The following is a 48,499-nucleotide window of genomic DNA, read 5'->3' as shown; positions in this document are numbered from 1 at the left end:
CCGCGGAGTACCGCCCCCCCCCCCCCCCCGGGCCCACGCCCCCCGCCCCCCCTGGGGACCGGAGGCCGTTCCTGTTCCGCCTCACGGGCCGTGGAGCTGCGCATTCGCCGTGGTCACGTCGCGTGTCGGGATCCGTCGGACGGGGTACTAGGGAGGTCCGGCCGCCGTCCCGGCCCCGACGCCATGTCGACTCGTCCACAGCTGTGTGCACAGCTGGGGATGGACTTGCAGGCATGTAGTTACTCGGCTGCCCTTCTCGTCACATGCGCCCCAGCCGGCACGAATCCCCAGGTCAGCCGCGCGCAGTCGAACACCCGTTCTCCACACTCGGTGGACAAGTCTGGGGGTATCCCGCTTTGTCGACCTGTGGACGGCGCGGTCGGCTGTGCACAGCGCCGAGCCCGGTCGCCGGCCGCCCGGACGGTCGGTCTGGAGCACGCGCGAGGCCCCCGTCCCCGGATGGGGACGAGGGCCTCGGTGAGGTCACTCCCGCCGCGTGCTCGCGAGCGGTGGGGCCCAGCGGCTAGCGCCAGCGCATCGACATGACCAGCCCGGCGACCATGAGGCCGAAGCCGATGGCGAAGTTCCACGGGCCGATGCTCGACAGGAAGCCGATCCGGTCGCCGGCCACGTAGAAGACGACGATCCACAGCAGCCCGAGCACCATGAGGGTGACCATCAGCGGCGCGTACCAGCGTGGGCTCGGCTGCACGGCGCGGGCGGCCGGTGTACCGGCTGGCATCGTGCCGCTGGGCGGCGTGTAGACCGACTTCTTGCGGACCTTGGACTTGGGCACCGTGCGAACTCCCTCCGGGGCCGGTTCGTCGCTGCCGGCCGTCACCGGGGCCCAGCCTAAGCTGCGGGAGTGGCCGCAGCCCGCACCCTGACCCTTCGGGGTAGCCGCCGGCTCACCGCCTGGGCCGCGCTGGTGCCCGTGGTGGCGCTGGCGGCCGGGTTGCTGTTCGCCACCTCCCGGCAGACCGCCCAGGGCACCGACCTGCGCGGCGGCGAGGTCACCCAGCTCACCTCGCTGATCGCCACCCGGCAGGACGTCATCGCCGACCAGCAGCAGCAGCTCGCCGCGCTGCAGGAGCAGGTGCAGGCCCTGACCGACCAGGCCGCGTCCCGGGACGGCGACGTCGCCGCGGCCCGCACCCAGAGCCAGGCCGGCGCCGTGTCCGCGGGCCTGGTCGCCCTCACCGGGCCGGGCGTGGAGATCGTCCTGGACGACGCCCCCCGGCGCCCCGACGGGTCACTGCCCATCGGCGCCCGGCCCGACGACGTCGTCATCCACCAGTCCGACGTGCAGGCGGTCGTCAACGCCGTCTGGGCGGCCGGCGCGGACGCGGTGGCGATCATGGACCAGCGGCTCATCGCCACCAGCGCGGTGCGGTGTGTCGGCAACGTGCTGCTCCTGCAGGGGCGGACCTACTCGCCGCCGTTCGTCGTCACCGCCATCGGGGACGCGGCCGCGATCCGGACCCAGCTGGACGCCTCGCCGCAGGTGCGGGTCTTCCAGCAGGCGGTCGAGGACTTCGGGCTCGGGTACGCGGTCCGGGATCGCCCCGCGGCGTCGGTCCCGGCGTGGGAGGGCCCGCTCGACATGGACCACGCCACCGCCGCCGACGGGTGAGCCGGGCCGCCGGTGTACACAAGGAGCGTGAGTCGCCCCGTTCTCGTCGTCGACAACTTCGACAGCTTCGTCTACAACCTGGTCCAGTACCTGGGTCAGCTGGGCGTGCGCTGCATCGTCCGGCGCAACGACGCGGTGACCGTCGACGAGCTGGCCGACCTCGACGTGGCCGGCGTCCTCCTCTCCCCCGGGCCGGGCACGCCCGCCGGCGCCGGCGTGACGGTGCCGATGGTGCGCGCGGCCGCTGAGGCCGGGACGCCGGTGCTCGGCGTGTGCCTGGGGCACCAGGCGATCGCCGAGGCGTTCGGCGCCGAGGTGGTGCGGGCGCCCGAGCTGCTGCACGGCAAGACCAGCCAGGTGGTGCACCGGGGCGTCGGCGTCCTCGCCGGACTGCCCTCGCCGTTCACCGCGACCCGCTACCACTCCCTCGCCGTCGACCGGGCCACCGTGCCCGACGAGCTGGAGATCACCGGCGCCACCGCCTCCGGGATCGTCATGGCGCTGCGGCACCGCGAGCTGCCGGTGGAGGGCGTCCAGTTCCACCCGGAGTCGGTGCTCACCGAGGGCGGGCACCGGATGCTGGCCACCTGGCTGGAGTCCTGCGGGCTGGCGCCCGACCCCGCCGCGGTCGAGGCGGCCACCGCCGCCGCCCACCGGCTCACCGTGGCCGCCACGCCCGCCTGAGGCCCCAGGAACGACGAAGGGCCCCTCCCCGGCGGGAGAGAGGCCCTTCGCGGTCTCGCGTCGGTCAGGGCGGGCCGGCGCCGCCGGGAGGGGCGGTGCTGGGCCCGGTTCCGGTGCCGGTCGGCTGCACGCCGACGGTCAGGGTGATCGCCTGCGTCGTCGGCACCTCCGTGCCGACCCCGGGGTCGACCGCGGTCACGACGCCGACGTCTGCGGGGTCCGGCGCCGGGGCCGTCGTCACCGAGACGTTGGTGAACCCGGCGGCCTGCAGCGCGGCCCGCGCCTCCTGCTCGGAGTCCCCGACGACGTCGGGCACGGCGACCGGCGCGGGGCCGCTGGAGACGCGGAGGGTGATCCGGTCACCGGCCGCGGCCTGGCTGCCGGCACCGGGGTCGGTGCCGATGACGGTGCCGACCGGCTGGTCGGAGTCGACCTCCTCGACACCGGTGTTGGTGAAGCCGGCGTCGCGGAGCGTCCCGGTCGCGGCGTCCTGCTGCTGACCGGCGACGTCGGGCACCTCGGCGTCGCCGTCGGACACCGACAGCGTGATCGTGCCGCCCGGCGCGACCTGCTGGCCCTCGGCGGGGTCGACGTCGACCACGACGCCCTCGGCCTCGGTGCTGTCCACCTGCCGGGTGTCGGTGTTCCCCGTGAAACCGGCGTTCTCGAGCGTCGTGCGGGCCCGGTCCTCGTCCAGGCCCACGACCGGCGGGACGGCGATGGTGTCCGGCCCGATGCCGACGACGAGGGCGACCGCGGACCCGGCCTCCACCTGCGCGCCGCTGGCGGGGGTGCTGGACAGGACGTTGCCCACCTGCGCGTCGTCGTCGGTCTCCTGCGTGGTGACCTCGCCGACCACGAGACCGGCCTCGGTGATCGCCGCCTCTGCCTCGGCCTGGGGGACACCGACCAGCTGCGCCGGGACGGTGACCTGCTGCACCGCCGGCGGCTGCTCCTCGCCGTCGTCGGTCAGCGCCAGCGCGATGCCGATGACGGTGGCCACGAGCACCACGGCGGCCACCACGATCGCGATGACCCGGTTCCGCTTGCGCTTGGCCGCGGCCGCGTCGTCCTCGTCGTCCCAGCGGTCGTCGGGGTGGCCGGGGGTGGCACCGAGGATGGTCGTCTTCTCGGCGTCGCCCATCACCGGCGTGGCCTCGACCCGCTGGCCGGCCAGCGCCCGCAGCAGGTCGTTGCGCATCTCGGCGGCCGACTGGTAGCGGTTCGCCGGGTTCTTGCTCATGGCCTTGAGCAGGATCGCGTCGAGCTCCGGCGGGATGGCCGGGTTGATCGACGAGGGCAGCCGCGGGTCCTCGCGCACGTGCTGGTACGCGACGGCGACCGGGGAGTCCCCGGTGAACGGCGGGGCGCCCGTGACCAGCTCGTAGAGCAGGCAGCCGACCGAGTAGACGTCGGACCGGGCGTCCACGCCCTCACCGCGCGCCTGCTCGGGGGAGAGGTACTGGGCGGTGCCGATGACCGCGGCGGTCGAGGTCATCGTCGCCGCGGAGTCAGACACCGCCCGGGCGATGCCGAAGTCCATGACCTTGACGCTGCCCTCGGGCGTGATCATCACGTTCCCGGGCTTCACGTCGCGGTGCACGATGCCGTTGCGGTGACTGAAGTCCAGCGCGCCGCAGATGTCGGCGGTCAGGCTCATCGCGCGCTCGGGCGGCAGGACACCCTCACCGCGGAGGACGTCGCGCAACGTCTGGCCCTCGACGTACTCCATGACGATGTAGGGGGTGGCGCCACTGGTCGTCCGGTCCTCGCCGGTGTCGTAGACGGCCACGATCGCCGGGTGGTTCAGGGACGCTGCCGCCTGCGCCTCGCGGCGGAACCGGACCTGGAACGACGGGTCGCGGGCGAGGTCGTGGCGCAGGACCTTGACCGCGACCTCGCGGCCCAGCCGCAGGTCCCGGCCCCGGTGCACCTCGGCCATGCCGCCGCGGCCGAGCACCCCGCCGATCTCGTAGCGCTCGCCGAGCAGCTGCGGCGTGGTCATCGGAGGTCCTCTCGGGCGGTGCGGTCCTGCGTCCAGGGGGAGTGCGGGCAGGGGGGAACGCGGCCGACGGGTGGGCCGGCGGCGAGCCTAACCGCTGCGGTCGCCCGTTCCCGGGACGCGCGGGGGAGCCCGGTCACTCGTCGACGTCCGCTTCCTGCTGGTCGGCCTGACGTCCTCCCTGCCCGGCCTGCGGCTCCTGGGGCTCCTCGTCCTCGGCCGGTTCCTCCGGCGGTGCCGGGACGCCGGGCTGGACCGGGCTCGTCGTGGTGGTCGGGGCCGTCGTGGTGGCCCCGCCGCCGGCCGTGGTGGTGGTCGTGGCCGTCGTGGTGCCCCCGGCCGTGGTGGTGGGCGTCGTCCCCGTGGGGCCGGTCGCCGTCGTCCGCGTGGGCTGCGAGGGTTCCTCGCTGGGCTCCGAGGTGGGCTCGTCGGCCGGCGGGGCGTAGTCGTCGGGGGCGAGGAAGAGGGTGACCGTGCTCCCCAGCGGCACCGGCGCGTTGGCCGGGTCGGACCCCACGACGGCGCCGGCGTCGATCGCGCGGTCCCAGCGGGCGACCTCGTCCTCGGTGGCGTCCCGGGTCTGCACGACGAGCCCGTTCTGCTCGAGCAGCGCGGTGACCTCCTCGCCGTCCTGGCCGATGTAGCTGTCGGTCGCCACGGTGTAGGTGCCCGCGGCGGACGTCGCGCTGGTCGGCGCGGCGCTGGTGGTCTCCGAGCCGCCGGCACCGGGGTCGGTGCCGCCGGCGAGGACGAACCACACGCCGCCGGCCAGGAGGGCCAGCGCGACCAGGCCGGCGACCAGCCACACCCAGCTCTTGCGGCGCGCGTCGGAGGCCCGGTGCCGGCCCTCCCACCCGCTGTCGTCGTCGTCCGTGGGACGGCGCAGCGGCGGCATGGTGCCCGCCCCGGTCCCCGGGGCGCCGTTGCCGGCCGCGGCGGCGGCACCGGCCGCGGTGCCGGCACCGAAGACCCGCGTGCGGCTGTCGTCGCCGTCGGCCACGAGCTCGGTCACGGCGGTCGGGGGCTCCGGAGCGGCGGTGCGCGGGCCCGGCGGCGGGGCAGGCACCCGCCCGGCGCCGGAGAAGGCGCCGGAGGAGGTGCCGGACAGCCCGTTGCCTGCGGCCACGGACCGGACCGCGGCGGCGAACGCGCCGCCGTCGGCGAAGCGGTCGGCGGGGTCCTTGGCCAGCGCGCGCTCGATGAGCAGGCGGACGGCGGGCGGCACGTTGGCCGGCAGCGGCGGCGGGGGCCGGTTGATGTGCGCCAGCGCGACCGCCACCTGCGAGGTGCCGTCGAACGGGCGCCCGCCCGTGAGGCACTCGTAGCCCACGACGCCGAGGGAGTAGACGTCGGAGGCCGAGGTGACCTCGAACCCCTGCGCCTGCTCCGGGGAGAGGTACTGCGCGGTGCCCACGACCATGCCGGTGCGGGTCAGCGGTGTGGCGTCGCGCGCCCGGGCGATGCCGAAGTCGGTCAGCTTCACCACGCCGTCGGGCCGCACGATGAGGTTGCCCGGCTTGATGTCGCGGTGGACCACGCCGGCGGCGTGCGCGGCCGACAGCCCGTCGGCGGACTGGCCCAGCACGTGCAGCGTCCAGTCGACCGGGAGCTTGCCCTCCTCGTGCAGGATCTGGACCAGCGGCTTGCCCTCGACCAGCTCCATGACGAGGAAGGCCAGCTGCTGTCCGGAGAAGCGGTCGTCCTCCGTCGTCTCGCCGTAGTCGTAGACCGAGGCGATGTTCGGGTGGCTGAGCGCCGCGGTGTGGCGGGCCTCGTTGCGGAACCGCGCGACGAAGCTCGGGTCACCGGTGAACTCGCTGCGGAGCACCTTGGCGGCCACGACCCGGTCCAGGACGCGGTCGCGGGCGCGCCACACCTCGCCCATACCGCCGGTGGCGATCGGGGCGGTGATCTCGTAGCGGCCGGCGAGGATCGTGCCGGTGGACAGCGCCATCAGCCCTGCCCCTCGAGGTGTGCCTGCATGACCTGGCGGGCGATCGGGGCGGACACGTCCCCACCCGTACCCCCGCCGTTGGCGACGAAGACCGCGACCGCGATCTGCGGGTCGTCGGCGGGGGCGAAGCCGATGAACCAGTTGTGGTCGGGTGCGTCGTTGCCGACCTCGGCGGTGCCGGTCTTGCCGGCGACGGTCACGCCCGGGATGCGGGCGGCGCGGCCGGAGCCGTTGGCGACCACGCTCTCCATCATCTCGGTGAGCTGCCCGGCGACCTCCGGGGTCACCGGCTGGCCCAGCTCCTCGGCGTCGGTCTCGTCGATGACGCTGAGGTCGGGGGCGCGCAGCTGGTCGATCAGGTGGGGCTCCATCAGGGTGCCGTCGTTGCCGACCGCGGCCGCGACCATCGCTGCCTGCAGGGGGGTCATCCGCACGTCCTGCTGGCCGATCGAGCTGACGCCCAGCTGGGCGTCGTTCTCCGGGTCGCCCATGCTGCTGCCGACCACCGGCAGCGGGATCTCCCGGTCCTCGCCGTCCATGCCGAACGCCTCGGCCATCTCGCGGACGCGGTCCTCGCCGAGGTCGATGCCCAGCTGGGCGAAGGCCGTGTTGCAGGAGATGGTCAGCGCGTCGATCAGCGGCTGCTCGCCGGTGCTGCTGCACCGGGAGCCGCCGAAGTTCTCCAGCTCGGTGGAGGTGCCGGGGAGGGTGAGCGTGTCCGGCGCCGGGATCACCGTGTCCGGGGTGTACTCGCCGCTGGAGAGCGCGGCCGCCGAGACGATCACCTTGAACACCGAGCCGGGCGGGAAGTTGTCGCTGGTCGCGCGGTTGAGCCGGGGGTCCGGCGAGGCATCGCCGAGCTGCGCCCAGTAGTCGCGGATGGCCTGCGGGTCGTGGCTGGAGAGCAGGTTCGGGTCGAAGCTGGGCGTGCTGGCCATGCCGAGCACCGCACCGGTGGAGGGCTCCAGCGCGACCACGGCGCCGGTCACGCCCTCGAGCCCGGCCATGGCGGCCTCCTGCACCGCCGGGTCCAGGGTCAGGACGACGTCGCCGCCGGAGGGGTCGCGGCCGGTGAACAGGTCGGCGAGGCGACGGGCGAACAGCCGGGCGTCGTTGCCGGACAGGATGTCGTTGGCCGCCCGCTCCATCTGCGTGTTGCCGTACACCAGCGAGTAGTAGCCGGTGACCGCCGCGTACAGCTCCCCCTGCGGGTACTGCCGCAGGTACGTGAGCCGGTCCTCGGTGGCGACCGACGTCGCGATCTCGGTGCCGGCCACGTTGATCGAGCCGCGCTCGCGGTCGTACTCCTCGGTGAGCACGCGGGTGTTGCCGGTGTCGTTGCGCAGCTCGTCCGAGCGCACGACCTGGATGTAGTTCACGTTGACGATCAGCAGCGTGAACAGCACCAGCACGCTGATCGCCACACGGCGCAGGGGGGCGTTCACTGCTGCACGACCTCGGTGGGCGCATCGCCCAGCGCGGGCTTGGGCGGACCGGCCGGGGCCGCCGGACGGCGCGCGGCGTCGCTGATCCGCACGAGGACGGCGACCAGCACGAAGTTGGCCACCAGCGACGACCCCCCGTAGGCGAGGAACGGCGTGGTCAGACCGGTGAGCGGGAGCAGGCCGGTCACCCCGCCGAGGACGACGAACACCTGCCAGGCGATGGCGAAGGACAGCCCCGCGGCGAGCAGCTTGCCGAACGCGTCGCGCACGATCAGCGAGGAGCGCAGCCCGCGCTCGACCAGGATCAGGTAGACGATGATCACCGCGACCAGGCCGAACAGCCCCAGCTCCTCGCCGATGGCCGCGGCGATGAAGTCGCTCTTGGCGACCGGCACCTGGTCCGGCCGCCCGCCGCCGAGGCCGGCGCCGAACAGCCCGCCGGTGCCCAGGCCGAACAGCGACTGGACCAGCTGGTAGCCGGCGCCGTCCCGGTAGTCGAAGGGGCTGAGCCACACGTCGACGCGGGACTGCACGTGGGCGAAGACCTGGTAGGCGATGAACGCCGCCCCGGCGAACAGGCCCAGGCCGATCAGCAGCCAGCTGGCCCGCTCGGTGGCGACGTAGAGCATCACGACGAAGATCCCGAACAGCAGCAGCGAGCTGCCCAGGTCGCGCTCGAAGACCAGCACCAGGATCGACAGCGCCCAGGCCACCAGCACCGGCCCGAGGTCGCGGGCCCGCGGCAGCTCGAGACCGGCCACCCGGCGGCTGGCCAGCGCGAGGACGTCGCGCTTGTCCACCAGGTAGGCGGCGAAGAAGACGATCAGGCAGATCTTGGCGAACTCACCGGGCTGGATGCTGAACCCGGCGACGCGGATCCAGATCTTGGCGCCGTTGACCTCCGAGAGCGACGAGGGCAGCACGGCGGGGATGGCCAGCAGCAGCAGGCCCAGGAGGGCGAGGGTGTAGGCGAAGCGCGACAGCACGCGGTGGTCGCGCAGCACCACGAGCACGACCACGAACAGGACGACGCCGAGGGTCGCCCAGACCAGCTGGACCGGGGCGTCCTCCCGCGTCACCGTCGAGTTCACCTGCTCGGCGGCGAGGTCCAGCCGGTGGATGACCGCCAGGCCCAGCCCCACGAGCAGGGCGACGGAGGGCAGCAGCAGCGGGTCGGCGTAGGGCGCGAACCGGCGGACGGCGAGGTGCGCCACCAGCCACAGCGCGGTGAACCACGCGCCGAACACCGGCAGCTCGGCGCGCAGGGAGCCGGTGATGGTGAGGTCGACGACCGCCTGCGCGGACAGCGTGATGAGCAGCGCGAAGCCCAGCAGCGCCAGCTCGGTGCCGCGCCGCTTGGGCGACGTCGTCCCGGCCGTGCCGCCGCGCGGGTCGGTGTTGGGGCCCGAGGTCACTTCGCCTCCCGGCAGTCCACTCCGGGTTCGGGCGCCGGGGTCGTCCGCTGGGACGTCGGTGCCGCCTCGGTCGGCTCCGCCGGGACGACCGGCGGCACCTGGCCGTCCGGGGTCACGGTCGCGGAGCTCTGGGCGGCCGTGCTGCTGGCGGCGGCCTCCTCCGGGTCCGGGCACACCGGCAGTCGCTGGTCGCGCAGCATCGTGACGATCCGGTCGGCGTGGCCGGCGTCGGTGGCGTCGATGCCCCGGCGCACCCGGCTGGCGTCGGCCTGGGTGAGGTCGGCGACGGCGAGGTCGGTGACGTCGGAGACCCGGTTGAGGTCCAGGCCCAGCAGCGAGGTGTCCAGGCCGCGGAAGACGGTGACCCGCTCGGCGCCGTCGGCCTCCTGGACCCCGACGAACCAGTTGGTCAGCAGCCAGAGGTAGGCGCCCACGGCCGCGACGGCGAGCAGCACGACCGCGCCGAGGGCCCACAGCAGGCGGCGCCGGCGGCGTCCCGGCACCGGCGCCGCGGCGACCGGAGCCGAGGCCGGTGGGGGCGCGGGCGGCGGGTCGTGCAGGGCCGCCCGTCCGGCGGCCGAACGGGGGTCGACCTCGCGCTGGCCCACGTTGTCGCCGGCAGCGCCGTCGACGACCGGCTCCATCAGCGCGCCGGTGCCGTTGTCCTCGACGACGTCGGCGACGATCACCGTGATGTTGTCCGGCCCGCCGCTGCGCAGGGCCAGCTCGATCAGCCGGTCGGCGGTCGACTGGGGGTCGGGGTCCTGCAGCGCGTCGGCGAGGGTCTCCTCGCTGACCACGCCGGACAGGCCGTCGGAGCACAGCAGGTAGCGGTCGCCGGCGCGGGCCTCGCGCATCGACAGGTCGGGGTCGACGTCCTGGCCGTTGAGGGCGCGCAGCAGCAGCGAGCGCTGCGGGTGGTGGTTGGCCTCCTCGGGCGTGATCCGCCCGTCGTCGATCAGCGTCTGGACGAACGTGTCGTCGTGCGTGATCTGGGTGAGGGCGCCGTCGCGCAGCAGGTAGGCGCGCGAGTCGCCGACGTGGCACAGGGCCAGCCGGCCGCCGGCGAACAGGACGGCGGTGAGCGTGGTGCCCATGCCCTCCAGCTGCGGGGACTCGCGGATCACCTCCCGCAGGTGCTCGCTGCCGTCGAAGACCGCCTCGCGCAGCGACTGGAGCATGTCGCCGGACGGCGCGTCGTCGTCCAGGTGCTCGAGCGCGGCGATGACCACCTTGCTGGCGACGTCGCCGGCCGCGTGGCCGCCCATGCCGTCGGCGACGGCGAGCAGCCGGGGCCCGGCGTACACCGAGTCCTGGTTGTTGCCGCGGACCAGTCCGCGGTCGGATCGGGCCGCGTATCGCAGCGCGAGGCTCATCGGGTCGGGCCTCCGGGGGAGCGGCTGCACCGCGGGTCGGTCATGAGCGCAGCTCCATGGCCGTCTGGCCGATGCGGATCGGCTGCCCGGGAGCCACGAGGAGCGGGCCCTGGACGCGTTGCTGGTCCAGGTAGGTGCCGTTGGTGGAGCCGAGGTCCTCCACGTACCAGGAGCCGCCGCGGTTGGTCAGCCGCGCGTGCCGCGAGCTGGCGAAGTCGTCGGTCAGGACCAGGGTGGAGTCGTCGGCCCGGCCGATGAGGATCGGCTGGTCGCCGAGGGTGATCTTCGTGCCGCTCAGCGGGCCGGCGGTGACCACGAGCGTCTTCGGCCCGCGGGTCTTCTTCCGGCCCGGGGCCGCCGCCCGCGGCGGCACCGAGGCGACCCGCCCGGCGCGGCCGCCGAAGAGGTCGGCCCGCACCACCCGGAACGCCGCGAAGATGAACAGCCACAGCAGCAGCAGGAAGCCGAAGCGGAAGATCTGCAGAACGATCTCGGCCGTCATGGGAGGACCCGCTTCACGCGCCGTCCTGGCGGTAGACCAGCACCGAGTGGCCGATTCGGATGACGTCGCCGTCGGCCAGCGGCTGGCGGGTGATCCGCCGGCCGTTGACCAGGGTGCCGTTGGTCGAGCCGAGGTCCTCGGCGATGGCGGTGCCCCCGTCGAGGACGACGTCCACGTGCTTGCGGCTCACCCCGGTGTCGGGCAGCCGGATGTCGGCGTCGGTGCCGCGGCCGATGACGTTGCGGCCGGTGGTCAGCTCGTGCCGGGTGCCGGGGCCGTCGACGACCAGGACGTGGGTGACGCCCGGCTTGGAGCCGGCGCGGCCGATGACCGCGGAGGGCACCTGGCGGCCGGTGTCGGTGGCCATGCGGCCGCGCAGCGGCGGCAGCGGCGGGATCCCGCCGGTCGCCGGCGGGGACGGGAGGGGCTCGGCCGCGGTGCTCGGGCGGGCCGGGTCGGCGACGTGCGAGCTGACCTCGAAGACGCCGGTCGGCAGGTCGTCGTCCCGCTCCAGGCGGACCTGGACGGCGTCGAAGACCTGGTAGCCCTCGGTCTCGATGTGCTCGGACACCATGTCGGCGAGCTGCGCGGCCAGCTGCTCGGACCACTCGGCGAGGTTGTCGTAGTCGGTCGGACCCAGCCGGACGTCGTAGACGTTGGGGGCCAGCACCCGCCCCTCGCCCAGCACCGAGCGCTGCTCGTCGGCCTCGCGGGTCAGTGCCTTGGCGATCTCGGCGGGGTGGACCTTGCCCTTGAAGAGCCGGGCGAAGGCCAGCCCGACCATGCCCTCCAGTCGCCGCTCGAAGCGCTGCAGCACACCCACAGTCGCTCCCTTGCGCTCGCCCGGACGTCCCGTTCTGCCATCGTTGATCGTAGCCGGGTACGGAGCGGGGGACCGGCCAGTGACCCCACGACGCCCCGGGCGAGCCGGGCCGCGTGCCCCCTCGCCGGGCGGTCCCGGGGTGGCTGCTAGTCTTCTCCCTCGCCAGGGCAAGTGGCGGAATGGCAGACGCGCACGGTTCAGGTCCGTGTGTCCGAGAGGACGTGGGGGTTCAACTCCCCCCTTGCCCACCCACACGACGCAGCGGCCCCGGGGGGATCCCCCGGGGCCGCTGCGCGTTCCGGTGCCCTCGCGGGTTCCGGTGCCTGGTGCGGGTCAGGTCAGCCGGCGCCGGTCGTCGCCGTCCCCGCGCCGCCGTCCGCCGGTCAGCGACTGGGCGAGCAGGACCGCGCCCCAGGGGCCGATGACCCAGATCGGCCACGGGTACAGCAGCTCCCCCGAGGCGATGCACGTGGTGATCCAGACGCCGAGCACGATGACGGCGGTCACGACCCAGTTGCGCCACGCGGCCTGCAGCGAGGGTCCACCGGCCCAGCCGCCCCAGTGCCCGGCGGTGCTGATCCCGTGCACGGACGGCGCCGGCGCCGCGGGCGCGGGGTCGGGGCGCTTCTCGAGGGTCGTGGGCAGGTCGGTGGTGAGTGCGGCCAGCTCGCCGTAGGTGCGGGCGGCGTAGGCGCGGGCCAGCCGGTCGTCGTACTCGGCGACGGTCAGACGGCCGGCGGCCATGTGCTCGCCCAAGAGAGAGGCGACAGCTGCGCGGTCTGCGTCGGCGGCGCGCAGGTGCGGCTCGGGCATCGGGGACCTTCCTGGTTCGGGGACCCCAGTCTCGTCCGCGGGGCCGCGCCGGGTCCACTGACGTCCGTCACGGGTTCCACGTGGAACCCGTCAGGTCCGCTCCGTCCGGGTCAGCCCGCTGCCGGGGTGCCACGACGCCACGACCAGCGCCGTCTTCTCCTCGTTGAGCGCGACGAGCACCACCTGGTCCAGGTCGACGCGGAACAGCTCGAAGTCCCCGGGCCGGCCCTCGAGGCCCGCCGCGCCCGCGAACCGCGCCCACTCCTCGGGGTCGGTGACCTCGGTCGCGCGGCCGGAGAGCTTCGCGTCCGCGCTGAACTCGTCGGGCTCCGCGCTGCCGCTGTGCAGGGCGAAGCGCGGGTCCCGGCGCAGGTCGGCGAACTTGACCGAGTGCGGCATGCCGGCCAGCCAGGGCTCCCCGGCCACGAACTGCATCTCGATGCCGCTCACCCGCGGGGAGCCGTCGGCCCGCAGCGTCGCCAGGACCTTGTGCCGGCGCGCGTCGAAGGCCGCCCGCACCCGGTCGGCGAACTCGGGTTCCGCCGCGGCCACGTCCGCGAAGGTCGACATGCTCGGCATCGTGCACCCGGCGCCCGACAGAACGGGGCGCCCGGACGACGAGACCGCCGATCTCGCACGCTCGGGGAGCGCGGGCCGTGCGAGATCGGCGATCTCGCCGGGAGGATGCGCCGAGGCTTCAGCGGCCGCCCGCGGCCTCCGCCGTCAGGTGCCGGCCGATGACCAGGCGCTGGATCTGGTTGGTGCCCTCGAAGATCTGCATGACCTTCGCCTCCCGCATGTACCGCTCGACGGGGAACTCGCGCGTGTAGCCCGCGCCGCCGAGCACCTGGACGGCGTCGGTCGTCACCTTCATCGCCGCGTCGGTGGCCACCAGCTTGGCGATGCTGGCCTGGCGCGAGTAGGACTTGCCGGCGTCCCGGCGCCGCGCGGCCACGAGGTAGGTGGCCCGCGCCGACTCCACGGCGGCGGCCATGTCGGCCAGCAGGAAGGCCACGCCCTGGTGCTCGGCGATGGGCCGGCCGAAGGTCTCCCGCTCGCGCGCGTAGGCGACGGCGACGTCCAGGGCGGACTGCGCGAGCCCGACGGCGACCGCGCTCACCCCCAGCCGGCCGGAGTCGAGGGCGGCCAGCGCGATGGCCAGGCCGCGGCCGCGCTCGCCGACCAGCCGGCCGGCCGGGACGGGGACGCCGTCGAGCCTGATGGCCGCGGTGGTGGACGCGGTCAGTCCCATCTTCTCCTCCGGCTTCGCGGCGGACAGGCCGGCGAGGTCGGGGGTGAGGTGGAAGCAGGAGATCGCGGCCGGGCCGTCGTCGGGCGTCCGCAGGAAGGTCGAGTAGAAGTCGGCGGAGCCGCCGTGGGTGACCCACGCCTTCTCACCGCCGGCCACCCAGCCCTCGCCGTCGGCCTTGGCGGAGGCGCGCATCGCCCGCGGATCGGAGCCCGCGGAGGCCTCGGAGAGGCAGTAGGCCCCGAGGAGCCCGCCGCCCACCATGTCCGGCAGCAGCTCGCGGCGCTGCGCTGGGGAGCCGAACCGGTCGACCGGGAAGCAGGCCAGGGTGTGCACGCTCACCCCGAGCGCCACGCTCGCCCAGCGGGCCGCGAGCTCCTCGACGACCTGCAGGTACACCTCGTAGGGCTGGCCGCCGCCGCCGACGTCCTCACCGAAGGGCAGGCCGAGCAGCCCCGCCTCGCCCAGGGTCCGGAAGACCTCGCGGGGAAAGCGCTCCTCCCGCTCGTACTGCGCGGCCCGCGGCGCGAGCTCGGCGTCGGCGATCTCGCGGGTCAGGGCCAGCAGGTCGACGGCCTCCTGGGTGGGCAGCTCACGGTCGACCGTCACGTCGTCCCCCTCGGTCCGGAACAGTACCGACAACGATACGGCAGTACTGTCCGACGTTCAGGTCCATGCTGTCCGCCGGGAGGTGCCATGCCGGGAGAGCGTGCGGGCGCGACGACCGACCGGCTGACCCGCCGGCAGGCCGAGCTGCTCGACCAGCTGGAACAGCTGTTCCTCGCCGAGGGCTTCGCGCGGTTCACCCTCGAGGACCTCGCCGTCCGGCTGCACTGCTCGAAGAGCACGCTGTACGCGCTGGCCGGCAGCAAGGAGCAGCTGGCGTCCCGGGTCATCCGGCACTTCTTCCGCAAGGCGACGGCGGCCGTCGAGGCGCGGACGGCGACCGAGCGGGATCCCGCGCTGCGCGTGACCGCGTACCTCGCCGCGGTGGCGCGGGCCCTGGCGCCGGCGTCCCCGGCCTTCTACCGCGACCTGGACGCCTTCCCGCCGGGCCGCGCGGTCTACGAGCGCAACACCGCGAGCGCCGCCGAGCGGGTGCGGGAGCTGATCGCCGAGGGCGTGGCGCAGGGCCGCTTCCGCGAGGTGCACCCCGCGCTGGTGGCCGACACCGTCTCCACGCTGGTGTTCCGCATCGGCCGCGGCGACACCGCGCGGGCCACCGGGCTGGACGACGCCGCCGCCTACCGCGAGCTGGCCGCCCTCCTGCTGCACGGGATCAGCCTGTGAGCGTCGAGCCGGCCGACTGGGACGACCCCGACGTCCAGCGGCTCACCGCCGCGCAGCAGGCCGAGCTGCGGGTGCGGTACGACGGCGCGGGGGAGCCGGGCACCCCGCCGTCCGCCGCGGACGTCAGCGTCGTGCTGCTGGCCCGCGACCCCGACGGGACGCCGGTCGGCTGCGGCGCGCTGCGGGCGCTGGAGTCGGGGGTCGCCGAGGTGAAGCGCATGTACGTCGTCCCGGCGGCGCGCGGCCGAGGGGTCTCGCGACGCGTGCTCGCCGCGCTGGAGACCGCGGCCGCGGGCCGGGGCTGGACGACGCTGCGCCTGGAGACCGGCCCGCGGCAGCCGGAGGCGATCGGGCTGTACGAGAGCGCGGGCTACCGGCCGATCCCGGCGTTCGGCCGGTACGTCGACGACCCGGACGCCGGCTGCTCGCTGTACTACGAGCGCGTGCTCGGAGGGCCGGGCGGGGATGTGGTGGGGTGGCCCCATGAGCGCTGAGTGGCCGCCCACCGAGCCCCGTGAGGTGGAGGTGACCGCCGGCGACGCCCGGCTGGTGGTCGACCTCCGCGGCGGCGGGCTGCGGAGCCTCACCGTGGCCGACCGGGGGGTGCTCGACGGCTATCCGCCGGGCGCGGTCCCGGCCGGACGGCGCGGCGGCCTGCTGTTCCCCTGGCCCAACCGCCTCCGCGACGGGCGCTGGACCTGGCGCGGCCGGCAGCTGCAGCTGGACGTCGCCTCGCCGTCCTCCCCGACCGCCGCGCACGGGCTGGTGTCCTGGCAGCCGTTCGCCGTCCTGGCGCAGCGGGCCGACGCGGTCACCGTCGGCACCACCGTCGAGCCGCGTCCGGGCTATCCGTTCCGGCTGGCGGTGGCCGTCGATGCCGAGCTCAGCCCCGACCGGCTGACGGTCACCGTGCGGGCGCGCAACGCCGGCGACCAGGCGGCTCCGCTGGGCGCCGGGATGCACCCGTACCTCGCCGTCGGGGCCCGGCAGGACGGCGACGTCGGAGCGGCCGAGCTGCACCTGCCCGCCCGCACCGAGCTCGTCGTCGACGGCGGCCTGCCCACCGGCGAGCGCCGGCCCTTCGACGGCGCCGTCGGCCGGATCGGCGACCGCGCGCTCGACACCCCGCTCACCGACCTGGAGCGGGACGCCGACGGCTGGGCCCGGGTCCGGCTGCGCGGCCCGGCCGGCGGGCTGGAGCTGGCCGTGGACCGCGCGTGGCCGTGGCTGCAGGCCTACACCGGCGACACCCTCCCGGAGGGGCAGCGCCGGCGCAGCGTCGCGGTCGAGCCGATGACCTGCCCGCCCAACGCCCTGGCCGACGGCGTCGACCTCGTCGTCCTGGAGCCCGGGGACGAGTGGTCGGGCACCTGGACCCTGACCTGGGAGCGGTGAGGTGCGGATCGCGGAGCTGTGGCGGTACCCGGTCAAGTCGCTGCAGGGGGAGCGCCTGGCCCGCGCCGAGGTGGGGACCGAGGGCCTGGCCGGGGACCGGCAGTGGGCGCTGTTCGACGTCGAGTCCGGCCTCGGACTGACCGCCCGCCGGGTGCCCGACCTGCTGTTCGCCGCCGGCCGGGTGCGCCCCGACGGGCAGGTGGAGGTGGTGCTGCCCGACGGCAGGGTCACCGCCGAGGACGCCGTCCTGTCGGCCTGGCTGGGCCGCCCGGTGACGCTCCGGGCCGCGGCGGACGCCCCGGGCGACCGGCGGTACGAGAACCCGTTCGAGGTCGGGGACGACGACGAGGAGGGCTGGAACGCCTTCACCGGCGCCCGCGGCGCCTTCCACGACAGCTCCCGCGCCCGCGTCTCGCTGGTGTCCACCGGCACGCTGGGCACCTGGGACCGGCGGCGGTTCCGCGCGAACGTCGTGCTGGACGGCGAGGGCGAGGACGCGCTGGTCGGCACGCGGGTGCGCGTGGGCGACGCCGAACTGGACGTCGTCGCCCCGATCCCCCGCTGCGTCATGGTCACCCGCCCCCAGCCCGGCGGCGTCGGCCGGGACACGTCGGTGCTCCGGACCGTGCACCGCGAGCGGGGCGGGATGCTGGCGATCGGGGCCCTCGTCGTGCGGCCGGGCACCGTGGCGGTCGGCGAGGAGCTCGGCGGGGGAGGATGACCGGCGTGCGCACCGTCGAGCTCCGCCCGGGGGAGGACTCCATCCGGCTGGGCCAGCTGCTCAAGCTGGTGGACGCCGTCCCGACCGGTGCCCAGGTGAAGGACGTGCTGCTCACCGGGGCGGTCCAGGTCAACGGCGAGCCGGAGGAGCGCCGCGGCCGGCAGGTCCGCCGGGGGGACGTGGTGTCGGTCGAGGGCATGGAGGACGTGACCGTCGCCTGACAGCCGCGGGCGAGCGTCGGCGATCGACCAGTGTCGTCGTGGGCTGAGCGCGTTCCACGTGGAACGCCGTCTGCCAGGCTGGGGCCATGACGCGCGCGCCGTACCTGTCGGCCCGCCTGCAGGGGTTCGGGACGACGGTCTTCGCCGAGATGAGCGCGCTGGCCGTCGCCACCGGGTCGATCAACCTGGGCCAGGGCTTCCCCGACTACCCGGGCCCGCCCGAGGTGCTGGACGTCGCCCGCGCGGCGATCGGCACCGCGCACGACCAGTACCCGCCGGGCCCGGGCATCCCCGAGCTGCGGGCGGCGATCGCCGAGCACGTGCAGCGCTTCGGCGGGCACGCCTACGACCCGGCCGACGAGGTGCTGGTCACCGCGGGCGCCACGGAGGCGCTGTCCGCCGCGCTGCTGGCGCTGCTCGAGCCCGGCGACGAGGTCGTCCTGTTCGAGCCGATGTACGACTGCTACGCCGCGGGGATCGCGATGGCCGGCGGGGTCGCCCGCCCGGTGCCGCTGCGGCCGCCCGCCTCCGGCGCGGGGCCGTGGACCTTCGACGCCGCCGAGCTGCGGGCCGCCGTCACCCCGCGGGCGCGGATGCTGCTGCTCAACACCCCGCACAACCCGACCGGCAAGGTCTTCTCCCGCGCGGAGCTCGGCACGCTCGCCGCGCTGGCCATGGAGCACGAGCTGCTCGTGCTCACCGACGAGGTGTACGAGCACCTGGTGTTCGACGGCGCCCGGCACGCCTCGCTGGCCACCGTGCCGGGCATGCGGGAGCGCACCCTGGTGGTGAGCAGCGCCGGCAAGACGTTCAACGTCACCGGCTGGAAGGTCGGGTGGATCTGCGGGCCGGCGCCGCTGGTGTCCGCCGTCCGCACCGCCAAGCAGTTCCTGACCTACGTCAACGGCGGGCCGTTCCAGCCGGCCGTCGCCGCGGGGCTGCGGCTGCCCGACGAGTACTTCGCCGGGATCGCCCGCGACCTCGAGTACCGCCGCGACGTGCTGGTGCGCGGCCTGGCCGCGGCCGGGCTGCCGGTGGTGAGCCCGGAGGCGACGTACTTCGCGACGGTCGACGTCCGCTCGGTGCAGCCGGACGGCGACGGCATGGCCTTCTGCCGGTCGCTGCCCGAGCGGGCGGGCGTGGTGGCGATCCCGACCGGGGTCTTCTACGACCCCGCCCACGCGCACCTGGGCCGGCACCTGGTGCGCTTCGCGTTCTGCAAGGGCGACGACGTCCTGGCCGACGCCGTCGAGCGGCTGGGGAGGATGGGCTCGTGAGGATCGCCGTGGTGCAGCACGACATCGTCTGGGAGGACCGGACGGCGAACTTCGCGCGACTCGGGCCGCAGGTGGCCCGGGCGGTGGGCGCGGGCGCGGAGCTCGTGCTGCTCAGCGAGACCTTCTCGACGGGCTTCACCATGACGCCGGGGATCGGGGAGCCCGAGGGTGGCCCGTCGTCGCGGTTCCTGCAGGAGCGGGCGGCCGAGCACGGGGTGTGGGTGGCCGGCAGCTGCCCGGAGGTCGCGCCCGAGGCGGAGCTCCCGTACAACTCGCTGGTCCTGGCCGGTCCGGACGGCACGGTGCACCGCTACCGGAAGCTGCACCCGTTCAGCCACGGCGGCGAGCACGAGCGCTTCCGGGCCGGGGACGAGCCGCTGACGGTGGAGATCGGCGGCCTGCGGGTCACCCCCTTCATCTGCTACGACCTGCGCTTCGCCGACGTCTTCTGGGCCGCGGCGCTGGACACCGACGTCTACGTCGTCACGGCGAACTGGCCGGCCGCGCGGCGGCACCACTGGCAGACCCTGCTGCGCGCCCGCGCGATCGAGAACCAGGCCTACGTCGTGGGCTGCAACCGGGTGGGCGCCGCCGGCGACGGCACCGAGCACGCCGGCGACAGCATGGTCGTCAGCCCGATGGGGGAGCTGCTGGCGACGGCGGCCGGGACCGAGACGATCGTGCTGGCCGACCTCGACCCCGCCGAGGTCGCCGCCACCCGCGACCGGCTGCGCTTCCTGCCCGACCGCCGCTCGTGACGGAGTGCAGGAGCGCAGGTTCCCTGCACTCCCGCACTCCGATGGGCGTCAGAGACCGGGACGGCGCTCCTCGTCGACGGCGATCTCCTCGCGCTGCAACCGCTCGCTGATCTGCTCCTGGCCCTCGACGACCTCGGTGCGCAGCCGCACCCGCTGCACCGGGACCACCTCCACGGAGACCACCGGCCGCTCGGCGTGCAGCACGATCTCCTCGGGCAGCCCGCCTGCGGCGCCGGCGTCGGTCCCCCCGACGGCGCGCCCGGCGGGGGTCGGACCGGCGTCGACCAGAGACTCGCCCGGACCGGCGTCGGGGGCGTCGATCGGCACCTCCTCGACGCGGATCTCCTCGCGCCGGACGGGGACGGTGACCGTCACCTCCTCGGTGATCACGTACTTCACCAGCCGCGCGCGGGTGGTGGCGACCCGCTCGGCGCCGACCCGGAGCTGCTCCTCGCTGCGCGTCATCGCGCGGTCGGCCGCCGGGGCCGGGGGACGCGCGGCGGCACCCGCGGCGGCACCCGCGGTCGCGGCGGCGGTGCTGTCCGTCCGGACGTCCTCCTGGGCCGGCCGGATGTCCTCGACCCGCACGGTGTCCCCCGCGTGCGCGCCCGACGGCTGGACCGCGGTCGTCGCGTCGGCGGCCCCGGCTCCGACGCCGCCCGCGAGGACGTCACCCTGCGCGACGCTGCCCTGCTCCAGGCGGCCACCCTGCGCGACGACGCCGCCGCCCTGCTCCAGGCGATCGCCCTGGGTGAGGCCGCCGTCCTGCTCCAGCCCGCCGCTCTGGCCCAGGCCGTAGTGCCGGCGCAGCAGCGCCTCGTCGTCCGGGTCGAGGTGCTCGCTCGAGACCGACGGGGCGTTCTTGACCGCGTCCTTGGTGACCGGCAGTTGCACCACGCCGTCGGCGAACGTCGCCTCCGCGGCCGGGACGACGGAGTGCCGCACCCCGAACAGCCCGGTGGAGACGGCCACCCAGGTGGGCGCGCCGGTGCGGTCGTCGGTGAAGAAGTGCTCGACCGTGCCGATCTTCTCGCCGTCCGGTCCGTAGGCCGTGCTTCCGATCGCTGCGGACAGCTCTCGCTCGCTCAACATGGGTCGGCTCCCCTCGTCGGGCCCTCTCGGCCTGTGTGGGCAGCGTGCCCAGCGGAGACGGTGGGTGAACATCCCCCGTTGCCCTGCTGACCAGCCGCCTCCTGGCCTACCGTGACTGATCGTGACCACCGAGCACCTGGAGATCGAGCGCAAGCTCGAGGCCGACGACAGCTACGCCGCGCCGGACCTGACCGGCGTCGACGGCGTGGACGCGGTGGGGGAGCCCGAGGAGCAGGCCCTGGAGGCGACCTACTTCGACACCGCGGACCTGCGGCTGCTGCGCAACAAGGTCACGCTGCGCCGCCGCACCGGCGGGTCGGACGCCGGCTGGCACGTGAAGCTGCCGGCGGCGGCCGGCGCGCGCCGGGAGCTGCACCAGCCGGTGGGCCGGGCGAGCCGCACCGTGCCGAAGGCGGTCCTGGCCCCGGTCCTCGGCGTGCTCGGGACGGCGGTGCCGGAGCCGGTCGCCACGCTGCGCACCCGCCGGGTGGTACGCCGGCTGCTGGGCGAGGGCGGCGCGGTGCTCGCCGAGGTGGCCGACGACACCGTGCACGGGACGGCGCTGGGCGCCAACCCCGGGGAGCCGGCGACGGTGACCACCTGGCGGGAGCTCGAGGTGGAGCTGGTCGACGGCGACGAGGCGCTCCTCGACGCGGTCACCGAGCGGCTGGTGGCGGCCGGCGCGCGGCTGTCGGACTCGCCGTCCAAGGTCGGCCGGGTGCTGGCCGGCCGGCTGGGGCAGCCCGGCGGCGCGCCCGCGGGAGGTCCGGGCGACGAGGGCGACGCGACGGGCAGCAGGCGGAAGAAGGGAAAGAAGGAGAAGGCCCGGCAGCCCACCGCCGGGGACGTCGTCCTCGCGGCCCTGGCCGCCCAGGTCGCGGCGCTCCGCGCGGCCGACCTGGCCATCCGCACCGAGCAGCCGGAGGGCGTGCACGACCTGCGGGTGGCCTGCCGCCGCCTGCGGAGCATCACCGCGGCGTTCCGGACGGTCCTCCCGCGGAAGGCCACCGACCCGCTCCGTGCGGAGCTCCGGTGGGTCGGCGGGCAGCTGTCGGCGGCCCGGGACGGCGAGGTGGCCCTGGCGCACCTGCGCGAGCTGGTCGCCGCGCAGCCGCCCGAGCTGGTGCTCGGCCCGGTCGCGGCCCGGTTCCAGCAGACCGAGATCAGTGGGCGCGTCGACGACGCCCGCCGGGTCATCCGCACGCTCACCGACCGGCGCTACCTGCTGCTGCTGGACGCCTTGGCCGCGCTCCTGGCCGACCCGCCGTTGACCGAGTTCGCCGGCGGGCCGGCGCGCGCGGTCATGGCCGACGCGGTCCGGCGCAACGGCAAGCGGTTGCGCCGCGCGGTCACGGCGGCCCGGGAGGCCCAGGGCGAGGAGCGGCACACCGCCCTGCACGCGGTGCGCAAGGCCGGCAAGCGGGTCCGCTACACCGCCGAGGTGGCCGCCGACGTGCTGGGCGGGCCGGCGACCGCGCTGGTGGACTGCCTCAAGGAGGCCCAGGAGACCCTGGGCTCCGCGCAGGACACCGTCGTCACCCGGGAGTACGCCGTCCGGCTGGGCCGCGCCGCGTTCGCGGCGGGGGAGAACGCGTGGACCTATGGCCGGCTGCACGGGCTGGAGGAGGCCCGGGCCGCCCGCGCCGAGGACGCGTTCTGGGAGCTGGAACCGAGGGTCCGCACGGCGGTCCGGGCGGCGGCGAAGAGCTGACCGCGTGTCCCTGATCGGCCTCCTGGGGTTCGCCACCGTCGTCCTGCTGGCCCTGGTGCTCCTGCACGGCTACCTGTGGTGGCGGCTGGTCCGCAGCACCACCCGACCGGGTCGCACCCGGCGCCGGCTCACCCTGCTCGTCGTCGTCCTCGCCCTGCTGCCCGCCGGTGCGGTGGTGCTGCGGCGCGAGGACTCCCCGGTGACCACGGCGCTGCAGTGGGTCGGTTTCAGCTGGCTGGGCCTGGCGTTCTACACGTTCCTGGCCCTCCTCGTGCTCGAGCCGGTGCGCCTGCTGCTGCGCCGGTGGACCCGCCGGCCGGCGCCGGGAGCCCGACCGGTGCCGATGTCCGTCCCCGCGCCCGCGAACGAGGCGGAGTCGGAGTCGGAGTCCGCGCCGGCGGAGACCGTTCCCGACCCGTCGCGGCGGCTGTTCGTCGCCCGCGGGCTGGCGCTCACCGCCGGCGCGGTCGCGCTCGGCACCGCGGGCACCGGCGCCTACCTGGCCAACAGCACCCCCGCCGTCCGGCGGGTGCCGATCACCCTCCCCGGCCTGGACCCGGCGCTGGACGGGCTGCGGATCGTCACCTTCTCCGACGGCCACCTGTCGGCGATGTACGGGGGCCGCCGCTTCGAGCGGCTGGTGGAGACGGTCAACGCCCAGCGGCCGGACGTCGTGGCGATCGTGGGCGACCTGGTCGACGGCGAGGTCGCCGAGCTGCGCGAGGAGGTGGCGCCCCTGGCCGATCTGGTCAGCGAGCAGGGCGTCTTCTTCGTCACCGGCAACCACGAGTACTTCGTCGACACGACCGCGTGGCTGCGGCACCTGCCCACGCTGGGCGTCCAGGTGCTGCGCAACGAGCGGGTGCCGATCCGTCGCGGCGGCGCCTCGTTCGACCTGGCCGGCATCGACGACCGGACGGCGGAGGGCTCGGGCATCCCGGGTCACCGGGCCGACCTCGACGCCGCGCTCGACGGTCGGGACGACGCCACCCCCGTGGTGCTGCTGGCCCACCAGCCGTGGATGGTCGACCAGGCCCGCGCCGCGGACGTGCAGCTGCAGCTGTCCGGCCACACGCACGGCGGGCAGCTGTGGCCCTTCGACTACGCGATCCGGCTCGACCAGCCCGCCGTGCAGGGGCTGTCCCGGTCCGGGGACACCCAGCTGTTCGTCACCACCGGCGCCGGCTTCTGGGGCCCGCCGATGCGGATCGGTGCGCGGCCCGAGGTGGCCGTCATCGAGCTGCGCGCGCCGTGAGCAGTCAGAGCTCGTGCAGCGCGGCGAGGACCTCGGCGGCGACGTCCTCGAGGGGGCGCTGCCCGTCGCCCTCGGCCCAGCGCACCAGGATCTGGGTGTAGGCCGACAGGCTGGCGGTCACGACGATCTCGGCGGCGACGGCGGGGCGCGGCTCGTTCTGCACCAGGCCCACGATCATCTCCGCGGTGGCCCGCTCGAAGGTCGCCGCCCGCGTGCGCAGCCCCGGCGTCCGGACGACGATCCGCCACCGGTCGAGCAGCTCCTCCCGCTCCTGACCGCGGAACGAGCCCAGCCAGGCGAGGATCGCCCGGCGCATCCGCTCGGCGAGGGTCAGCCCGTCGTCCTGGGCGGCCAGCACGCGCTCGAGGTCGCCGCGCTCCGGCATCGGGAGCACGACGTGCTCCTTGCTGGGGAAGTGGTCGTAGAACGTCGGGACCGAGACCTGCGCGGCGGCCGCGATCTGCCCGACGGTGACCCCCTCGAACCCACGCTCCTGGAACAGCTCCATGGCGGTGCAGTAGATGCGGCGATGGGTCTGCGCCCGTCGGCGGGCGCGGTGGTCCGGGCACGGCGAGGTCACGGGGTCCCATCCTCCGTTGCCGACACCGCCACATCCTGACCGGACCGTGTGGTTTCGATCTCAACGGTTCCGCGACGCGGAAGTTCCGTTCCTCTCCGAGGATGGAACACAGACGTCTCAGATGACAAGACGTCTAGGCGTCCTAGTACCTTCGGAGCCGTGAGCAGCGGCGGAACGGGACCGAAGTACCTGTCGGTCCGGGAACACCTGCGACGGCGGGTCTCGGCCCTGCCCGAGCAGACGCTGCTGCCGCCCGAGCCGGTGCTGTGCGCCGAGTACGGGGTCAGCCGGATCACGCTGCGCCGCGCCGTGGACGGGCTGGTGGCCGACGGGCACCTCGTCCGCGAGCAGGGCCGCGGCACGTACGTGACCCGCCCCGCCATCCGGCACGAGTACCGGGAGAGCTTCGTCCACCGCATCGCCGGCTTCAGCTCGGTGATGACCGAGCAGGGCGCGCAGGTGGGCACCGCCGTCCTCACCCAGCGGGTGGTCCCGGTGCAGCCGCCGGTCGCCGCGGAGCTGGACCTCGAGCCGGCGACCGACGTCGTCGAGCTGGTCCGCCTCCGCAGCCTGGACGGCGTGCCCAACCACATCGCGCACAGCTTCATGGCCGCCACGGCCTACCCCGCCGCCGCCGACGCGGACTTCAGCCAGGGCTCGCTCTACGACTACCTGCGGCGGGAGTACTCGGCCGACCTGGCGCACGCCCGGATCGTGGTCGACGTCGGCACCGCCGGCCCGGAGGAGGCCGACGTGCTGGGGGTGGTGGCCGGCTCGCCGCTGCTCGTCGTCCGGACGACGGTGCGCGACCGGGACGGCCGGCCGCAGGTGCACAGCTTCTCCCGGCTGCGCCCCGACGTCAGCCAGGTCGAGTTCGAGGTCTCGGTCGGCGGCCGCTGAGAGGACCCCCTGCCCCCCACCACTCGCAGGCTCGCGGCGGGACCCTGCAGGGGGCCGGGCGAGTCGGTGGCCACGGCGGCTCAGGCCGGGGCCAGGTCGAGCACCATCCGCACGAAGGCGGCCCGCTCGCGGGCGCGGGCGACCGCGCCGTCGGTCACCGGCTCCATGACCAGCGACAACGGCATGGTGGTGCACGGGTAGCGCAGGAGGGCCGCGGTCAGCACCCCGGCCGTCAGGTCGGCCAGGTCCAGCTCGACCCCCTCGGCCGCCAGCCCGTCGCGGTAGGCGGGAACGGCGGCGTCGAGCAGCCCGGGGACCTCCGCGGCCGGGCCGACCCCGGCCTCCGCGCGCCCGAACACCAGCGGGAGCAGGTCGAACCCGGCCGTCGCCGGCCCGGTCATCCCCCAGTCGATCAGCACGAGCTCCTCGGGCCGGCGCCGCGGGCGCAGCAGGTTCATCGGGGTCGCGTCGCCGTGGGCGGGCAGCAGCGGCAGCCGGGCGAGCCGGGCGTGCACGTCGCCGACGCGGCGGGCGAGGGCGCAGACCTCCTCGCGGAGCGCGGCGACCTCCGGCAACCGGAACAGCGGGTGTGCCCAGGTGTCGTCCGCCAGCAGCCAGGGGACCGCCCAGGTGCCGAGCTGCTCGTCCCGGTAGCCGGTGAGGAAGTCGCCCCCGGGGACCGGCGCCGTGGGCGGCGCGCCCACCCGCCGGGCGGCCAGCCGGCCGAGGGCGGTGGCGGCCCGCACGGTGTCCCTGGCCGTCCAGTGGTCCTCGACGGGGTCGGCGTCCTCCAGCCACAGCGTCAGCCGGTCGCCGTCCTGCTCGTGCAGCGCGACGACCTCCGGCATCCGCATCCCCGGCGGCATGAGCCCGGCGACGTCCGAGGTGAGGACGTCGGCCTCGAGCCGCCACGGGATGACGGCGTCCAGGTGGGCGCGGGCGTCGTCCGGCATCTGCGGGGGCAGTCCGTACCGGGCGGCCTGCAGCTCCTTGGTGACCAGCCGCAGGTCCAGGGCCGCGGCACCGTCCGAGGCCGCCACCCGGACCCGGGTCAGCGCGCGCGTGGTCGGCGCGGAGATGGCGTGCGCGATCGGGGCGCAGGTCACCGTGTCGACGGTGAGGGACGGGCGGCCGGTCCAGCGGCGCAGGGCCGCCAGGAGGTCGGCGGAGGGCAGGCCGCCCGGCAGGCCGGTCACCGGACCGGGCGGGGGGCCGAGGGGCGGTACGGGTACCGCGGCCGCGGCAGGAGGAGGGACCAGCGGTACATCGCGGGGAGGGTCGTCATGGCAGACCTCGTGGAATGATGGTCAAGCACCTTGTCTGACGGGGAGATGGTGAAGCAGCTTGTCCACTGTTGTCAACGACCGCGCCGAGCTCCCGGTGTCGATGCTCTTCGAGGTGGCGATGCGGCGGGTGCGCGACGAGCTCTACGCGCTCAGCGACGACCGCTATCCGGGACTGCGGTCGCGGCACTACCGGCTGCTGGCCCTCCTGCCCGCCGAGGGGGAGCGGGTCAGCCGGCTCACCGAGGACAGCGGGCTCACCAAGCAGGCGCTGGCGCAGGCCCTGGCGCCGCTGGAGGCGGGGGGCTTCGTCGAGGTGCTGCCCGACCCCACCGACCGGCGGGCGCGGCTGGTGCGGCTCAGCCCGCTCGGCCGGGAGGCCAACCAGGCGGTGCGGGACCGGCTGGGCGACGTGGAGCGGGAGTGGGCGTCCCGGGTCGGCCCCGACCGCTGGGCGCAGGCGCGCGCCGTGCTGGCCGACCTCGCCCTCGCCGGGCCGCCGGGGCGCGCCGACTAACGTCGGGACGTCGACCGGGACCGCCCCGGCGACGACGTCCCGGAGGTCCCATGCCGCAGCCGGTCACCGCCAGCGGCACCCGCGAGGTGCCCTACGACCGGGGCCGCGTGTGGCAGGCGCTGGCCGTCCTCGCCCCGTACTGCGCCGTCTGCGACGTCTCCTACGTCGTCGACGGGGACGGCGCGCCCGGCCGGGGCACCCGGTTCGTCTGCGTGCCGGGCCGGCTGGCCGAGGACGAGCAGCCGCGGGCCGGCGCACCCCGGGGCGAGATCGTCGAGTGGGAGCCGCGCCGCCGGGTCACCACCCGGCTGGAGCTCACCCCCGAGACCTGGACGACGCGGATAGAGCTGGCCGACGCGGGGACCGGCGCCACGCGGGTCACCATCACCGTCAGCCACGAGGCCAGGACCGGGGGCCGGCTCGTGCAGCGGGTCATGCGCAGCAGCGTGCGGCAGATGGTGCAGCGCACCGTGGACGGGGAGCTGGACAAGCTCCCGCAGCACGTCGAGCATCTCCCCGAGGGCTGACCTCACCCGATCCGGGGACCCGGCGTGTGCTCCGGTGATCTTGGGGTATCCCTCTCGCCGATCGGGTGTGCCGAGTGGCCGCCCGCAGGTGCTAGGAGAGGACACACATGATCGGGCAGATCATCGGTCTCATCGTGGTCGGGTTGATCATCGGCGCGCTGGCCCGGCTCATCAAGCCGGGCAAGCAGCGGCTGAGCATCCTCGCCACCCTGCTGCTGGGCGTCGTCGGCGCCATCATCGGTGGCGTGATCGGCGGTCTGATCAACGACCGCACGAACATCTTCGAGCTCAACGTCCTCGGTTTCATCATCGCCGTGATCGCGGCGGTGCTGCTGGTGGGCGTCGCCGAGGGCCTGTCCGGCGGCCGCAACCGCGCCGTCCGCTGACGCCGGGCGTCCGGGGGACTCAGCGCGAGACCGAGTACCCCGGCGCCGACCCACCGTGGGGGTCGGAGTCCCCGGCCCCACGTGATCGATCATCGACCCAAGAGGAAGGCGTCATCGTGGAGATCATCGGAGTCATCGTCGCAGGCATCATCATCGGGCTGCTGGGCAAGTTCGTCGCTCCCGGCGACCGGGACAACATCCCGCTCTGGTTGACCGTGATCTGCGGCATCGCCGGTGTGCTGATCGGCTACTACCTCGCTGCTGCCCTGGGGGTCGACGCGACCAGCGGTATCGACTGGATCCGGTGGATCATCAGCATCATCGTCGCGGCCGTCCTGGTCATGATCGCGGCGACCGTCACGGGACGCCGCGGGCACCGCGCCGTCCGCTGACCTGGTGGCCGGGGGACTCAGAGCTCGACCGAGTCCCCCGGCGCCAGCCGGCTGTAGGGGGTCGGCGTGCCCGGCCCCCGCTCCCCGAGCAACCCCCCGACGACGCCCAGCCCGGCGTCGTTGAGCAGTCCGTCGTGCACCGCGAACGCCTGGTCGGCGTCGACCGCCCGGACGTAGTCGATGACCTCCGAGAGCTTCGACCACGGCGCGTGCACCGGCAGCAGGAGCGTGGCCACCGGCTCGTCCGGGACGGTCAGCGCGTCTCCCGGGTGGAACACCTGCCCCGCCACGAGGAACCCGACGTTCGGGACCCGCGGGATGTCCGGGTGGACCACCGCGTGCAGCTCGCCGTGCACGGTCACCTCGAGTCCGGCCACCGTCACCGCGTCGCCGTCGCCGACCACGTGCACCCGCGACCCGAGCCCCTCCAGCTGACCGGCCACCGACCCGGTGGTCCAGACCTCCAGCGCGGGGTCGGCGTCCATCGCCGACCGCAGGACGTCAGGGGCGAAGTGGTCGGCGTGCTCGTGCGTGACCAGGACGGCGGTGGCCCCGCCGAGGACGGCGGGGTCGGTGAACACCCCCGGGTCGATGACCACCCGCTGGCCGTCCTCGCTGAGGACGACGCAGGCGTGACCGTGCTTCGTCAGCTCCATGCCCGCATCCTGCCGTGCGGTCCCGCGCCCCGCTGAGGGCCGGCGGGCTCACCCGTCCGGGGGACACCGGGGCCGCACCCCGTGTCCCCGGGCCGCCGGGCTGCCGTATCGAAGGGCATGAGCACGCCCACCCTCGCCCCCACCCTCGTCGCCGCCCGCAGCCGGGCGCACGGCCCCACCGCCGCCCTGTGGCACGCCGTCGAGCTGCACCGCCCCACCGCCGAGATCGACGGGGCCTGCGAGCTCACCGTCTGCGGATCGCTGGCGCGGGTCACCACCGACGAGCAGTGGCCGACCACCGCCCGCGACACCTGCCCCGCCTGCGTCGTCCTCACCCGCTGAGCGGAGTCGGTGGGCGCAGGAGAGTGCGCCCCTCCCACTCCGCTCAGGAGTCCGCCAGCTCGGCGCGGAGTCGGGCCAGCAGGTCCGACCGGGTGCTCGCGCCCAGCCGCTGCCGCATCCGCGAGACGTGGTGCTCGACGGTCTTGGCCGAGATGTAGAGCCGCGCGCCGATCTCCCGGTAGGTCTGGCCGGCCACGACCAGCCGGGCCACCTCCCGCTCCCGCTCGCTGAGCGCCCCGGTGGCTCCCGCCGGCACCGGACCGGCGTCGTCCACGACCGGGCCCGGGGTGGCCGGTGCCGCCTCGCAGCCGGCGCTGTCGGCCAGTGAGCGGGCGCAGCCCAGCAGCACCGCGCGGTCCTTCTGGTCGGTCGCCCGTGCCGCGGCCTGCCCGGCCAGCCGCGAGCCGTCCCAGCCCAGTCCGACCGCGGTGAGCTGCTCGGCCGCCGCCACCACGCTGGGCGCGTCGATGTCACCGGCCAGCACCCGCGTCCACGACCGCCCCGCCCGGGCCAGCGTGGCCGCGTGCGGACTGGTCCGCGCCGCCGCCACCAGCGCCGCCGCGTGCGGGCGCAGCGCCGCCGGGTCGTCGGTGATGATCGCCGCCTGCGCGCCGCTCCAGTGCAGCGACGCCGCCCACAGCTGGGGCTCGCCCAGCCGCGCCAGCAGCGCCTGCGCCTCGGCCAGGTGCGGTCGCACCCGGTCGCCGTCCTCCAGCCGGGCCGCGGCGATCACCAGCTCGCCCAGGGGCAGCAGGGTGAACAGGTCCACCGGGTGGCGGACCAGCGCCTCGCGTGCCCGCACCCACGCCCGCACGAGCCCGGGCACGTCGCTGCTGCGCCGGGCCAGCCCGACCTCCAGCGCCTGGAGGAACACCTCGTCCCGCGGCTCGAGCGCCGTGCCGGCTCCCGCCGCCTCCTGCGCCGTGTCGCCCCGAGCCGAGTCCTGCGCCGCCGCCATCAGCTCCCGCGCCCGCGACATCCGGCCGCCCAGCATCGCGATCCAGGCCAGCAGCAGCCGGTGCCGGGGCCGGCACGGCGCGCCGCCCAGGTCCGCGTCGACGGCGCGCTGCAGCACCGACTCGGCCACCCGCAGCTCCCCGCTGTGCAGCGCGACCAGCGCGGCCAGCGCCGCCGGGGTGTCCACCAGCAGGGCGGTGCGGCCGACCGGCTCCAGCAGCGCCGCGGCCCGGGTGAGCGTGGACAGCGCCGCGGCGATGTCGTCGGCGGCGTTCTCGCCCGTCCGCAGCGACTGCGCCACCCCCTCGGCCGCCAGCCGCTCGCTGACCGCGAGCACCGTCGGCGCCCCGCGGCCGGGCCCGGCCTCCGCGAGGACCGCGCGCGCCTCCTCGGCGGCTCCGGTGGCCAGCAGCGCCAGGGCCGCCGAGCCCGCCCGGTCCGGGCCGGCCAGCCGGCTCAGCTCCGCCGCCTGCGTCAGCATCCCGCGCTGCGCCAGCACCGCCGCGGCCACGCCCGCGGCCCGGGAGCGGTCCGGCGCCGACTCGTCGGCCAGCGCGGTGTCGGCCCAGTGCAGCGCGCCGTCGAGGTCCCCGGCCAGCGCCGCGGCCTGCGCCCGGCGGGCGGCCAGCCCGGCCCCCGGCGCACCGCAGGACACCGCCGCGCCGAGCAGCTCGGCGGCCAGCGCGGGGTCGGCCGCCAGGGCCGCCTCCCCGTGCCGCTCCAGGAGCCCGGCCGCGCGCGGGTCGCGGACCCCGTCGGCGGCCAGCCGGCGCGCCAGCTCCACCGGCTCCTCACCGCGGTCCACGAGCGCCGCCAGCAGTTGCCGCCGGGTGCGCCGGGTGACGTCGGGCGGCGTCGTCCCGAGCAGCACGTGCGCCGCCATCGGGACCAGTGCTCCGCTGGGGAGCAGCAGGCCGGTCGACCGGGCGGCCCCGATCAGGTCCGCCGCGTCCAGCGCCGGCAGACCCAGCAGGCCGCCCAGCACCTCGTCGTCCAGCGGTGCGCCCGCGGCGACGGCGTGCAGCAGCGCCCGGGTCTCCTCGTCCACCGCCGCCAGGGCGGCCCGCACCCGGTCGGTGACCTCCGCGGGCACCACCAGCCGGGCCGGCCGGCCGAGTTGCGGGCGGGGCGGCCCCCCTCGCCGGGCGATCGCCCGCAGCAGCGCGTGCGCGAGGGCGGGCAGGCCGCCGGTCTGGGTGAGGACGGCGTCGACCAGCCCCGCGGGCACGGCGTCCCCCAGGTGCTCGCCGGCCCAGCACTGCACCAGCGCCCGGTCGCCGTGCCCCAGGACGACGGCGCGGCGGTCGGCGCCCAGCCGGCGCAGCAGGCCGGCCAGCGGTGCGGGCCGGGGCCACGGCCGGAAGGCGAGGACCACCCGCGCACCGGGCGCGGCCAGCGCGGCGTCGACGAATGCGGCCTCCGCCGCGGTCAGCCGGTGGGCGTCGTCGACGACGACGGCGTACGGCCCGGACGGCGGCGCGGCGCCCGGGTCGACGACGGGGACGCCGGCCCGCTCGTAGGCCGCGGCCAGCTCCGCCAGCAGCAGCGTCTTCCCGGTGCCGCCGGGGCCCTGCACGGTGATCGCGGCGGAGCTGCCCGTGGCCAGCTCGCGCACCGTCTCCGGTCCGCAGCCGGCGAGGGTGGGGCCCGCGGTGGCGACGTCGGCGGTCACACCGCCCCCGGGACGGCGGGGGTGTCCCCGGTGGCCGCCGGGATCTCGGGCGCGGGGCCGGCGGGCGGGTCGGTCGCCGGCGGGTCGGCCGGCGGCGGGTCGCCGCCCGGCGTCTCCGTGGGCGGCTCCTCGACCGGGGGACCGGGCGGTGGGTTCGACGGCGTCGGGGACGGCGTGCCGCCGGGCGTCTCGACCGGGGTGCCCGAGGGCGGCGGGGTCGGCGGCTGCGCCGGGGTCGGCGCCGGCGTGCCGGGAACCGGGGACGACGTGGGGGCCGGGGCGGGTCCGGTCGGTGCGCGGCTCCCCGGGGCGGGGGCAGCGGGCGGGCGGGGCGCGGTCGGGCGGGGCGCGGTCGAGGGGGCGATCCGCCGTTCCGGCGCGGCCGCGTTGCGGGCGGCCGCCTCGGAGAGGGCGCCGGCCAGTCCGCGGCCCGGCAGTCCGGCTCCGGGGTCGGTCGCGGGCACCCGCCCCGCGCCCCCGGCGCCGCTGCCGCCGGTCGGGGTGCCCGCTGCCGGTGGGAGCGGCGCCGGCGTCCCGTCTCCGCCGGCCGGGCCGGCCGCCTCGACGTCCCGCTCCCCGGCCACGGTCCCGGCCTGCTCGTGCCCGGCCGGCGCCGCCGTGCCGCCGACCCCGAGCACCCCGGCCAGCGTCGGCGGCAGCAGCACGATGCCGAGGAAGGCGCCGGTCACGACCGCACCGCGGCGCAGCCGGGCGTTCCGGGCGGATCCGGTGGGGCGGGGCGCCGGCCGCCCGGCCCCGCCGCGGGGACGGCGCCCGGCGCGGGGGACCGGCACCGGCCCCTCGACGGCGAGCAGGGCGGGCTCCCCGGCGGGGAGCTCGACCGCTCCGGCCGGGATGGGCGCGAGGGCCTCGGCGGCGATCGCTCCCGCGGCGAGTGCGGCGGCGCCGAGCGCGGCGGTGACCCGGGGGTCCGGGCCGACGACCAGCGGGCGGCCCAGCTCGCCGGAGAGCACCTCGGCCACCAGCGGCACGCGGACCCCGCCGCCGGCCAGCACCACGGCGTCCAGGCGTTCCTGGTCCACCCCCGCCGCGGCGATCGCGGCCCGCAGCACCGCCGCCGACGCCCGGGCGGGTCCGTCGAGCAGCTCGTCGAGCTCCTCCCGGGTGACCCGGACCGATCCCTGCCCGAGGTCGACGGGCACGGCGGTCTCCGTGGACAGCGCCTCCTTGGCCTCGACGCACACGGCCCGCAGCGCCCGGGCCCCCTCGGGCGCGCCGACGGTCGCGTGGGGGCGGACGAGGCCCAGCACCAGGTCGTCGACGTCCCGCCCGCCCCACGGCAGCGGAGCCGGCGGGACGGCGAGGTGCCCGAGGGGCTCCTCGGCGGTCGGGCCCACCACGGCGGTGTCCAGCGTGCCGGCGCCGAGGTCGTACACGGCGACGGTCGGCTCGGCGGGCAGGTCACCGGTGGTGACGTGGTGGTGGACGGCGGCGACGGCGGCGGACACGAGCGAGAAGCGGGGGACGCCGGCGGCCTCCAGGGCGCGGGCCAGCACGTCGCGGCGGTGCGCCGTCCAGGACGGCGGCACGGTGACCACGGTCCACGCGTCGGGGGAGCCCGTGTCCCGGGCGGCGTGCTCCCGGACCCGCTGCACCGCGGCGGCCACCAGGTCCTCGGCCGCGACGGGGACGTCGCCGGCGTAGACCGGCACGGGGACGCCGACCCGGGCCATCGCCCGGTTCCCCGGGTCCCCGAGGGGGAGCGCCTCGGCCGCGCTCCCTCCCGGGCGGGTCCCGCACACCGCGGCGGAGACCGTTCCGTCGCCGATGTCGATCCCCAACCCGTACTCGCCGTCGCGCACAGGGCCCCCCGGTCCGTTCTCGCTCGCCCCGGGGTCCCTCGTCGGACCGGCCGGGCGTTCGGACGTTATGGGGCGCCCGCGCCTCCTGTCCCAGCCGACCCCCGTGTTCGGCGCATGCGGTGCGTGAGGGAAGGGCGACACCCCGCAGCCCCTCACCCGCAGTCATGGGCCACGCCCGAGGAGTCATCGACCCCCCCGGGGCTCCCGGGGGCCACCCCCCAACGGGTCCCGGACGACAGGGGGATCGGACCCGATGCCGGGGGGCGGCCTCCCCGCTGGAGTGGTCCCAGCAGCCGGCCGATGCGGACGGCTCGACGACCACGACCCAGGAGTGCCAGTCATGTCGACCCTCGCGAGCACGCTCCTCGACTTCATCCTCGACCTCCTCCGCGACCCGGAGCGGGCCGCCGCCTACGAGGCCGACCCGCAGGGCGAGCTGGCCGCCGCCGGCCTGGCCGACGCCACCCCGGCCGACGTCGCCGCGCTCACGCCGATGGTCACCGACCACGCGACCGTCGGTGGCTGGGGCGGCCGCGACCGCTGCGACGACGACGACCGCGACGGCGCCGTCCGCGGGGCCAGCCGCGGCGACCGGGACCACGACGACGACTCCGACGACCGGAGCCCCGCCCGCCGGGACGACGACCGGCGCGACGACTCCGACTCCCACGAGGACCACCACGGCGGCGTCAGCCCGGCTCCGCACGCGCCGGCTCCGGCGGCCGGGTCGGAGACCGTGGTGATCACGCACCTGCAGAACATCCAGTACACGAACACCGAGACCCACGTCTCGATCGACGCCGCCCACAGCATCTGGGTCAGCGGCGACGCGCAGGCGATCTTCGGCGACGACAACGTGGTCGCCGGTGGCGGCGGCGTCGCGCTCGGCGAGGACGCCCGGCTCGACGTGGACGTCGACCTCGAGGCCGACGGCGACCTCGTCGTGGGCAACGGCAACAACGTCGGCAACGACGTCGACGCCGACAATCTGGTGACCGGCGACTCCAACAGCGTCGGCAACACCACGGTCGAGCTCGACGACAGCCCGGTCAACGTCGGCAGCGGCAACCAGGCCGTCGACAGCCTCAACGGCAACGACATCGGCAGCCACAACGAGGACAACGACGTCATCGCCGACCGCGGCGGTCAGGTCGGCGACAACTCCGCCGTGGTGGTCGACGACGTGACGGTGGTCAACGACTCGTCGAACGTCGGCAACACCACCACCGTGACCGACAGCTACGACGACGAGTCGGTGGACGTCGACGTCGAGGTGGAGGACAGCTTCACCACCGACAACAGCGTCAACGACTCGCTGAACGGCAACGACCTGTCCGACGACGACACCACCACGACGGTCACCGACGAGAGCGTCAACGTCGAGGACAACGAGCTGGCGATCGGCGGCGAGAACGCCAACACCGGCTCCCAGGAGGACGCCGCCAACGACGAGTTCGAGTTCAGCTACGAGCCCGAGATCGAGTACACCGACGATCGGGACCTCGTGGACGGCGACGTGACGATCGACGACTGACCCCCGATCCGCCCCCGGCCCGGGTGCCCCAGGGGGCCCCCCGGCCCGGTCGCGTCCGGGCTCCGCCCGGGGCGGGTGGTAGACCGGGCTCTGGCGAGGAGGGGACCGTGGCGACGTCGGCACAACTGCTCCAGCGGGCGATGGCGCTCGCCGAGCTCTGCGAGCGGCCGGACCTGCACCGGCGGCTGGTCCAGGCGCGGGCGCGCAGCGAGGCGCCGGGCGTGCGCGTCCTCGTGGTGGGCGAGCCGAAGCAGGGCAAGAGCTCGCTGGTCAACGCCCTGGTGGGCGCGCCGGTCTGCCCCGTGGCCGACGACGTCGCCACCGTCGTCCCCACGGTGGTGCGGGCCGGCCAGGCCCCCCGGGCCACCCTCGTGCTCAGCACCGGGCCGGACGCCGACGCCGCGGACGTGCCCACCGAGCGGGTGCCGGTGCCGATCGACCAGGTCGCCGCCCGCGTGACCGGTCGCGGCACCGAGCGGCTGGTGCAGGCCGAGGTGGAGCTGCCCCGCCGCCTGCTGGAGGGGCTGGAGCTGGTGGACACCGCCGGCGTCGGGGGGATCGGCACGGCCCGCGCCCTGCGGACGGTCGACCTGCTGCCCAGCGCCGACGCGGTCGTGCTGGTGTCCGACGCCAGCCAGGAGTTCACCGCCCCCGAGATGGCCTTCCTCGAGCAGGCGCGGGCGCTGTGCCCCACCGTCGTCTGCGTCCTCACCAAGACCGACGCCTGCCCGCAGTGGCGCACGGTCGCCGAGCTCGACCGCGGCCACCTCGCCGCCCGGGGCGTGGACGCGCCGCTGTTCCCCGTCTCCGGCGCCCTGGCCCAGCTGGCCGTGCAGCACCGCGACCGGGAGCTGCACGAGGAGTCCGGGATCGGCGCGCTGGTGGACCACCTGCGCCGCGAGGTCGTCGACCGCGCCGAGGCGCTGGCCCGGCGCTCGCTGGTGCACGACCTGGCGGCCGTCACCGAGCACCTGTCCCTGGCGGTGCGCTCGGAGCTCGCCGTCCTGGAGGACCCGGCCGGCCGGGAGGAGCTGGTGCGCGGGCTGGAGGAGGCCAAGGCGGCCGCCGACGACCTGCGCCGCCGCTCGTCGCGCTGGCAGCAGGTGCTCAGCGACGGGGTCACCGACCTGCTCAGCGACATCGAGTTCGACCTCCGCGACCGCTCCCGGGTGGTCACCCGCGAGGCCGAGGAGGCCATCGACGCCCAGGACCCCGGCCCGATGTGGCCCGAGCTGGCCGAGTGGCTCGACCGCCGGATCGCCGCCGCCGTCGCCGACAGCTACGTGTGGGCCGAGCAGCGCTCCGAGTGGCTGGCGGAGCGGGTCATCGAGCAGTTCGCGCGGGACGGCGGGGCCGCCGTCCCGGCGCTGTCGGTGGGCGCCGCCGGCGAGGCCCTGGCGGCGCTGGTCGACCTGCCGGACATCGACGACGGGGCGATGACCCTGCGGGAGCGGACCCTGATCGGCCTGCGCGGCTCCTACACCGGCGTCCTCATGACCGGGCTGGTGACCAGCCTGGCCGGGCTGGCCATCATCAACCCGTTCTCCCTGGCCGCCGGCCTGCTGCTGGGCCGCAAGGCCTACAACGACGACCGGAAGCAGCGAATCGCCCGCCGCCAGTCCGAGGCGAAGACCGTCGTCCGGCGGCACCTCGACGAGGTGGTCTTCCAGGTCGGCAAGCAGCTCAAGGACCGGCTGCGGACGGTCTCGCGCACCCTGCGCGACCTCATCACCGACACCGCCGAGGAGATGTCCCGGTCGCTGGCCGACGCCGTCGCCGCCGCCCAGCGCTCGACCAAGGAGGCGACCGCCGAGCGGGAGGCGCGCATCCGGGCCCTGCGGCTGCGGCTGGAGCAGCTGGACCGCCTCTCCGGCGAGGTCCGGCAGCTGGGCCGGGCGGCGGTCGCGGCGGCATGACGCCCGCCGGACCCCCGCTGCTGGACGGCGTCCGGGCACTGCTGGACGAGGCCGCCGGGTGCTACGCCGAGCGGCCCGAGGTGGCCGAGCGGCTGCACGCGTCCCGGCGGCGGCTGGACGAGCCGCTGCGTCTGGCGCTCGTCGGCCGCGTGAAGTCGGGCAAGTCGACCCTGCTCAACGCGCTGGTGGGGACCCGGATCGCGCCCACGGACGCCGGCGAGTGCACCCGCGTGGTCACCCTCTACCGGCACGGCGCCACCCCGCGGGTGGTGCTGCACGACACCGACGGCGGCCGACGGACCCTCCCGGTGCGCCGGGCCGACGGCGGGCTGCGGCTGGACCTGGGCGGCACCCCGACCGAGGAGGTCGCGCACCTCGTCGTCGACTGGCCGGCGCCCGACCTGCTGCCGGCCACGGTGGTCGACACGCCGGGCATCTCCTCGCTGTCGGGGGCCACCAGCGCCCGCACCCGGACGTTCCTCGACGGGGAGGCGGGGCTCGCGGGGGCCGACGTGGTCGTCTTCCTCACCCGCCAGCCGCAGCCGGAGGACGTCGCCGTCCTCGCCGCCTTCCAGGCCGGCACCGAGGCCGGCCCGGCGCACACCACGACGATCACCGTGCTCTCCCGCGCCGACGAGGTGGGGGCCGGCCGGCTCGACGCGCTGCTGGCGGCCGGCGCGGTGGCCCGGCGGATGTCGGAGGACCCGCAGCTGGCCGCGGTGAGCTCCGCGGTGGTGCCGGTCGCCGGCCTGGTCGCGCTGGCCGGCCGGACGCTGCGGCACGCGGACCACGTCGCGCTGCACGCCCTCGCCACGGCCGACGCGGCACAGGTGTCGTCGATGCTGCTGACCGCGGACCGGTTCTGCCGCCCCGAGACCCCGGTGCCGCTGTCGGCCGAGGTCCGGACGTCGCTGCTGGACCGGCTGGGGCTGTTCGGCATCCGGCTGGCGATCACGCTGGTCCGCGCCGGCATCGCCGACGCCACCGCGCTCGCCGACGAGCTGGTGCGCCGCAGCGGGCTGGCCGAGCTGCAGCGGCTGCTGCGCGTGCACTTCACCGACCGCGCGCCCCAGCTGCGGGCGGGGACGGCGCTGCGGCTGCTGGAGGGCGTGCTCGCCGAGCACCCGGTGGACGGCGGGGAGCGGCTGCTCGCGGAGGCCGAGCGGCTCCGGCTGGCCACCGGCGACCTCGGGGAGCTGGACCTGCTCGCCCGGTCCCGCTCGGCGGCGAGCCCCCTGCCGGCCGCCCTGCGCGCGGACGCCGAGCGCCTGCTGGGCGCCGACGGGACCGGCCCGGCCGCGCGGCTGGGCCTGCCCGAGGACACCCCCACCACGACCCTGCGGACGGCCGCCCGGCAGGCGCTGCACCGCTGGCAGGAGGCCGCGGCCGACCCGCTGGCCGACCGCGCCGGCGTCGACGCCGCGGAGGTCGTCGTCCGGTCGTGCGAGGCCCTGCTCGCCGGCCTGGACGGCTGGTCAGCCGCGGGCGCGCTCGCGGGGGCGCTGCCCGCCGCGGGGGGAGAGGTGCTCCCGGGCGGACCGGGTGAGCAGCGGGACCAGGCCGAGGACGAACAGCCCGGCGGCCGCGACCAGCGCTGAGCGGTCGAGGTCGGCGCCACCCGCGACCACGGTCTGCGCGATGTCGAGGGCCAGCAGCAGCGGCACGGTGGCCGCCACCAGGGCCCACCGCGCCCACGAGCGGCCGCGCAGCACCAGCGCCACCAGGCCGAGGGTCACCAGCACCAGGACGGCCACGCTGCCGGTGACCAGCGCGATCGTGGCACCCACGCCGTCGGCCACCAGGTCGGGCGCCGCCGCGGGGTCCTCGGCGAGGGCGGTCGCGGTCAGCCGCTCCCGCAGCGCGTCGCCGTCGGCCAGCGTGGCGGCCAGGCCGGTGGCCGCGGCGGCCGCGCCGGCTCCCTCCAGCCAGCCGAGCAGGCGCAGCGATCCCGGCCGCGGGGGCGCCGTCCGCCCCAGGGGCGGGGCCAGGTCGCTGGTGAGCGCCGGGCGCGGGGGTGGAACGGCCGCCGGGGGGTCCGCGACGACGTCGCCGGTCAGCACGACGTTGCCGGTCATCACGACCCGCCGGGGGAGCGGCCGGTGCGCCGTCCCCGCGGGACCGCCTGCCGCCCGCTGCCCGCGTGGCTGCGCCAGCTCCGTCACGTCTCCCCCTCCGACGAACTCCGCGGAGCCTGTCATCGGACCCCGTCCGTCCCCGCGCCCGACCGGCCCACCGCGGCCGGACGCCGGCGGTACCGCCTCGTGTCGGTACGGGGAGCAGCGCCGGTACTGCGCTCAGTGACCGGTGAAGCGCGGTGGGCGCTTCTCCAGGAACGCCTCGACGGCCTCCCGGTGGTCGGCGGTCGTCCCCAGCTCGCGCTGCAGCCGCGCCTCGAGGGCGAGGGTGTCCTCGAGGGAGTCCGTGGCTGCGGTGGCCAGCACCGTCTTCAGCGCCCGGTAGGCGGCGGTGGGGCCGGCGGCCAGGCGGGCGGCCAGCGCCCGGGCCTCGGGGAGCACCTGCTCGGGCGCGACCACCCGGTGCACGAGCCCCCACATGGCCGCGGTCTCGGCGGGGAAGGCGTCGGGCAGCAGCAGGATCTCCGTCGCCCGGGAGCCGCCGACGCAGTGCACCAGCCGGGAGGCCAGCGCCGAGTCGCTGGACAGCCCGATGCCGGCGAACGCGGTGGTGAACTTCGCGCCGGCGGCGGCGATGCGCAGGTCACCGGCGAGCGCGAGGCCCAGGCCCGCGCCCGCGCAGGCCCCGTTGACGGCGACCACGACCGGCACCCGCAGCCCGGCCAGGGCGAGGACCAGCGGGTTGTACTCGTCCTCGACCACCGACAGCGACGACGGGGCGTCCCCCCGCAGGGCCTCGACGTGCTGGGCGAGGTCCTGGCCCACGCAGAAGGCGCGGCCGGTGCCGGTGAGCACCACTGCGCGCACGGACCCGTCGGCGCCCACCGCGCGCACCGCGTCCAGCAGCTCGCCCCGCGACTGGGAGGTGAGCCCGGCGCGCAGCATGGTGATCGTGGCGACGCCGTCGGCGTCCTCGCGGGTCACGGTCTCGGGCATCGTCGCCCCGCCTCTCTGTCGTCGTCCGCAGCTCCCCTGATCATCGCGGTTCTCCCTCCGCCGGGTGCGCGGCGCCCACCGTTCCAGCCGCCGACCGGGGCGGTCGGGGAGCCCGGGAACAGCCGCGTCGTCGCTACGGTTCCCGCCAGTACGCGCCTGCGCCCACCGCCGCTGAGTCCCCGGCTGGAAGAGACGATGAGCGAGACTGCCCCGCACCCCCCTGCCCGCGGCCTGTCCCGCCGCCGGCTGTTCGGCCTCGTCGGAGCCGGCACCGCCGGCGTCCTCGCCTCCGGTACCGCCGGCGCCGTCCTCGGCCGGGCGACGGCGGAGGGCGACCGCACCGGACCGGCCACAGCCGCCGCGGAGCCGTCAGCCGGCGACGCCGTCCCGTTCACCGGCCCGCACCAGGCCGGCATCGTCACGCCGGCGCAGGACCGGCTGCACTTCGTCGCCTTCGACGTCGTCACCGACCGCCGCGAGGACCTCGTGGCGCTGCTGCAGGCCTGGACGGCGGCCGCGCGCCGGATGACCGCCGGCCGGGACGCCGGGCCGGCCGGGGCGGTGGCCGGCGGCGCCGACGTCGTGCCCGACGACACCGGCGAGGCGCTGGACCTGCCCGCCGCCGGGCTCACCCTCACGGTCGGGTTCGGGCCCACGCTGTTCACCACCGCCGACGGCCGCGACCGCTTCGGCCTGGCCGACCGCCGTCCGGCGGCCCTGACCGACCTGCCCCCGTTCCCCGGCGACCAGATCGACCCGGCGCTGAGCGGAGGCGACCTCTGCGTCCAGGCCTGCGCCAACGACCCGCAGGTCGCGGTGCACGCGGTGCGGAACCTGACCCGCCTCGGTGCCGGCGTGGTCCGGGCCCGCTGGGCGCAGCTGGGCTTCGGCCGGACGTCGTCCACCTCCACCGCCCAGGCCACCCCGCGCAACCTGTTCGGCTTCAAGGACGGCACCGCCAACCTCATGGCCGAGGCGGAGTTCGCGCTGGACCGGTTCGTGTGGGTGGACGACGACGCCGACTGGCTGACCGGCGGCAGCTACCTGGTCGCCCGCCGCATCCGCATGCTGCTCGAGACCTGGGACGAGGAGCCGCTGGGCGAGCAGGAGCGGACGATCGGCCGGCACAAGGGCTCGGGTGCACCCCTGGGCGGTGAGCAGGAGTTCGACCCCGTCGACTTCGCCGCCCGGGTCGACGGCGCGCCGGCGATCCCGGAGACCAGCCACGTCGCCCTCGCCCACCCGAACACCAGTGGGACGGCGATCCTGCGGCGCGGCTACAGCTTCGTCGACGGCACCGACGCCGAGGGCCGGCTCGACGCGGGGCTGTTCTTCATCTGCTTCCAGCGCGACCCGGCGACCGGGTTCGTGCAGGTGCAGCGCAGCCTCGCCGCCGACGCGATGAACGAGTACACCCGGCACACCTCCTCGGCGGTGTTCGCCTGCCCGCCGGGCGTGCAGGGCGACGACGACTGGTGGGGCCGCGGGCTGCTCGAACGGTGACCGCTTTGTGACGAACCGCCCCTTCCGGTCGGCGTCCGGCCTGGGACCATGGGAGGCGGCCGCTCCGCTTGCGGAACGGCCATCCACCTCGACGAGCACCCCGGACGGCGACACGCCCGGGATGCGGTCGGCGGCCCGAGCTGTGTGTAGCTGCACGCACGACGGGGACAACCAGATCCGGGGGCACCGGCACCCCCGGGCCGAGGAGCACCGGCCGGGTCGGGCAGGCGAGGAGTGAGCCACCGTGGTGGAGCCGGGTCGGCGCATGCTGGGGGAGCGCTACGAGCTCGCCCAGCTGATCGCCGCCGGCGGCATGGGCCAGGTCTGGCGGGGCGCCGACGCGCTGCTCGGCCGGCCGGTCGCGGTCAAGGTGCTGCGCAGCGAGTACACCGGTGACCCCACCTTCCGCGCCCGCTTCCGGGCCGAGGCCCAGCACGCGGCCGCGCTGAGCCACCCCAACATCGCCGCGGTCTTCGACTACGGCGAGGCCGAGGCCACCGACGGCAGCGGCGAGACGCTCGCCTTCCTGGTGATGGAGCTGGTCGAGGGCGAGCCGCTGTCGTCGGTCCTGCACCGCGAGGGCCGGCTGGACACCCCGACCACGCTCGCGGTGCTCGAGCAGACCGCCGCCGCGCTGGCCGAGGCCCACCGCGTGGGGCTGGTGCACCGCGACGTCAAGCCGGGCAACATCCTGGTCCGCGCCGACGGCAGCGTGAAGATCACCGACTTCGGCATCGCCTGGTCGGCCGGCAGCGTGCCGCTCACCCGCACCGGCCAGGTCATCGGCACGCCGCAGTACCTCTCGCCCGAGCAGGCCGAGGGACGGCACGCCACCCCGGCCAGCGACGTCTACGCCCTCGGCCTGGTCGGCTACGAGTGCCTCGCCGGCCACCCGGCCTTCGACGGCGACAACGCGGTGACGATCGCGCTCAAGCAGGTGCGGGAGGAGCCGCAGCCGCTGCCCGAGGACCTGCCGGCCGGCGTCCGCACGCTGATCCGCCGCTCGCTGTGCAAGGACCCCGCCGTCCGGATGGCGGACGGCGCGGCGTTCGTCGCGGCCGTGGGGGACATCCGGGCCGGCCGTCCGCTGGAGGAGCCGCCGCCCACCTGCGCCGTCGCCCTCCCGGCACCGCCGCCCCCGGGGGGCACGGGGGAGTCGGCGGCGGTCGCGGATGCCCCGGCCGGGCGCACGACGAGCCCGCCGTCGCCCCGCGCCCGCCGCACGGCCGCCGTCCTGGTGCCGCTGGTGGCGCTCCTGGTCGGTGCCGGTGTCGCCGCGGGGGTGTTCGCCGCCGTCTCCGAGGACCCGCCGGCGGCGCCCCAGGTGGCCGCGCAGACGGAGGACGCCGTGGAGATCGTCCTCGATCCCGCCGACCACGTCGGCCGCCCGGTCGACGAGGTGGCGCTCGCGCTGTCCGCGCAGGGGCTGATCGTGCAGCGCCAGGAGGAGGTCACCGGCGACGCGGTCCCCGGCATGGTCACCGCCGTCGAGCCGGTCGGTCGCCCGCTCCGGGCCGGGGACGACGTGCTCGTCCGGTTCGCCGTCGCCCCGCCGGAGACGCGTGCCCCCGAGCGCCGCTCGACACCGGTGACCGGGGCCGCGAGCGAGGAGGAGGCCCCGGCGTCCGAGGTGGAGGAGACCGAGGCGCCCGAGGAGGTGCCGCCGGCGTCCGCGACGTCCTCCAGTCCCCCGCCCCCGTCGGAGCTGCCGGGGACCACCACGCCGGCGCCGTCCACGACCGCGACGGCCACGACGACCCCGCCGGCCCCGACGACCACTCCGTCGGGACCCTCGACCACCTCGTCCTCGTCGCCGTCCAGCCCCTGGTCCCCGCCCGGCACCGGACCCGAGGAGCCCCCGGGGCCGGGGCGGGGGAACGGCGACCGCGACTGAACCCGACCGGGTGGCTCTCGCGGTCTCGGGATGTCGGCGCCCGGCGCCGGTGGCACGCTGGGGCCCCGCTGGGGACGGGTCAGGACGGGGGGTGGCGGTGGGCGAGCACGGCACGCTCGGCGGCCGCTACGAACTGGGGAGCCTGATCGCCGGCGGCGGGATGGGCCAGGTGTATCGGGGGCGGGACCTGCTGCTGGGCCGCGACGTCGCGGTGAAGGTGCTGCGCAGCGAGTACAGCGGCGACCCGACGTTCCTCGCCCGCTTCCGCGCCGAGGCCCAGCACACCGCCCGACTGGTGCACCCCAACATCGCCGCGCTGTACGACTACGGCGAGGCGGCCACCGCCGACGGCGACACCTCCGCCCACCTGGTGATGGAGCTCGTCGAGGGCGAGCCGCTGTCGGCGCTGCTGCCCCGGGCGGGTCGGCTGGGGTGGGAGGCGACGCTCGACGTCGTCGGCCAGGCCGCGGCCGCGCTGGCCCTCGCGCACGCCGCCGGGGTCGTGCACCGCGACGTGAAGCCGGGCAACCTGCTGATGACCGTCGACGGCTGCGTGAAGGTCACCGACTTCGGGATCGCCTGGTCGGCGTCCAGTGTGCCGCTGACCCGGACCGGGCAGGTCGTCGGCACCGCGCACTACCTCTCCCCGGAGCAGGCCGCGGGGGAGCGGGCCGGCCCGGCCGCCGACGTCTACGCGCTCGGGCTGATCGCCTACGAGTGCCTGGCCGGGGAGCGGGCCTTCGACGGGGAGAACCCGGTGCAGGTCGCGCTCATGCACCTGCGCGACGAGCCGGCGCCGCTGCCGGACGACGTCCCCGGGCCGGTGCGGACCCTCGTGGCGCGGGCGCTGGCCAAGGACCCGGCCGACCGGTTCCCCGACGGCTGGGCCTTCCGGGCCGCGGTGGACGACGTCCTCGCCGGCCGCCCGATCGAGCCGCCACCGGTCCGGACGGCGTCGCTCCCGCTGGGCCGGCCCGCTCGCCGGGTGCGGCGGGCGCTCGTGCCGGCCGCTGCGCTGCTCGCGGGGGTCGGGATCGGCATCGCGGCGCTGCAGTTCGGCGGCGACGGTGCGAGCGCGCCGGTGGCCGCCGCCGTCGCCGAGCCGGCTGCGGCGGCCCCGGACGACGACGCCGTCCTGGTGGCGGCCGTCGACCACCTCGGCCGTCCCGTGGACGAGGTGGAGGCGGCGCTGGCCGCGCTCGGACTGCGGGTGCAGCGGGACGCGGTCGAGCACGCCGACGTCCCGGCCGGTCAGGTGGTCGGCCTCACGCCGGTGGGCGCGCTCGCCCGGGGCGACCTGGTCACTGTGTCGGTGGCGACGGCCCCGCCGGCCGCCGGAGCGCCCGCTCCGGTGGTACCGGCTCCGGTCGTGCCCGCTCCGGTCGTGCCCGCTCCGGTGGTGCCGAACCCGGTCGTGGCGGCGCCGGTTCCGGCGCCGGTCCCCGCGCCGGGCCCCGCTCCCGCTCCGGCGCCCGCCCCGGTGCCCGGGCCGGCCCTGGGCGGCGGGGACGGGGACGGCGGCGGCGGGGAGCCTCCCGCCGGGTCCGAGGGCGCCGACGACGGGGCGGCCCCGGGCAACGGGAACGGGAACGGTCAGGAGAACGGCAACGGGAACGCGAACGGCAACGGTCAGGGGAACGGCAACGGCCGGGGGAACGGCCGCGGCTGAGCCGCGCCGCTGCGGGCGGTCAGCCCCGGCGGGCGGGGGCGACCCAGAGCGCGGCGCCCAGCGCGGCCAGGGCCGCGGTGAGCACGAAGCCGCGGTCGCTGTCGACCTGGGGCAGCACGACGAGGACCCAGAAGACGGCGGTGCCCGTCAGGCCGCCCGCGGCGATCTTCCAGGCGGTGGCCGGTCGCAACCGCAGGCCCAGCCGGTGGCCGAACGGCACCAGGACGAGCAGCGCCGCCATGGTGGCGAACGCCGACCACAGCGTCACCGTCGTCCAGTAGGCCACGGCGCCGAACGAGCCGAGCAGACCGACCTCGAGCAGGAGCAGCCCGAGCGCGGCCAGCCCGGCGCCGATGAGCGCGGCGCGCTGCTGCGGCGTGCGGGGGGTGCGCGGGGTGCGGGGCGTGCGGGCGGTGCGCGGCACCCGGGGTGCCCTCGGGGCCTCCGGGGTCGCCGCTGCGGGTGGCGGCGGCGGGGTGCCGGCGCTGGGCAGGCCCGGGACGAACTCGACCGGACCGGTGGGCTGCACGTCCCCATCGGTCTCCAGGCGGGGCAGCTGGGCGGTGCCCACCGCGGTGGCGCCCCCGACGGTGATCTCGTTGGTCTCCGGGACGGCGTCCTGCGGCGCGGCCGGCTGGGGACTGGTGGTCGGCTGGGTCACGGTTCCTCCTCGCTCGCGCGCGGTGGCCCGACGGCGGGACCTGCACTCCGCCCGGACGCTAGCGCCCGGGCGGGCGTGTGCCCGGGAGGCCGCGCGGCGGGTCTGCGGCGGGTCCGCGGCGGGTCCGCGGCGGGTCTGCGGCGGGTCCGCGGTCCAGCGGCCCGCCGGTCGGCTCACTAGGGTCGGCCGGGTGGGCGCGCGGGCAGGCATCGTCGTCACCGGCACGGAGGTCCTGACCGGACGGGTGGCGGACCGGAACGGTCCGTGGCTGGCCGAGGAGCTGCGCCGGCTGGGCGTCGACGTCGGGACCGTGCTGGTCGTGGGCGACCGGCCGGACGACCTGCGCGCCGCGCTCGGGTTCCTGGCGTCCCGGGGCGAGGACCTGGTGATCACCACCGGCGGGCTCGGGCCCACCGCGGACGACCTGACCGCCGAGGTGGTCGCCGAGGTGCAGGGACGCCCGTCGTCCCTCGATCCCGAGCTCGAGCGGCACATCGCCGGGGTCGTGGAGCGGCTGATGGCCCGCCGCGGCTGGCGGGCCGATCCCGAGGCGACGGCGGCCGGCACCCGCAAGCAGGCGATGGTGCCCGCCGGGGCGACCGTGCTGCCCCCGGTCGGGACCGCCCCGGGCCTCGTCGTCCCCCCCGTGGACGGGCGCCCGGGGCCCCCGGTGGTGGTGCTGCCCGGGCCGCCGTCGGAGCTGCAGGGCATGTGGCCGGCCGCCCTGGCGGCCGAGCCGGTCCAGCGGGCGCTCAGCGGCCGGGGCGAGCTCCGGCAGCAGACGGTGCGGCTGTGGCGGGCGCTGGAGTCCGAGCTGGCCGCGACGCTGCGGCAGCACGAGTTCGACGGCCTGGAGATCACCACCTGCCTGCGGGACGGCGAGCTGGAGGTCGTCACCCGTTACGCGCCCGAGGCCCAGCCGGGGTACGACCGGCTGGTCGCCGTCCTCGCGGAGGCGCACGGCGCGCAGCTGTTCTCCACCGGCCCGACGGTGGACGACCTGGTGGCGGAGGCGCTGGAGTCGCGCGGGCTGACCGTCGCGACGGCCGAGTCCTGCACCAGCGGGCTGCTGGTGGCCCGGCTGACCGAGCGACCGGGGTCCTCGGCGTGGGTGCTCGGCGGCATCGCCTCGTACGCGAACTCGGCCAAGGAGCAGCTGGTCGGCGTCCCGGTGCAGATGCTCGCCGAGCACGGCGCGGTGAGCACCCAGGTGGCGGCGGCCCTCGCCGAGGGGGCGTGCGAGCGCTTCGGGGCCGACGTCGGGGTCGGCATCACCGGGATCGCCGGCCCCGGGGGCGGGACGCCGGACAAGCCGGTGGGCACCGTCCACCTGTGCGCGGTGGGCCTGGGCAGCCGCCAGGCGCGCTCGGTGGTGCTGCCGGGCGACCGGTCGGCGGTGCGGCAGCGGTCGGTGACGCTGGCCGTGCACATGCTGCGCGAGCTGCTGGTCGGCGGCCCCCCGGCCTGATGGAGGTGTTCGCCGCGCCCGCTCGGGAGCTCGAGTCGTTCGGCAGCGCCGGGGTGCGGATGGTGCGCGCGGCGCTCGTGGAGCAGGAGCAGGACGGCTTCGCGGTCGACGTCGTCCGGATCGCCCCCGGCGGCTCCATCGGCCGCCACCCGACCCGGTTGTGGCAGCTGTTCCTCGTCGTCGAGGGGCGCGGGTGGGTGTCGGGGGCCGACGACCGGCCGGTACCCGTCGAGGCGGGGACGGCGGCGTCGTGGTCGCCCGGTGAGGAGCACGGCGCCGGTTCGGCGGACGGGATGCTCGCGGTGGTGGTGCAGTGCCGAACCCCTCCCCTGGAGGCGCCGTGACCGTCCTGACGCTGCACGCCACGGGCCCGGAGGAGCCGGCCGAGGTGTGGGAGCGCTACGCCGTCCCCGCGCGGTGGCCGGAGTGGGCTCCGCAGATCACCGGGGTGGAGGTGCCGGTCCCGCGGCTGGCAGCGGGCGTGCGCGGGCGGGTGCGCGGCCCCGTGGGGGTTCCGCTCCCCTTCGTGGTGGACGCCGTGGACGAGGCGGCGCGGCAGTGGGCGTGGACGGTGTCGCTCGGTCCGGTGCGCCTGCGCCTGCTGCACTGGGTCGCCGAGGGGCCGGACGGCGGCAGCACCACCGGCGTGCGGATCGACGGCCCGGCGCCCCTCGTGGTCGGCTACGCGCCCCTGGCCCGCCTGGCGATCGGCCGACTGGTCCGCCCGCTCGACTGACTCCTGTCGGTGTCGGACCGTGCGTTGCCGCTCGTCTGTCAAGGGGGCGGCTGGGACTGTGGACGGCCCTCTGAGCTGGGGATTCGTGTGGTAGGTGGCGCGTCTCCGCGGTAGACTTCGAACACGTGATCGAAGCTGTCGGGAGGTGTCGTGGACGGGCTGTCGTCGGTGCTCGACACGCTCGCGGGCGGTGACCTGGCCGGGCTGGGCGACGGGGAGCTGCTGGACCGCACCGCGGCGCTGGTCGCCGCGCGGAACCGGATCGAGGCGGAGCTGGCCCGCACGGTGCGGGCCGCGGACGTCCAGCGGGCCGCGGAGCACGACGGGCTGACGACGATGCGCTCCTGGCTGCGCGGGCACGCCCGGTTGTCCGCGGCCGAGGCCGGCCGGGTGGTG

45 protein-coding genes, 1 tRNA gene and 1 pseudogene are annotated in these 48,499 nt (G+C 76.3%); 28 read left to right on the top strand and 19 right to left on the bottom strand.

Features of this window, described 5'->3' with window-relative positions; all coding sequences use genetic code 11:
* Positions 1–523 precede the first annotated feature (523 nt).
* Positions 524–796, bottom strand: a complete 273-nt coding sequence (crgA, locus tag PGN05_RS16085) for a cell division protein CrgA (RefSeq protein ID WP_419753567.1) — start codon at positions 794–796, stop codon at positions 524–526.
* A gap of 69 nt (positions 797–865) precedes the next feature.
* Between crgA and PGN05_RS16080 the strand changes: the two genes are divergently transcribed.
* Positions 866–1,633, top strand: a complete 768-nt coding sequence (locus PGN05_RS16080; RefSeq protein ID WP_419753566.1) for a DUF881 domain-containing protein — start codon at positions 866–868, stop codon at positions 1,631–1,633.
* Between the two features lie 27 nt (positions 1,634–1,660).
* Positions 1,661–2,317 (top strand): aminodeoxychorismate/anthranilate synthase component II, encoded by a 657-nt coding sequence (locus tag PGN05_RS16075; protein ID WP_419753565.1) that lies wholly within the window; start codon positions 1,661–1,663, stop codon positions 2,315–2,317.
* 64 nt (positions 2,318–2,381) lie between these two features.
* On the opposite strand, the gene pknB is transcribed toward PGN05_RS16075, so the two are convergent.
* The 7 genes from pknB to PGN05_RS16040 all read right to left on the bottom strand — a co-directional run bounded on the left by pknB (position 2,382) and on the right by PGN05_RS16040 (position 11,834).
* Complete coding sequence (gene pknB, locus PGN05_RS16070) at positions 2,382–4,322, bottom strand: Stk1 family PASTA domain-containing Ser/Thr kinase (protein ID WP_419753564.1); 1,941 nt, start codon at positions 4,320–4,322, stop codon at positions 2,382–2,384.
* Positions 4,323–4,455: 133 nt separating this feature from the next.
* A complete protein-coding gene (locus tag PGN05_RS16065) occupies positions 4,456–6,273 on the bottom strand; it encodes a serine/threonine protein kinase (protein WP_419753563.1) in 1,818 nt (605 codons plus the stop codon).
* Entirely contained in the window at positions 6,273–7,718 is a 1,446-nt protein-coding gene (locus PGN05_RS16060; protein ID WP_419753562.1) for a peptidoglycan D,D-transpeptidase FtsI family protein, read from the bottom strand. The genes PGN05_RS16065 and PGN05_RS16060 overlap by 1 nt, the downstream gene beginning before the upstream one ends.
* Entirely contained in the window at positions 7,715–9,133 is a 1,419-nt protein-coding gene (locus tag PGN05_RS16055) for an FtsW/RodA/SpoVE family cell cycle protein (protein WP_419753561.1), read from the bottom strand. Before PGN05_RS16055 ends, PGN05_RS16060 begins: the two co-directional genes overlap by 4 nt.
* Positions 9,130–10,509 carry a PP2C family protein-serine/threonine phosphatase gene (locus PGN05_RS16050; protein ID WP_419753560.1) on the bottom strand — a complete coding sequence of 460 codons (1,380 nt, stop codon included), beginning with the start codon at positions 10,507–10,509 and terminating at the stop codon, positions 9,130–9,132. The genes PGN05_RS16055 and PGN05_RS16050 overlap by 4 nt, the downstream gene beginning before the upstream one ends.
* A 40-nt stretch (positions 10,510–10,549) precedes the next feature.
* Complete coding sequence (locus tag PGN05_RS16045) at positions 10,550–11,011, bottom strand: FHA domain-containing protein FhaB/FipA (protein ID WP_419753559.1); 462 nt, start codon at positions 11,009–11,011, stop codon at positions 10,550–10,552.
* A gap of 13 nt (positions 11,012–11,024) precedes the next feature.
* Positions 11,025–11,834: an FhaA domain-containing protein gene (locus PGN05_RS16040; RefSeq protein ID WP_419753558.1), complete on the bottom strand. Its 810-nt coding sequence runs from the start codon at positions 11,832–11,834 to the stop codon at positions 11,025–11,027.
* Between the two features lie 165 nt (positions 11,835–11,999).
* On the opposite strand from PGN05_RS16040, the gene PGN05_RS16035 reads away from it, so the two are divergent.
* Positions 12,000–12,082: transfer RNA gene (locus tag PGN05_RS16035), tRNA-Leu, on the top strand.
* 85 nt (positions 12,083–12,167) lie between these two features.
* Here the strand turns inward: PGN05_RS16035 and PGN05_RS16030 are convergent.
* From PGN05_RS16030 to PGN05_RS16020, 3 genes are all read right to left on the bottom strand, one after another.
* The gene (locus tag PGN05_RS16030) at positions 12,168–12,647 is read right to left on the bottom strand and encodes a DUF1707 SHOCT-like domain-containing protein (protein WP_419753557.1); all 480 of its coding nucleotides are present in this window, start codon (positions 12,645–12,647) and stop codon (positions 12,168–12,170) included.
* 90 nt (positions 12,648–12,737) lie between these two features.
* Complete coding sequence (locus tag PGN05_RS16025) at positions 12,738–13,217, bottom strand: pyridoxamine 5'-phosphate oxidase family protein (RefSeq protein WP_419753556.1); 480 nt, start codon at positions 13,215–13,217, stop codon at positions 12,738–12,740.
* Positions 13,218–13,344: 127 nt separating this feature from the next.
* Positions 13,345–14,505, bottom strand: coding sequence for an acyl-CoA dehydrogenase family protein (locus PGN05_RS16020; RefSeq protein WP_419753555.1), 1,161 nt, complete (start codon positions 14,503–14,505; stop codon positions 13,345–13,347).
* A gap of 87 nt (positions 14,506–14,592) precedes the next feature.
* Here PGN05_RS16020 and PGN05_RS16015 point away from each other — a divergent pair, with 87 nt between their 5' ends.
* From PGN05_RS16015 to PGN05_RS15985, 7 genes are all read left to right on the top strand, one after another.
* Positions 14,593–15,186: a TetR/AcrR family transcriptional regulator gene (locus PGN05_RS16015; RefSeq protein ID WP_419753554.1), complete on the top strand. Its 594-nt coding sequence runs from the start codon at positions 14,593–14,595 to the stop codon at positions 15,184–15,186.
* Positions 15,183–15,680, top strand: coding sequence for a GNAT family N-acetyltransferase (locus PGN05_RS16010; protein WP_419753553.1), 498 nt, complete (start codon positions 15,183–15,185; stop codon positions 15,678–15,680). The genes PGN05_RS16015 and PGN05_RS16010 overlap by 4 nt, the downstream gene beginning before the upstream one ends.
* Positions 15,670–16,581, top strand: a complete 912-nt coding sequence (locus tag PGN05_RS16005; protein ID WP_419753552.1) for an aldose 1-epimerase family protein — start codon at positions 15,670–15,672, stop codon at positions 16,579–16,581. Before PGN05_RS16010 ends, PGN05_RS16005 begins: the two co-directional genes overlap by 11 nt.
* A 1-nt stretch (position 16,582) precedes the next feature.
* Positions 16,583–17,302 carry an MOSC domain-containing protein gene (locus tag PGN05_RS16000; RefSeq protein WP_419753551.1) on the top strand — a complete coding sequence of 240 codons (720 nt, stop codon included), beginning with the start codon at positions 16,583–16,585 and terminating at the stop codon, positions 17,300–17,302.
* Positions 17,299–17,523 carry an RNA-binding S4 domain-containing protein gene (locus tag PGN05_RS15995; protein WP_419753550.1) on the top strand — a complete coding sequence of 75 codons (225 nt, stop codon included), beginning with the start codon at positions 17,299–17,301 and terminating at the stop codon, positions 17,521–17,523. The genes PGN05_RS16000 and PGN05_RS15995 overlap by 4 nt, the downstream gene beginning before the upstream one ends.
* Before the next feature lie 86 nt (positions 17,524–17,609).
* Positions 17,610–18,800: a pyridoxal phosphate-dependent aminotransferase gene (locus PGN05_RS15990; RefSeq protein ID WP_419753549.1), complete on the top strand. Its 1,191-nt coding sequence runs from the start codon at positions 17,610–17,612 to the stop codon at positions 18,798–18,800.
* Positions 18,797–19,558 carry a carbon-nitrogen family hydrolase gene (locus PGN05_RS15985; RefSeq protein WP_419753548.1) on the top strand — a complete coding sequence of 254 codons (762 nt, stop codon included), beginning with the start codon at positions 18,797–18,799 and terminating at the stop codon, positions 19,556–19,558. The genes PGN05_RS15990 and PGN05_RS15985 overlap by 4 nt, the downstream gene beginning before the upstream one ends.
* 48 nt (positions 19,559–19,606) lie before the next feature.
* On the opposite strand, the gene PGN05_RS15980 is transcribed toward PGN05_RS15985, so the two are convergent.
* Positions 19,607–20,650 (bottom strand): PRC and DUF2382 domain-containing protein, encoded by a 1,044-nt coding sequence (locus PGN05_RS15980; protein ID WP_419753547.1) that lies wholly within the window; start codon positions 20,648–20,650, stop codon positions 19,607–19,609.
* Between the two features lie 121 nt (positions 20,651–20,771).
* Here PGN05_RS15980 and PGN05_RS15975 point away from each other — a divergent pair, with 121 nt between their 5' ends.
* A complete protein-coding gene (locus tag PGN05_RS15975) occupies positions 20,772–22,361 on the top strand; it encodes a CHAD domain-containing protein (protein WP_419753546.1) in 1,590 nt (529 codons plus the stop codon).
* A 4-nt stretch (positions 22,362–22,365) separates the two neighbouring features.
* Positions 22,366–23,616 carry a metallophosphoesterase gene (locus PGN05_RS15970; protein ID WP_419753545.1) on the top strand — a complete coding sequence of 417 codons (1,251 nt, stop codon included), beginning with the start codon at positions 22,366–22,368 and terminating at the stop codon, positions 23,614–23,616.
* Positions 23,617–23,620: 4 nt separating this feature from the next.
* On the opposite strand, the gene PGN05_RS15965 is transcribed toward PGN05_RS15970, so the two are convergent.
* A complete protein-coding gene (locus tag PGN05_RS15965; protein WP_419753544.1) occupies positions 23,621–24,196 on the bottom strand; it encodes a TetR/AcrR family transcriptional regulator in 576 nt (191 codons plus the stop codon).
* 159 nt (positions 24,197–24,355) lie between these two features.
* Here PGN05_RS15965 and PGN05_RS15960 point away from each other — a divergent pair, with 159 nt between their 5' ends.
* Entirely contained in the window at positions 24,356–25,096 is a 741-nt protein-coding gene (locus tag PGN05_RS15960; protein ID WP_419753543.1) for a GntR family transcriptional regulator, read from the top strand.
* A gap of 80 nt (positions 25,097–25,176) precedes the next feature.
* On the opposite strand, the gene PGN05_RS15955 is transcribed toward PGN05_RS15960, so the two are convergent.
* Positions 25,177–26,292, bottom strand: coding sequence for a hypothetical protein (locus tag PGN05_RS15955; RefSeq protein WP_419753542.1), 1,116 nt, complete (start codon positions 26,290–26,292; stop codon positions 25,177–25,179).
* A gap of 148 nt (positions 26,293–26,440) precedes the next feature.
* On the opposite strand from PGN05_RS15955, the gene PGN05_RS15950 reads away from it, so the two are divergent.
* From PGN05_RS15950 to PGN05_RS15935, 4 genes are all read left to right on the top strand, one after another.
* Positions 26,441–26,896, top strand: coding sequence for a MarR family winged helix-turn-helix transcriptional regulator (locus PGN05_RS15950; protein WP_419753541.1), 456 nt, complete (start codon positions 26,441–26,443; stop codon positions 26,894–26,896).
* A gap of 50 nt (positions 26,897–26,946) precedes the next feature.
* Positions 26,947–27,423: an SRPBCC family protein gene (locus tag PGN05_RS15945; RefSeq protein ID WP_419753540.1), complete on the top strand. Its 477-nt coding sequence runs from the start codon at positions 26,947–26,949 to the stop codon at positions 27,421–27,423.
* Between the two features lie 107 nt (positions 27,424–27,530).
* Positions 27,531–27,809, top strand: coding sequence for a GlsB/YeaQ/YmgE family stress response membrane protein (locus PGN05_RS15940; protein WP_419753539.1), 279 nt, complete (start codon positions 27,531–27,533; stop codon positions 27,807–27,809).
* Between the two features lie 116 nt (positions 27,810–27,925).
* Entirely contained in the window at positions 27,926–28,201 is a 276-nt protein-coding gene (locus tag PGN05_RS15935) for a GlsB/YeaQ/YmgE family stress response membrane protein (protein ID WP_419753538.1), read from the top strand.
* Between the two features lie 17 nt (positions 28,202–28,218).
* Here PGN05_RS15935 and PGN05_RS15930 read toward each other — a convergent pair whose 3' ends face one another.
* Complete coding sequence (locus PGN05_RS15930; protein ID WP_419753537.1) at positions 28,219–28,857, bottom strand: MBL fold metallo-hydrolase; 639 nt, start codon at positions 28,855–28,857, stop codon at positions 28,219–28,221.
* Positions 28,858–28,974: 117 nt separating this feature from the next.
* On the opposite strand from PGN05_RS15930, the gene PGN05_RS15925 reads away from it, so the two are divergent.
* Positions 28,975–29,199, top strand: a complete 225-nt coding sequence (locus PGN05_RS15925; RefSeq protein WP_419753536.1) for a hypothetical protein — start codon at positions 28,975–28,977, stop codon at positions 29,197–29,199.
* 43 nt (positions 29,200–29,242) lie between these two features.
* Here the strand turns inward: PGN05_RS15925 and PGN05_RS15920 are convergent, their stop codons facing one another.
* Positions 29,243–31,828 (bottom strand): LuxR C-terminal-related transcriptional regulator, encoded by a 2,586-nt coding sequence (locus tag PGN05_RS15920; RefSeq protein ID WP_419753535.1) that lies wholly within the window; start codon positions 31,826–31,828, stop codon positions 29,243–29,245.
* A complete protein-coding gene (locus tag PGN05_RS15915; RefSeq protein WP_419753534.1) occupies positions 31,825–33,651 on the bottom strand; it encodes an Hsp70 family protein in 1,827 nt (608 codons plus the stop codon). Before PGN05_RS15915 ends, PGN05_RS15920 begins: the two co-directional genes overlap by 4 nt.
* 340 nt (positions 33,652–33,991) lie before the next feature.
* Between PGN05_RS15915 and PGN05_RS15910 the strand changes: the two genes are divergently transcribed.
* The 3 genes from PGN05_RS15910 to PGN05_RS15900 all read left to right on the top strand — a co-directional run bounded on the left by PGN05_RS15910 (position 33,992) and on the right by PGN05_RS15900 (position 38,699).
* Entirely contained in the window at positions 33,992–35,185 is a 1,194-nt protein-coding gene (locus PGN05_RS15910; RefSeq protein ID WP_419753533.1) for an IniB N-terminal domain-containing protein, read from the top strand.
* Positions 35,186–35,292: 107 nt separating this feature from the next.
* The gene (locus PGN05_RS15905) at positions 35,293–37,101 is read left to right on the top strand and encodes a dynamin family protein (protein WP_419753532.1); all 1,809 of its coding nucleotides are present in this window, start codon (positions 35,293–35,295) and stop codon (positions 37,099–37,101) included.
* Positions 37,098–38,699 (top strand): dynamin family protein, encoded by a 1,602-nt coding sequence (locus tag PGN05_RS15900; protein WP_419753531.1) that lies wholly within the window; start codon positions 37,098–37,100, stop codon positions 38,697–38,699. Before PGN05_RS15905 ends, PGN05_RS15900 begins: the two co-directional genes overlap by 4 nt.
* A gap of 696 nt (positions 38,700–39,395) precedes the next feature.
* On the opposite strand, the gene PGN05_RS15895 is transcribed toward PGN05_RS15900, so the two are convergent.
* Positions 39,396–40,172, bottom strand: a complete 777-nt coding sequence (locus PGN05_RS15895; protein WP_419753530.1) for an enoyl-CoA hydratase-related protein — start codon at positions 40,170–40,172, stop codon at positions 39,396–39,398.
* Positions 40,173–40,367: 195 nt separating this feature from the next.
* On the opposite strand from PGN05_RS15895, the gene efeB reads away from it, so the two are divergent.
* The 3 genes from efeB (at position 40,368) to PGN05_RS15880 (ending at position 45,238) form a co-directional block, all read left to right on the top strand.
* The gene (gene efeB / locus PGN05_RS15890; protein ID WP_419753529.1) at positions 40,368–41,675 is read left to right on the top strand and encodes an iron uptake transporter deferrochelatase/peroxidase subunit; all 1,308 of its coding nucleotides are present in this window, start codon (positions 40,368–40,370) and stop codon (positions 41,673–41,675) included.
* Between the two features lie 244 nt (positions 41,676–41,919).
* Positions 41,920–43,569 (top strand): serine/threonine-protein kinase, encoded by a 1,650-nt coding sequence (locus PGN05_RS15885; protein WP_419753528.1) that lies wholly within the window; start codon positions 41,920–41,922, stop codon positions 43,567–43,569.
* Between the two features lie 91 nt (positions 43,570–43,660).
* A complete protein-coding gene (locus tag PGN05_RS15880; protein WP_419753527.1) occupies positions 43,661–45,238 on the top strand; it encodes a protein kinase domain-containing protein in 1,578 nt (525 codons plus the stop codon).
* A gap of 19 nt (positions 45,239–45,257) precedes the next feature.
* On the opposite strand, the gene PGN05_RS15875 is transcribed toward PGN05_RS15880, so the two are convergent.
* Entirely contained in the window at positions 45,258–45,899 is a 642-nt protein-coding gene (locus tag PGN05_RS15875; protein ID WP_419753526.1) for a hypothetical protein, read from the bottom strand.
* A 190-nt stretch (positions 45,900–46,089) separates the two neighbouring features.
* Between PGN05_RS15875 and PGN05_RS15870 the strand changes: the two genes are divergently transcribed.
* The 4 genes and pseudogenes from PGN05_RS15870 to PGN05_RS15855 form a co-directional block, all read left to right on the top strand.
* The gene (locus PGN05_RS15870; protein ID WP_419753525.1) at positions 46,090–47,367 is read left to right on the top strand and encodes a competence/damage-inducible protein A; all 1,278 of its coding nucleotides are present in this window, start codon (positions 46,090–46,092) and stop codon (positions 47,365–47,367) included.
* Positions 47,367–47,711, top strand: coding sequence for a cupin domain-containing protein (locus PGN05_RS15865; RefSeq protein WP_419753524.1), 345 nt, complete (start codon positions 47,367–47,369; stop codon positions 47,709–47,711). Before PGN05_RS15870 ends, PGN05_RS15865 begins: the two co-directional genes overlap by 1 nt.
* Positions 47,708–48,103 carry an SRPBCC family protein gene (locus PGN05_RS15860; protein WP_419753523.1) on the top strand — a complete coding sequence of 132 codons (396 nt, stop codon included), beginning with the start codon at positions 47,708–47,710 and terminating at the stop codon, positions 48,101–48,103. Before PGN05_RS15865 ends, PGN05_RS15860 begins: the two co-directional genes overlap by 4 nt.
* Positions 48,104–48,253: 150 nt before the next feature.
* Positions 48,254–48,499: pseudogene (locus PGN05_RS15855) on the top strand (endonuclease); the annotation flags it as partial.

This window comes from Geodermatophilus sp. CPCC 206100, assembly GCF_048569675.1.
In the GTDB taxonomy this organism is placed as follows: domain Bacteria; phylum Actinomycetota; class Actinomycetes; order Mycobacteriales; family Geodermatophilaceae; genus Geodermatophilus.
This window is presented reverse-complemented; position numbering and strand designations above follow the sequence as displayed.

Bases quoted from the DNA above. Each gene is read 5' to 3' on its own strand.
- pknB (WP_419753564.1), bottom strand. From the start codon at position 4,322: ATGACCACGCCGCAGCTGCTCGGCGAGCGCTACGAGATCGGCGGGGTG.
- PGN05_RS16065 (WP_419753563.1), bottom strand. From the start codon at position 6,273: ATGGCGCTGTCCACCGGCACGATCCTCGCCGGCCGCTACGAGATCACC.
- PGN05_RS16050 (WP_419753560.1), bottom strand. From the start codon at position 10,509: ATGAGCCTCGCGCTGCGATACGCGGCCCGATCCGACCGCGGACTGGTC.
- PGN05_RS16045 (WP_419753559.1), bottom strand. From the start codon at position 11,011: ATGACGGCCGAGATCGTTCTGCAGATCTTCCGCTTCGGCTTCCTGCTG.
- PGN05_RS16030 (WP_419753557.1), bottom strand. From the start codon at position 12,647: ATGCCCGAGCCGCACCTGCGCGCCGCCGACGCAGACCGCGCAGCTGTC.
- PGN05_RS16025 (WP_419753556.1), bottom strand. From the start codon at position 13,217: ATGTCGACCTTCGCGGACGTGGCCGCGGCGGAACCCGAGTTCGCCGAC.
- PGN05_RS16015 (WP_419753554.1), top strand. From the start codon at position 14,593: ATGCCGGGAGAGCGTGCGGGCGCGACGACCGACCGGCTGACCCGCCGG.
- PGN05_RS16005 (WP_419753552.1), top strand. From the start codon at position 15,670: ATGAGCGCTGAGTGGCCGCCCACCGAGCCCCGTGAGGTGGAGGTGACC.
- PGN05_RS15995 (WP_419753550.1), top strand. From the start codon at position 17,299: ATGACCGGCGTGCGCACCGTCGAGCTCCGCCCGGGGGAGGACTCCATC.
- PGN05_RS15990 (WP_419753549.1), top strand. From the start codon at position 17,610: ATGACGCGCGCGCCGTACCTGTCGGCCCGCCTGCAGGGGTTCGGGACG.
- PGN05_RS15980 (WP_419753547.1), bottom strand. From the start codon at position 20,650: ATGTTGAGCGAGCGAGAGCTGTCCGCAGCGATCGGAAGCACGGCCTAC.
- PGN05_RS15945 (WP_419753540.1), top strand. From the start codon at position 26,947: ATGCCGCAGCCGGTCACCGCCAGCGGCACCCGCGAGGTGCCCTACGAC.
- PGN05_RS15940 (WP_419753539.1), top strand. From the start codon at position 27,531: ATGATCGGGCAGATCATCGGTCTCATCGTGGTCGGGTTGATCATCGGC.
- PGN05_RS15930 (WP_419753537.1), bottom strand. From the start codon at position 28,857: ATGGAGCTGACGAAGCACGGTCACGCCTGCGTCGTCCTCAGCGAGGAC.
- PGN05_RS15925 (WP_419753536.1), top strand. From the start codon at position 28,975: ATGAGCACGCCCACCCTCGCCCCCACCCTCGTCGCCGCCCGCAGCCGG.
- PGN05_RS15910 (WP_419753533.1), top strand. From the start codon at position 33,992: ATGTCGACCCTCGCGAGCACGCTCCTCGACTTCATCCTCGACCTCCTC.
- PGN05_RS15900 (WP_419753531.1), top strand. From the start codon at position 37,098: ATGACGCCCGCCGGACCCCCGCTGCTGGACGGCGTCCGGGCACTGCTG.
- PGN05_RS15895 (WP_419753530.1), bottom strand. From the start codon at position 40,172: ATGCCCGAGACCGTGACCCGCGAGGACGCCGACGGCGTCGCCACGATC.
- efeB (WP_419753529.1), top strand. From the start codon at position 40,368: ATGAGCGAGACTGCCCCGCACCCCCCTGCCCGCGGCCTGTCCCGCCGC.
- PGN05_RS15865 (WP_419753524.1), top strand. From the start codon at position 47,367: ATGGAGGTGTTCGCCGCGCCCGCTCGGGAGCTCGAGTCGTTCGGCAGC.